The sequence below is a fragment of the Lentzea aerocolonigenes genome, from assembly GCF_000955955.1.
GTDB lineage: Bacteria > Actinomycetota > Actinomycetes > Mycobacteriales > Pseudonocardiaceae > Lentzea > Lentzea aerocolonigenes_A.
This window is the reverse complement of sequence record NZ_JYJG01000144.1, coordinates 1-49,123: the sequence shown is the minus strand read 5'-3', so window position 1 is coordinate 49,123 and position 49,123 is coordinate 1. Positions and strand designations below refer to the sequence as shown.

38 protein-coding genes, 1 tRNA gene, 1 other RNA gene and 1 pseudogene are annotated in these 49,123 nt (G+C 68.5%); 22 read left to right on the top strand and 19 right to left on the bottom strand.

What is annotated here, in order from left to right; all coding sequences use genetic code 11:
• Nucleotides 1–5 precede the first annotated feature (5 nt).
• Together UK23_RS48825 and UK23_RS21390 are read right to left on the bottom strand one after the other, a co-directional pair.
• A complete protein-coding gene (locus UK23_RS48825; RefSeq protein WP_052684895.1) occupies nucleotides 6–758 on the bottom strand; it encodes a helix-turn-helix transcriptional regulator in 753 nt (250 codons plus the stop codon).
• Nucleotides 759–812: 54 nt separating this feature from the next.
• Nucleotides 813–2,702, bottom strand: a complete 1,890-nt coding sequence (locus UK23_RS21390) for a tetratricopeptide repeat protein (protein WP_052684893.1) — start codon at nucleotides 2,700–2,702, stop codon at nucleotides 813–815.
• Nucleotides 2,703–2,808: 106 nt separating this feature from the next.
• Here UK23_RS21390 and UK23_RS21385 point away from each other — a divergent pair, with 106 nt between their 5' ends.
• A complete protein-coding gene (locus UK23_RS21385; RefSeq protein ID WP_045313353.1) occupies nucleotides 2,809–3,336 on the top strand; it encodes a hypothetical protein in 528 nt (175 codons plus the stop codon).
• A gap of 58 nt (nucleotides 3,337–3,394) precedes the next feature.
• Here UK23_RS21385 and UK23_RS21380 read toward each other — a convergent pair whose 3' ends face one another.
• The 4 genes from UK23_RS21380 to UK23_RS21365 form a co-directional block, all read right to left on the bottom strand.
• Nucleotides 3,395–3,931: a DUF3455 domain-containing protein gene (locus UK23_RS21380; protein WP_045313352.1), complete on the bottom strand. Its 537-nt coding sequence runs from the start codon at nucleotides 3,929–3,931 to the stop codon at nucleotides 3,395–3,397.
• A gap of 92 nt (nucleotides 3,932–4,023) precedes the next feature.
• The gene (locus tag UK23_RS21375; protein ID WP_231114603.1) at nucleotides 4,024–6,765 is read right to left on the bottom strand and encodes an AfsR/SARP family transcriptional regulator; all 2,742 of its coding nucleotides are present in this window, start codon (nucleotides 6,763–6,765) and stop codon (nucleotides 4,024–4,026) included.
• 318 nt (nucleotides 6,766–7,083) lie between these two features.
• Nucleotides 7,084–8,046: a hypothetical protein gene (locus UK23_RS21370; RefSeq protein WP_045313351.1), complete on the bottom strand. Its 963-nt coding sequence runs from the start codon at nucleotides 8,044–8,046 to the stop codon at nucleotides 7,084–7,086.
• A gap of 186 nt (nucleotides 8,047–8,232) precedes the next feature.
• Nucleotides 8,233–8,315, bottom strand: a tRNA-Leu gene (locus UK23_RS21365).
• A gap of 60 nt (nucleotides 8,316–8,375) precedes the next feature.
• Between UK23_RS21365 and UK23_RS21360 the strand changes: the two genes are divergently transcribed.
• Nucleotides 8,376–9,437, top strand: coding sequence for a bifunctional RNase H/acid phosphatase (locus UK23_RS21360; protein ID WP_045313350.1), 1,062 nt, complete (start codon nucleotides 8,376–8,378; stop codon nucleotides 9,435–9,437).
• On the opposite strand, the gene UK23_RS21355 is transcribed toward UK23_RS21360, so the two are convergent.
• On the bottom strand, nucleotides 9,434–9,955 hold the full coding sequence (locus UK23_RS21355; protein ID WP_045313349.1) for an NAD(P)H-dependent oxidoreductase: 522 nt from the start codon (nucleotides 9,953–9,955) through the stop codon (nucleotides 9,434–9,436). The two genes, UK23_RS21360 and UK23_RS21355, sit on opposite strands and share 4 nt — an antisense overlap.
• A gap of 105 nt (nucleotides 9,956–10,060) precedes the next feature.
• Here UK23_RS21355 and rnpB point away from each other — a divergent pair.
• Nucleotides 10,061–10,459, top strand: an RNA gene (rnpB, locus tag UK23_RS48830) — RNase P RNA component class A.
• Between the two features lie 60 nt (nucleotides 10,460–10,519).
• Here the strand turns inward: rnpB and UK23_RS21345 are convergent.
• A complete protein-coding gene (locus UK23_RS21345; protein ID WP_045313347.1) occupies nucleotides 10,520–11,719 on the bottom strand; it encodes a S8 family peptidase in 1,200 nt (399 codons plus the stop codon).
• 114 nt (nucleotides 11,720–11,833) lie between these two features.
• On the opposite strand from UK23_RS21345, the gene UK23_RS21340 reads away from it, so the two are divergent.
• A complete protein-coding gene (locus UK23_RS21340; protein WP_045313346.1) occupies nucleotides 11,834–12,958 on the top strand; it encodes a threonine synthase in 1,125 nt (374 codons plus the stop codon).
• A 155-nt stretch (nucleotides 12,959–13,113) separates the two neighbouring features.
• Entirely contained in the window at nucleotides 13,114–14,697 is a 1,584-nt protein-coding gene (locus UK23_RS48820) for a DUF6345 domain-containing protein (RefSeq protein ID WP_052684892.1), read from the top strand.
• 188 nt (nucleotides 14,698–14,885) lie between these two features.
• Here UK23_RS48820 and UK23_RS21330 read toward each other — a convergent pair whose 3' ends face one another.
• Nucleotides 14,886–15,158 carry a hypothetical protein gene (locus UK23_RS21330; RefSeq protein WP_231114602.1) on the bottom strand — a complete coding sequence of 91 codons (273 nt, stop codon included), beginning with the start codon at nucleotides 15,156–15,158 and terminating at the stop codon, nucleotides 14,886–14,888.
• A gap of 415 nt (nucleotides 15,159–15,573) precedes the next feature.
• On the opposite strand from UK23_RS21330, the gene UK23_RS21325 reads away from it, so the two are divergent.
• The 8 genes from UK23_RS21325 to UK23_RS21290 are packed head-to-tail and all read left to right on the top strand — an operon-like array spanning nucleotide 15,574 to nucleotide 23,312.
• Nucleotides 15,574–15,852: a hypothetical protein gene (locus UK23_RS21325; protein ID WP_030472642.1), complete on the top strand. Its 279-nt coding sequence runs from the start codon at nucleotides 15,574–15,576 to the stop codon at nucleotides 15,850–15,852.
• Between the two features lie 3 nt (nucleotides 15,853–15,855).
• Nucleotides 15,856–16,326, top strand: a complete 471-nt coding sequence (locus UK23_RS21320; protein WP_045313344.1) for a hypothetical protein — start codon at nucleotides 15,856–15,858, stop codon at nucleotides 16,324–16,326.
• Nucleotides 16,301–19,159, top strand: a complete 2,859-nt coding sequence (locus UK23_RS21315; RefSeq protein ID WP_156213275.1) for an ATP-binding protein — start codon at nucleotides 16,301–16,303, stop codon at nucleotides 19,157–19,159. The genes UK23_RS21320 and UK23_RS21315 overlap by 26 nt, the downstream gene beginning before the upstream one ends.
• A complete protein-coding gene (locus UK23_RS21310; RefSeq protein WP_045313343.1) occupies nucleotides 19,156–21,018 on the top strand; it encodes a hypothetical protein in 1,863 nt (620 codons plus the stop codon). The genes UK23_RS21315 and UK23_RS21310 overlap by 4 nt, the downstream gene beginning before the upstream one ends.
• 13 nt (nucleotides 21,019–21,031) lie before the next feature.
• Nucleotides 21,032–21,625, top strand: a complete 594-nt coding sequence (locus tag UK23_RS21305) for a hypothetical protein (protein ID WP_045313342.1) — start codon at nucleotides 21,032–21,034, stop codon at nucleotides 21,623–21,625.
• Nucleotides 21,626–21,627: 2 nt separating this feature from the next.
• Entirely contained in the window at nucleotides 21,628–22,629 is a 1,002-nt protein-coding gene (locus tag UK23_RS21300; protein WP_045313341.1) for a C40 family peptidase, read from the top strand.
• Nucleotides 22,630–22,647: 18 nt separating this feature from the next.
• A complete protein-coding gene (locus UK23_RS21295) occupies nucleotides 22,648–23,121 on the top strand; it encodes a hypothetical protein (RefSeq protein ID WP_045313340.1) in 474 nt (157 codons plus the stop codon).
• The gene (locus tag UK23_RS21290; protein WP_045313339.1) at nucleotides 23,118–23,312 is read left to right on the top strand and encodes a hypothetical protein; all 195 of its coding nucleotides are present in this window, start codon (nucleotides 23,118–23,120) and stop codon (nucleotides 23,310–23,312) included. Before UK23_RS21295 ends, UK23_RS21290 begins: the two co-directional genes overlap by 4 nt.
• 50 nt (nucleotides 23,313–23,362) lie before the next feature.
• On the opposite strand, the gene UK23_RS21285 is transcribed toward UK23_RS21290, so the two are convergent.
• On the bottom strand, nucleotides 23,363–23,758 hold the full coding sequence (locus UK23_RS21285; protein ID WP_045313338.1) for a hypothetical protein: 396 nt from the start codon (nucleotides 23,756–23,758) through the stop codon (nucleotides 23,363–23,365).
• A gap of 173 nt (nucleotides 23,759–23,931) precedes the next feature.
• Here UK23_RS21285 and UK23_RS21280 point away from each other — a divergent pair, with 173 nt between their 5' ends.
• From UK23_RS21280 to UK23_RS21265, 4 genes are all read left to right on the top strand, one after another.
• Nucleotides 23,932–25,338: an RNB domain-containing ribonuclease gene (locus UK23_RS21280; RefSeq protein WP_156213274.1), complete on the top strand. Its 1,407-nt coding sequence runs from the start codon at nucleotides 23,932–23,934 to the stop codon at nucleotides 25,336–25,338.
• Between the two features lie 158 nt (nucleotides 25,339–25,496).
• Entirely contained in the window at nucleotides 25,497–26,162 is a 666-nt protein-coding gene (gene npdG, locus UK23_RS21275) for an NADPH-dependent F420 reductase (RefSeq protein WP_045313337.1), read from the top strand.
• Nucleotides 26,163–26,918 carry a helical backbone metal receptor gene (locus UK23_RS21270; protein ID WP_045313336.1) on the top strand — a complete coding sequence of 252 codons (756 nt, stop codon included), beginning with the start codon at nucleotides 26,163–26,165 and terminating at the stop codon, nucleotides 26,916–26,918.
• Between the two features lie 49 nt (nucleotides 26,919–26,967).
• Nucleotides 26,968–27,399, top strand: a complete 432-nt coding sequence (locus UK23_RS21265) for an RICIN domain-containing protein (protein WP_045313335.1) — start codon at nucleotides 26,968–26,970, stop codon at nucleotides 27,397–27,399.
• Nucleotides 27,400–27,456: 57 nt separating this feature from the next.
• On the opposite strand, the gene pip is transcribed toward UK23_RS21265, so the two are convergent.
• The 3 genes from pip to UK23_RS21250 all read right to left on the bottom strand — a co-directional run bounded on the left by pip (nucleotide 27,457) and on the right by UK23_RS21250 (nucleotide 30,309).
• Nucleotides 27,457–28,398 carry a prolyl aminopeptidase gene (pip, locus tag UK23_RS21260; RefSeq protein WP_045313334.1) on the bottom strand — a complete coding sequence of 314 codons (942 nt, stop codon included), beginning with the start codon at nucleotides 28,396–28,398 and terminating at the stop codon, nucleotides 27,457–27,459.
• Between the two features lie 86 nt (nucleotides 28,399–28,484).
• Nucleotides 28,485–29,339 (bottom strand): 3-methyl-2-oxobutanoate hydroxymethyltransferase, encoded by an 855-nt coding sequence (gene panB / locus UK23_RS21255; RefSeq protein WP_045313333.1) that lies wholly within the window; start codon nucleotides 29,337–29,339, stop codon nucleotides 28,485–28,487.
• Nucleotides 29,340–29,469: 130 nt separating this feature from the next.
• Complete coding sequence (locus UK23_RS21250) at nucleotides 29,470–30,309, bottom strand: alpha/beta hydrolase (protein WP_156213273.1); 840 nt, start codon at nucleotides 30,307–30,309, stop codon at nucleotides 29,470–29,472.
• On the opposite strand from UK23_RS21250, the gene lysX reads away from it, so the two are divergent.
• A complete protein-coding gene (gene lysX, locus UK23_RS21245) occupies nucleotides 30,271–33,573 on the top strand; it encodes a bifunctional lysylphosphatidylglycerol synthetase/lysine--tRNA ligase LysX (RefSeq protein ID WP_045313331.1) in 3,303 nt (1,100 codons plus the stop codon). The two genes, UK23_RS21250 and lysX, sit on opposite strands and share 39 nt — an antisense overlap.
• A 6-nt stretch (nucleotides 33,574–33,579) precedes the next feature.
• Here the strand turns inward: lysX and UK23_RS21240 are convergent, their stop codons facing one another.
• From UK23_RS21240 to UK23_RS21230, 3 genes are read right to left on the bottom strand one after another with little or no spacing between them, the layout of a single operon-like run.
• On the bottom strand, nucleotides 33,580–34,227 hold the full coding sequence (locus UK23_RS21240) for a response regulator (RefSeq protein ID WP_045313330.1): 648 nt from the start codon (nucleotides 34,225–34,227) through the stop codon (nucleotides 33,580–33,582).
• 2 nt (nucleotides 34,228–34,229) lie between these two features.
• Entirely contained in the window at nucleotides 34,230–35,420 is a 1,191-nt protein-coding gene (locus UK23_RS21235; RefSeq protein WP_045313329.1) for a sensor histidine kinase, read from the bottom strand.
• 53 nt (nucleotides 35,421–35,473) lie between these two features.
• On the bottom strand, nucleotides 35,474–37,186 hold the full coding sequence (locus UK23_RS21230; protein ID WP_045313328.1) for an NAD+ synthase: 1,713 nt from the start codon (nucleotides 37,184–37,186) through the stop codon (nucleotides 35,474–35,476).
• 29 nt (nucleotides 37,187–37,215) lie between these two features.
• Here UK23_RS21230 and UK23_RS21225 point away from each other — a divergent pair, with 29 nt between their 5' ends.
• The gene (locus UK23_RS21225) at nucleotides 37,216–38,778 is read left to right on the top strand and encodes an alpha/beta hydrolase (protein WP_082114841.1); all 1,563 of its coding nucleotides are present in this window, start codon (nucleotides 37,216–37,218) and stop codon (nucleotides 38,776–38,778) included.
• Here the strand turns inward: UK23_RS21225 and UK23_RS21220 are convergent.
• Nucleotides 38,775–40,004 (bottom strand): annotated as a pseudogene (locus tag UK23_RS21220) (RNA-guided endonuclease InsQ/TnpB family protein). The gene UK23_RS21225 and the pseudogene UK23_RS21220 overlap by 4 nt on opposite strands.
• Nucleotides 40,005–40,156: 152 nt before the next feature.
• Between UK23_RS21220 and UK23_RS21215 the strand changes: the two are divergent.
• Nucleotides 40,157–41,680, top strand: a complete 1,524-nt coding sequence (locus UK23_RS21215; protein ID WP_052684888.1) for an alpha/beta hydrolase — start codon at nucleotides 40,157–40,159, stop codon at nucleotides 41,678–41,680.
• On the opposite strand, the gene UK23_RS21210 is transcribed toward UK23_RS21215, so the two are convergent.
• On the bottom strand, nucleotides 41,635–43,152 hold the full coding sequence (locus UK23_RS21210) for an MFS transporter (RefSeq protein ID WP_045313327.1): 1,518 nt from the start codon (nucleotides 43,150–43,152) through the stop codon (nucleotides 41,635–41,637). The two genes, UK23_RS21215 and UK23_RS21210, sit on opposite strands and share 46 nt — an antisense overlap.
• A gap of 14 nt (nucleotides 43,153–43,166) precedes the next feature.
• Nucleotides 43,167–43,802 carry an LppX_LprAFG lipoprotein gene (locus UK23_RS21205; protein WP_045313326.1) on the bottom strand — a complete coding sequence of 212 codons (636 nt, stop codon included), beginning with the start codon at nucleotides 43,800–43,802 and terminating at the stop codon, nucleotides 43,167–43,169.
• Nucleotides 43,803–43,843: 41 nt separating this feature from the next.
• Between UK23_RS21205 and glnA the strand changes: the two genes are divergently transcribed.
• Together glnA and UK23_RS21195 are read left to right on the top strand one after the other, a co-directional pair.
• Entirely contained in the window at nucleotides 43,844–45,187 is a 1,344-nt protein-coding gene (gene glnA, locus UK23_RS21200) for a type I glutamate--ammonia ligase (protein WP_045313325.1), read from the top strand.
• A gap of 19 nt (nucleotides 45,188–45,206) precedes the next feature.
• Complete coding sequence (locus UK23_RS21195; protein ID WP_052684885.1) at nucleotides 45,207–48,737, top strand: FkbM family methyltransferase; 3,531 nt, start codon at nucleotides 45,207–45,209, stop codon at nucleotides 48,735–48,737.
• Nucleotides 48,738–49,123 lie beyond the last annotated feature (386 nt).

Sequence of the window (49,123 nt, the reverse complement as noted above, 5' to 3'; positions counted from 1 at the left end):
TACTACTAGTGGCGTACGAGACCCAGCTGCTGCGCGCACAGCACGGTCGACACGCGGTCGTTCGTGCCGAGCTTGCGGTAGAGGTTCTCGCGGTGCTTGTTGGCGGTGCCGGGCGCGATCTTGAGCCTCCGCGCGATCGCCGCCGTGGTGAGGCCCTCGCAGATGAGCGTCAGCACGGTGAGCTCGCGGGGCGTGATGATGCCCTGTGACGCGGCGTCGGTCCCGCCGGACACCCTGCGGGCCTTCCGCAGCTGGCGGTGGTGCGCGTCGGCCCGCAGCAACAGCGGCTGCACGCGCCGCAGGTACGCGCGCTCTCTCCGGTCGAAGTCACGCCCGGCACGGCCGAGCAGGATCGAGTGGAGCACACCTGTCGGCGCGCCCAGCGGCAACGCGATGTTGTGCGTGGCGCCGGTGAGTGTGTGGACGCTGTCGTACACGCCCGTCTGCCGCCAGACCCGCTGGCTGACGAAGTCGGTGACGGCGAGCGGTGTCCGGTCGCCCGTGCTGACGTAGTGGCGGGCCAGCACGTGTTCGGGCGCGTACTCGCTGAGGAGGTCGTTCAACGGGAGCTCGCCGATGTGGTGCGGCGCGAAGGCGGTGATGCGCCCGTTGTCGGCGAGGATGCCCATGCAGCAGTCCAGCGCGTCGGCCAGCTCCGCCACGACCATCGACCAGGGAGGCTCGCCGCCGGGATCTTCGAGCAGAGCGACGGCGAGGTCGAGCATCCGTTCGTAGTCGCGGGCGAGCAGGTCGGACATGGGCACGAGTATGCCGATCAACGCCGGCGGCGAACATGCGGGGCGAACCCTCAATTACCGGCTAGCACGGCCGGTTGGGGTGGGCAATACGCACACTTTCCCCTCAGCACCGGCGTGGCGGAACAACGCGAGCGCCTCATGGAGGTAGCCCTGCGCACGGGCCTGGCCGGCCAGGTCGCCTGCCTGCCGGGACAACGCCAGCGCCTGCCGGAGGTGATCGGCCGCCGTGCCGCGCCTGCCGAGCCTCAGCTGGGCGACGCCGAGGTTGGTCAGCGCGGTGACGAGTCCGGGGTGGTCGTCGTCGTGCCGCGCGGCGTTGACGGCGTGGGTGTGGACGATCAGGGCGTCGGCGTCGTGTCCGCGGTCCAGGTAGCGGAACAGGACGGCCGACAAGCGGACGGTGTGCGCGGGCCAGCCGTAGGTCGCGGTGTGCGCCGCGACGGCGACGAGGGTCGGGCGCTCGGTGTCCAGCCAGGCCCTGGCGGCGTCCTGGTCCGCCAGGACGGGCGTGGTGGAGAACAGCGCGTCCACGGCGGTGGCCGCGGCGTCCAGGTAGTGGTCGAACAGGCGGGTCCGCGCGGCGCGGCGTTGTGACGGCGGGTCCTCGTCGTGGGCCCGCACGCTCGCGTAGGCGCGGACCAGGTCGTGCAACGTGTACCGGCCAGCCGTCGTCTGCTGCATCAGGTGATCGCGGCACAGGTGGTTCAGGGTGGCCCTGGCGGTGGCGAGGTCGATGCCCGCCAGCGCGGCTGCCGCGTGGGCGTCGAGGTCCTGGCCGGGATGTGTGCCCACCAGGCGCAACATCCGTTGCCGGTCAGCGGGCAGGTGGCGGTAGGACAGGTCGAACGCGAGCTCCACGCCCGTGTCCAGGCATCGGGAGTGGTGGCGTTCGTCCAGCCGGTCCGCGTGATCGGTGAGCGTCCATCCGAGTGTGCCGTGGACGTGCCCGGCGACCAGTCCCAGCGCGAGCGGCAGGTAGCCGCTGCGCCGCGCGATCCTGGCCGCGGCCCGTTGATCGTCACCGGTGGGCACTCCCGGCGTTGCCCCAGCGAGGAAGTCCACCGCGTCGTCCGGCGGGAACGTGTCCACGGTGAGGCGGACCGAGGCGCGCAGGGCGGTGAGGCGGCGCCGGCTGGTGACCAGCACAGGACAGCCCTCGGTTGCCGGCAACAACGGCGGGACCTGCTCGGCGTCGGCCGCGTTGTCCAGCACGATCATGGTGCGGGTTCCGGCCAGCCGGGCGCGATATGCGGCGGTGCGGGTGGGCAGGTCGTGCGGGACCTGGTGGCCGGGCATCCCGAGCAGGCGCAGGAAGCCGTCCAGCACCGCGGCCGGAGCAGCCGGCAGCTGGGTGAGGTCGGGGTGGAAACCGCGCAGGTTGACGAACAGCACCCGGTCGAACAGCTCCTCGCCGGCCAGCACGTGCGCGGCGTGGACGGCGAGCTGGGTCTTGCCGACCCCCGCCATGCCGGTGATCGCGCAGACCACCACCGGTCCGCCGTGGCGCAGCGCCCGGCGCAACCGGTCCAGTTCCGCGGTTCGGCCGACGAATCCGGCCAGGTCAGGCGGTAACCGGTCGTGGACACGGACCTGCGCCGCCGCCCAGATCCGCCCGCGAACCACCTGAAGAGCCTGGCGCCACTGCGTCGCGTACCCCACGTCCGGGTGCAGCACCTGCACCACCGCGACGACCAGTTCCGTGTTCAGCCGGCGCCGGCCTGGCCGGAAGCAGTCCACCACCGTGGTCCTGCCCGCGAGCTCGGCGGCCGGACGCCCGGCCGCGGTCCAGCCGGCGTTGACCCGGCCGGTGATCCACTCGTAGGACGGGTCGCCGGCCCAGACCTTCAGCAACCGCAGCTGTTCGACCAGATCGTCGAGGCTGCCCGCACTTCCGGGGTCGGGCAGCGCGTCGAACGCGCGGACTGGTCGTCGTGACGACGGCATCACTCGCACCCCTCGTTCGGATTCGGTCGGGATCCATCCCCTTTCCCCACAGGGGAAGGACATTCGACCGGCGGGTGGACAACCACCAGAACTCTTGGGAGAAGCCATGAAGTACGGAAATCAGGGGAACACCGGCACGTTCGGCCGCTTCCGGCGCAGACTGCTGCGGGCGGGGATCGCGGCCGCGCTGGTACTCGGTTCCATCGGTGCGGCCACCGTGCCCGCGTCCGCGGCGCAGACGTGCACGGGCGCGACCGATGCCAACCTGTGCCTGGCGATCGACCGGTTGCCCAACGGACTCTTCGCCGTGCACGTCGGCATCGACGTGCACATGAGCTTCGAGGATGCCCAGGAGTACATCGACGACCCCGGTGACCCGTTCATCCTGCGGATCCGCGGCGACGACAGCGGCAAGCTCGCGGAGTTCCTCTTCTCCGCCCCGATCACGTCGCTCGGGGCCAGCCCCGAGTTCGGGCTCAGCGCCAACTTCGACACCGTCGTGTCCAGTGCCCAGCTCGACGAGGACAGGAACGACCAGGACGAGATTCGCGCGGAGGTGCTCCTGTTCGACAGCGACACCAACACCGTCACCGGGAGGTTCGTCTCGAACCGCATCACCGGAAACTGGTCGTAACACCGGACCCGGCACCAGAAGCAGGCTGATCAGCGGATCAGCCTGCTTCTCCGGTGTGTCAGGCCTTCGGGGTGGCGACCCAGAACGTGTAGTCGGCCGTGTAGGGGATCGACGCGGTGACGCCGTCCTTGCAGGCGCCGGTCGGCGAGAGGCCTCCGGTGGTGTTCAGCCGCTGGACGAAGGTGACCTCGCCGAGCAGTCCTGGACCGCGGTTGGCGGTGGCCCTCAGCAGCACCTGGGGAATGGCGAGCGGCACCGGTGAGCTGGCGACGGCCGCCGCGGTGACCGAGCTGCCGTCCACGACCGAGGTCCACACGGGCCCTCTGCTGTGCAGCACCACGGCCCGCCCGTAGCTCTCCAGGATCGCGTCGGGCTGAAGGAAACCCCAGGAACCGTTGGCGCACTGGTAGGTCTGGACGCCGTGCGCCTGCAGTACGGCGATCTGTCTGTTGCCGGCCGGCACTTTGATCACGTCCGGTACCTGCATCGCGGAGGTGCTGGGCGCGCCGCCCGCCGGTGCGGTGGCGGCCACGAGTCCCACGGCTGCCATCGCGGCGACGGCCAACCCGGCGGCGATTCGTCGGATGTTCGTCATTTCCCCCTCTTTCGTCTCGATCCTCGATCTCTCGATCGGAGACGGGCACCGTGACACGGAGGGCTGACGTGGCTCAGAAACCGCGCTGAAACCTACTGCTGGAGCTTGGCGCGCAACCGGTCGGCGTCGGGGTGGGCGAGGTCTTCCAGGATCGCGAGCGCTTCACTCCACGCCTCTCGTGCAGCGGCTGGCTGACCGGCTGCATGTCTTGTGTCGCCTAGGTTTCCCAGGGTGGCGGCCACCTCGTACCGGTCGCCGAGGTCCCGGTACAGCTCGAGTGCGCGCTGGTAGCTGTCGATCGCGCCGGCGTGGTCACCGAGGTGGTGGTAGGCGTAGCCGAGGCTGTCCCAGGCGCCGGCTTCTCCGTCCTGGTTGCCGAGTTCCTGTTGCAGGGCAAGGGCTTCGCGGCAGCACTCGACTGCGCGCCGGTGGTCGCCCAGGTCGGCGGACGCCATGCCGATGTTGTTGAGCGCGAAGGCCTGCCCGCTCCGGTGGTTCACCAACCGGTACAGCTCGAGCGCCTGGCACGTGTGATCGAGCGCCTCCGCGTTCCGGTCCTGCTGGGTGAGGATCCGGCCCAGGTCCAGGTGGATGTCGGCCTGGTTGACCGGGTCGTCGTCGAGTTCCAGGGCCAGCCGCAGGTGCTCGAACGCCTCCGCGGCGTGCCCCAGCTGGAGGTGGGGCCAGGCGAGGCACCGGTGGGCCGCAGCCTGCGCGACCGGGTCCGCCAGCCGCGCCGTTGCCTCCACCGCGATCTGCCACACGGCGGCCCAGTCGTGCCAGTGCCCCTGACGGTTGAGATAGGTGTGCGACGACCACGCCAGCCACCAGACGTGGTGGTCAAGGCCCAGTGCCGCGGCTTGACGCACCGCCGTCAGCAGAGTCGCGTGCTCGGCGGTGAACCACGCGAGCGCCACGTGGTGATCGGCGAGATGTTCCACCGTCGTGCCGTGCGCGGGTTCGGTCAGCGGGAGCGCGTCCCGTTGGGGGCTCAGCAGCCTCGCGGCCCGGTGCGCGGTGTGCAGGTAGTGGTCGAGCACGCGGCGGACCGCGGCGGCGCGTTGCTCGGCGGAGTCGGTGGTGTCGGCCAGTTCGGTGGCGTAGGCGCGCAGCAGGTCGTGGAAGCTGAACCGGGCGGGCAGGTGCTCGACGATCAGGTGCGCGCGGGCCAGTTCCGACAGCAGGTGCCGCGTCTGGCGCACCGGCAGGCCGCTGAGACTGGCCGCCGCGGCGACCGGCACGTCCGGTCCGTCGTGCAGTCCGAGCAGCCGGAACATCCGCGCCGCGGCGGGTGTGAGCGTGCGGTACGACCAGGAGAACACCGCGCGCACGTCCGCGGCCGGGTCGCCACCCGCCAGCGCGTCCAGCCGTTCCCTGCTGTCACCGAGCTCTGCGGCCAGCGTCCGCAGGCTGAACCGCGGATGGGTGGCCGCGCGGGCCGCCACGACGACAAGCGCGAGCGGAAGCCGCACGCACAGGTCGCCGATCTCGTCGGCGGCGCCCGGTTCGGCGGCGATCCGGTCGGCGCCGACGCGGAACGCCAGCAGCTGCCTGGACTCGTCGCCGGTCAGCAACCCGAGCGTCAGCGCGTGCGCACCCTCGACCCCGACCAGGCCGGTCAGCTGATCGCGGCTGGTCACCACGACCACACTGCCCGGCGCCCCAGGCAACAGAGGCCGCACCTGCCGGGCGTCCCTGGCGTTGTCCAGCACGATCAGCATCCGCCGCTCGGACAACAGGCTGCGGAACAGGGCGGCGCGCGCGTCCACGTCATCGGGAACCCGTTGCGGCGACACGTCGAGCGCCAGCAGAAACCCCAGCAGCGCGTCGGCCGGGCTCGTCACCGAGCCGCCAGGGTCGTAGCCGTGCAGATCCACGTACAACTGCCCGTCGGGGAACGCCCCGGCGACCCGATGCGCCCAATGCACCGCGAGCGCGGTCTTGCCGACCCCCGCGGACCCGGCCAGCACCGCGACGACAGCCGTGGCGGACCCCTCCGGCAGCGCGTCCAGCCAGGCGATCTCCCGCCCACGCCCGGCAAAGCCGCGCACCTCCAGCGGAAGCTGCGCCGGAACCTTCGGCCGTGCCGTCAGCCGCACCGGACTCAACTCGGCGTCCTGGCGCAGGATGCCGGCCTCGAGATCACGCAACGCCGCACTCGGGTCGATGCCGAGGTTGTCGGCGAGCGTGGCGCGCAGCCTGCGGTAGACGCCCAGCGCGTCCGCCTGCCTGCCACTGCGGTACAGCGCGAGCATGAGCTGGGCGTGAATCCGCTCGTCCAGCGGCTGTTCCTCGGCAAGCCGTTCCAGGTCCTGCACGAGCACCGCGTGCTCACCCAGCTCCAACCGGACCTCCAGCAGCGCCCGCACGGCCTGCGACCGCAACCGGTCCAGCCGCTCGGCCTGCTCCTCCAGCCACGCCAGCCCGGCCACGTCCGCCAGCGGCACACCACGCCACAACTCCAGCGCGGTCCGCAACCGCTGCGCGGCGGCCGCCCCGTCCTGCACCCGCATGCCTTGGCGGATCAGGCTTTCCGCGTGCTCGACATCGGTGCCACCAGCACCCAGGTCGAGCACGTAACCAGGAGGCCGCGCGACGATGGACGTCTTGCGCCCCAGCACCTGACGCAGATACGACACGTGCCGCTGCAACGTGTTCACCGCCGCCGAATGCCCGCCATCACCCCAGACGCTCTCGACCAGCCGCTCAACGCTCACGACCTGGCCGTGGTGCAGCGCCAGGACGGCGAGCAAGGCCTTGCGCCGCAAGCCCCGAACCGGCCGCGACTCCCCGTCCACCACAACATCGATCGGCCCGAGCAACCGAACCCGCACGTGGTGCGCTCCCCTCACCACAGGGCTGTTGCGGCGCTGGGGCGGCCGGCAGCCCGAACCCTCAAGGGTAGTCCGCGGCCCCGTTGCCGCGAGCGGGTTTGGCGATGTGGTGGTCCACAGAGGTTCTGCACAAGAACGGCCGACCTGCGCACCTCGAAGGAGTGGCGATGGGCGCCTCTCGATCCCGCTAGGCGCCGTGGATTCCGCGACCCAGGCCGCCGAGCTGGACAGTGTGGTTCGCAACCTGTGAAAACGAGCGGCGAGGTTGCATGTTCACAACCCCGCCGCTTGATCGACTTCAGCGTCCGAGAGCGGACCTCAGCCGACGACCCACTTCACCGCACGAGAGCCGGCGGTTCCAACGACCACGCCGTTGTTGTTGATGTCCAACGCACCCGCGGTGGTGACGCCGGCGGGGAACCCGAGTTCGAGCCGCCCGCCGTCCCTCTCCCAGAGGACCGGTACCTGGTTGCCTCCGACCACGCTGGAGCCGACCACCGTGCCGTGGTCGTTGATGCTCCTCGGGCCGAATCCCTGCTCGTACTTGTTCAGCGAACCGTCGGCGTTCCACCGCACGCCCCACGACTGGAAGTCGCCGGCCACCGCGCTGCCGACCACCTCGCCGAACTGGTTGACCGCCGTGGCCAGGGTCGTGGCGTCGACCGCCAGTCCACTGAGGACGGTCGCGCTGCCGTCAGGGTTCCAGCGCACCGCCGTGGTCGCGATGGTGGGTCCGGTGACATAACCGGCCACGTACCCGTTCGCCGAGGCGTTGGTCAGGTTGGCCCAGGTCGCGCCCGCGGGGAGCGCAAGCGTCGTGATGACCCCGGCCGGGCTCCAGCTCACCGGGATCTGGCGGCGGGTCACGTCGGTGGCGACGCCGTAGACGGTGCCGGAGTCGCTGATCGCCTGACCGATCGCACCGGTGAAGCCGGACGGCACGGACAGCACGACGTGCGTGCCGTCCGGGTTGAACCGCAGGGCCCTGCTGCCGGACTTGCCGGTGGCGGTGCCCACGGCGCTGCCGCTGCTGTTGACAGCTTCCACGGTCGTACTGGCATCGGCCGGTCCGACCAGTTCGGTCGCGACGCCGTTGCCGTCATACCTCACCCCGCGGCTCGGCAGGCCGTTGCTGTGAGCACCCCCGACCGCGACGCCCGCGTCGTTGACCGAGGTGGCGACGTGCTGCGCGGCGGACGGCAAGCCGCCGAGATCGGTGACCGTCGTAGCCGCGTGCGCCGGTGTCGTGACGACGGCAGCGGCCAGAAGTGCTGTGGACAAGGCAAAAGAAGCTCTTCGGCTCATCTCGTTCCCCCCGGAGTTGGTAAGCCCAGCTCGTCGGAACCTAGTGAAGGGGGATCATGCTGACCAATGATGCGTCCGCAGTTGGACGGGGTGCCGCAACCCGATGGAGAAAAGCGAATGGGACCGTCTTGTCGACGGTCCCATTCGCTTGATCATCTTCAGTGTCCGAGAGGGGACTTGAACCCCTACGCCCTTTCGGGCACTAGCACCTCAAGCTAGCGCGTCTGCCATTCCGCCACCCAGACTGATGGGATCATCGTATAGCACCGCCCAGCGGCACCTGAACACGGGGTTACGATCGGCCCGTGAAGGTCATCGTCGAGGCTGACGGCGGGTCGCGGGGCAATCCCGGGCCGGCCGGATACGGGGCCGTTGTCCGCGACAAGCTCAGCGGGGAGACGCTGGCCGAGCGCAAGGGGTTCATCGGGGTCGCCACCAACAACGTGGCCGAGTACCAGGGGCTCATCGCCGGGCTGCGGGCGGCGCAGGAGCTGGACGCCGAGACCGTTGACGTGCGGATGGACTCCAAGCTGGTCGTTGAGCAGATGGCTGGGCGCTGGAAGATCAAGCACCCCTCCATGCAGCCGCTCGCACGCGAGGCGCAGCAGTTGGCGCGCGCGTTCCAGAAGATCACGTACGAGTGGATTCCGCGCGAGCGCAACCGGCAGGCCGACCGGCTGGCCAACGAGGCCATGGACGGGGAGAAGCAGGCCGCGGAGGGCGACAAGCAGCCGCACTGGAGTGGTGCGATCGGCGAGCCCACCAGGCTGATCCTGCTCAGGCACGGGCAGACCAAGCTGTCGATCGAGCGCAGGTACTCCGGGCGCGGGGATCACGAGCTGACGGAACTCGGGCTGCAGCAAGCGGAGAAGGCCGCCCGCCGTCTCTCCGAAGTGGACGGTGTCGAGGCGATCATCTCGTCGCCGCTGCAACGGGCGACGCAGACCGCTCAGGCACTCGCGAGCAAGACAGGGCTCGAAGTTGTCACTCACCAGGGGCTCATCGAGACCGATTTCGGTACGTGGGAAGGCCTGACGTTCGCGGAGGCCGCCGAGCAGGACCCGGAGATTCACCGGCGGTGGTTGAGCGACACGAGCCAGAAGCCGCCGGGCGGCGAGAGCTTCGACGAGGTCCACGCGCGAGTCAGGAAAGCGCGCACCGAGATCATCGCGAAGTTCGGCGGCAAGACGCTCGTGGTGGTCAGCCACGTCACGCCGATCAAGACTCTGCTGCGCCAGGCGCTGGACGTCGGGCCGCAGTTCCTGTTCCGGATGCACCTCGACCTGACGGGCGTGTCGATCGCCGAGTTCTACCCGGACGGGCACGCGTCGGTGAAGCTCGTGAACGACACCTCACACCTCGGCTAGGACGCCCGGCGCAACCGAGGCGTCAAGGCGGAGACGAAACGGTCGGCCGCCGCGTCCAGCAGGGCGGCCGCCTCGGCGGAACCCACCTTCCGGTCCAGCACGAACTCACCGCGCACCACCTGGTCGGCGCCCTTCGCCGCGAGCAGCGGGTGCAGCGCGTAGTCCATCGCCACCAGGAACCCCTGACTACCACCCGTCGCCAACGGCAGCACGGCGCGGCCCCGCAGTGCCTTCTTCGGCAGCAGGTCGAGCAACGCCTTGACGAGCCCGCTGTAGGCCGCGCGGTACACGGGCGAGGCGACCACGACACCGTCCGCGGACAGCACGGAACTCACGGCGTCGGTGATCGCGGGGTCGCGGAGGTCCTCGGTGAGCAGCGACAACGTCGGCAACGCGCGCACGTCGAGCAACGTCACGTGGTGGCCCGCGGCCTCCAGAACAGCGGACACGTGCGACACGACCACACCGGTCGGCGCGCTGTGGGACGGCGCGCCGGAGATGATCAGCAGATCGGACATGTCAGGTCCACCCCGTCGCGACGTCGTGTGATGGCACCGAGTCAACCAACGTCCGGACCAGTGAACAACCAGTCCCAGCCGCTGAGATATCCTGGTCAGTGCGGATGAGTCGGCAGGGCGGCCGCGGCGAGGCCTGTGTCAATTGATTCAGGCAGTCGAGGAAAGTCCGGACTCCACAGGGCAGGGTGGTTGTTAACGGCAACCAGGGGCGACCCTCGGGACAGTGCCACAGAAAGCAGACCGCCTCGGCGAAAGCCGGGGTAAGGGTGAAACGGTGGTGTAAGAGACCACCAGCGCCCCAGGTGACTGGGGCGGCTAGGTAAACCCCACCCGGAGCAAGGCCAAGAGGGCCCGAGAGGGCCTGCGCGAGCGTTCGAGGGCGGCCCGCCCGATGCTCGCGGGTAGGCCGCTAGAGCCTGTCGGCAACGGCAGGCCCAGATGGATGGCCGCCAAGTGGGACTCCGGTCCCATGAACAGGATCCGGCTTACATGCCGGCTCATCCGCCACGAACGGTGCCCGGCGATCACCAGGCACCGTTCGCCACCATCAGCCGTTCGCCACGATCAGAACGACGCGACGTTCAGCAGCCGCTCGTGCGTGCCGTCCGGGTCGGTCGCGGAGTTCCAGTTGGTCGTACCGGCGGATTGCAGGGCCGACTTCACGGCCGAAGGCGATGCGCTCGGGTGGGTCGCCTTGTACAGCGCTGCCGCACCCGCGACGTGCGGGCTGGCCATCGAGGTGCCGGAGATCGTGTTGTAGCCGCCGCCCTTCCAGGTCGACAGGATGCACACGCCCGGCGCGATGATGTCCACGTCCGCGCCGTAGTTGGAGAAGTCGGCGAAGGTGTCGTCGACGTCCGCGCGGCACGTCGACGCCGCGCCGCCGCCCGGCTGGCCGTTGAAGTCGGCCAGCGCGCTGACCGTGATGACTTCCTCGTAGGTGGCCGGGACGAAGGTCGACGAGTTCGCCGCGCTGTTGCCCGCGGCCACGACGTAGGTCACGCCGGCGGACACCGAGCGGCAGATCGCCTCGTGCATCGCGTCCTTGTTGGAACCGCAGGCGCTGTCGCTGCCGGATCCGCCGAGGCTCATGTTCGCGACCTCGATCTCGCTCGCGTGCGCGGTCACGTAGTCGATGCCGCAGATGATCGCCGAGAACGAGCCGCTGCCCTGGTTGTTGAGCACGCGGACCGGCCAGATGCGGGCACCGGGCGCGACGCCCACCACTCCGGATCCGTTGTCGAGCGCGCCGATTGTGCCCGAGACGTGCGTGCCGTGGCCGTTGCCGTCGTCAGCACTGCGGCCGGTGGAGCAGTTCTTCGCCCCGGCCGTGTACACGTTGAGGTCGGGATGGTCGAGATCCACGCCCGTGTCGATCACGGCGACGTCCACGTTCACGCGTTCGTCGGTACCGTTGATCTTGGCGGTCGGGCTCTTCTCGGCGTCGATGCGGTCGATGCCGGTCGGCAGGGTCTGCGCGGCGATCGACGCCACGCCGTCCGGCTGCACCAGCGCGATCCGGGAGTCGCGGGCGAGACGAGCTGCGGTGGCAGCGGTCATGCGCGCTGAGTAACCACGGACAGCCGATTGGTACAGGTTGTCGACCGTGACACCGGCCAGGTTGGTCACGCTCGGCACACTCACGCCGTCCTTCAGCAGCACGATGTACCCGCTGGTCTGCGCATCGGCGATGGCGGGAGCCGCAGGCATTGCGGCGGCGAGCAGGACAGCTGCGAACAGGGCTTTCACGGTGAGTCGTCGCATGTCACTCCTCAAGGGGCTTGAGCAGGGACCACGATGCTCGCATCCGAATGGCCACATGCGCTAGACCGTTCGGGTGTAATCCGGACGGGTGGATCGTCGGGTATTGATGGCTAGGTGCTCTCCCATCTGGAATGTGCCCGCTGCGGCCTGCGTCACGACGCCGACCGGCCGCAGAACCTCTGCCGGTCCTGCGTGTCCCCACTGGTGGCCCGCTACGACCTCACGAAGGTCGGCAGGCCCACCCAGGACAACAGCCTCTGGCGCTACCGGGATGTCCTCCCGGTGCGAGTTCCGGATCCGCACTTCAGCCTCGGCGAGGGCATGACCCCGCTGGTCCCGCTGCCCGCACTGAGCCGGCAGCTCGACGTGAACATCCTCATGAAGGACGAGTCGCTCATCCCGACCGGCTCGTTCAAGGCCCGCGGCGCGGCGGTCGGCGTCGCACGGGCCAAGGAACTCGGCATCGAGGGCATCAAGATGCCCACCAACGGCAACGCGGGCGCCGCCTGGGCCCTGTACGCCGCCCGCGCCGGCCTGCGCAGCGTCATCGCCATGCCCGAGGACGCCCCCTTGATCACCCGCGAGGAAGTCGAGGCGAGCGGCGCCGAGCTCCGGATCGTGCCGGGCACCATCGCCGACGCGGCCCAGGCCATCAAGGACGTCGATCTGTTCGATGCCTCAACCCTCAAAGAGCCCTATCGCATCGAGGGAAAGAAGACGATGGGCTACGAGATCGTCGAACAGCTCGGCTGGCGCGTCCCGGACGTGATCATCTACCCGACCGGCGGCGGCGTCGGCTTGATCGGGATCCACAAGGCGCTCCACGAGATGCTTGAACTCGGCTGGATCAAAGGGAAACTGCCACGACTCGTCGCGGTGCAGTCGACCGGCTGTGCGCCGATCGTGAAGGCGTTCGACGAGGGTGCGGCAGAGTCGGCCTTCTGGGACAACGCCTTCACGAACGCGTTCGGCATCAACGTGCCGAAACCGTTGGGGGACTTCATCATCCTGCAGGCCATCAGGGAAACCAATGGCACCGCGATAGCCGTGGACGATGGGCAGATCCAGGAGGACCGCACCGAAACCGCGCGCACAGAAGGTGTTTTCCTCTGCCCGGAAGGCGCCGCCACCATCAGTGCCGTCCGGGCACTCCGCAAGGACGGCTGGCTCAACCAGAACGACGAAGTCGTCGTGCTGAACACCGGAGCAGGCATCAAGTACCCAGCTGTCCGCCTCTAGGTACGCGCAATCCCCAGGAGCGTTACAGAATTTCGGCCGTTCGAGTGGTCACGACGTCAAGGCGGCCCACTCTCGGTATCACGGCACAGCACGGCAAATCCTCCTGTCAGACGGCCGGCCCCTGCAGCCGGTCGTCCCCAAGGGAGGGAAGAGACATGCAACGCAAGCTGACCGTGGTGCTGGCCCTGTCCAGCCTCGTCACGGCTGGGGCGGTCGGCGTCGCCACCGCCGACGCCGCGGAGCTCCCCGTCTACGGCGTGAAGAGCGCCGGTCTCGACCAGGAGCAGGCGCAGAAGCTGCAAAGAGCCTTCGGCCTCAAGGACGTCCAAAGATCCGAGTACGGCGCGGTGTCCTTCGCGGACGAGCAGCGCTTCCAGTACCTGCCCACTGTCGACAATGGACAGGGCAGGACCGACGAGGACGGCAACGAGACCAAGCAGACCGGGCTCGACGTCGAAGCCATCAAGCGCATCAAGACGATCCCGGCGGACGAGGCGGCCAAGCGCGCACAGGAAGGCCTCAGAGCGGCGGGTGTGTTGCCGGACAACGCCACGCCCACCGCGCAGTACACGACGTTCGAACTCGCGGATGCCAACGGGCGCAACGCACTCACGGCGAACCTGGACACCGCGGTCTCGTACTCGTTCCAGCTCGGCGGCATCCCGCTGGAGGGCGAGGGCGCGAACATCCGGGTGTCGTTCGACGCGCAGGGCGTGACGTCGGTCAGCCACGCGGCCCGCACCTACGGCCAGGCGGGCACCGCCAAGGTGTACGACCTCGCGACAGGCGCGAAGCTCTGCCAGAAGTACCTGGGCGCCGAGGTGAAACCGGACGTCAGCTACGTCTACGTGGCCCCGGCGCTGGAAGACGAGGTCGACAGGATCGAGCCGTCGTTCCGCTGCGCCGGGCGCACCCAGGATGGCGCAGCACCGCAGGCCATCACCCTGCCCGCCACCATCGGCGCCGAACTGCCGCAGCCGGGACCGGGTCAGGAACCCAGGCCGGACGCCCAGTTCAAGATCCAGGCCGGTGGCACGCAGGTCGGCAGCGAGGGCACCGGCAACTGCGCGGGCCTGCCCAACACCGCCGCCAACATCGGCACGTTCAACTCCGAGGCGAGCAGCCACGGCATCGCCCGCGACTTCAGCTGGCTCGACGGCAACGCGTGGGAGAGCGACTTCAAGGACCCGATGTTCGCGGGCGGCGACGACACCAACTGGGCCGACGACGTCGACATGACCTACTGGCAGGGCCACGGTTCCGGCACCGGCTTCTACTTCACCGGCTGCTCCAGCCACAACGACACCAAGCTCGCGAACACCGACGCGCGCTGGGGCCAGAACGACGTCGAGTGGATGAGCCTCTTCACCTGCCAGATCCTGGAGGACGTCACCGGCGGCCAGACGTGGGCGCAGCGCTGGGGCCAGGCGTTCCGCGGCCTGCACCAGATCAACAGCTTCACCACGGTCAGCTACAACTCGTCCAACCACGGCGGCAAGTTCGGGCACTACATGTGGCGCTCGCCGTTCCTGTGGTGGAACAACCCGATGAAGGTCCGCGACGCGTGGGCGCAGGCCAGCATCGACACCCAGCCCGCCTCCGTCCGGTGGGCGACCATGGGTCCCGTCACGTCGAGTGGCGCACTGGGCAACTTCGACGACTACTTCTGGGGCAAGGGTTCGGTCGGCCCGGACTACACCGCCGGCAACCTGTTCTGGCGGATCTCCGGCGCCTCCTGACCGAGGTCCCGCAGCACGACAGCTGAAGTGAGGAACAAGGCCACCGCCGCGACCCCGGCCAGGGGCGCGGCGGTGAGCTGTGCCCAGACATCGCCCACCGCTACCGTCCGCCGCGAACCGAACCGCGTACGACACGCCGAGCACGCTGAACGCGATCAGGTTGGATGTCGCCGCCCGTTCGGTGAGCGTCAGGGGCTCAGGCGCTTGGCCGGCCGCCCGGAAGGCATGCGCAGAACCGGCCGGAAGGGCTCGCCCGCGTTGTAGAGCTCCTCCAACTCGGTCACGTAAGCCAGCACCGCCGGATTCACGATGTCGGCCAGCGACCGCACTCCGGCCTGGGGCTCGTAGGACGCCAGATAGGTGGCCGCCGCACGCGCGCGCTCCAGCACGGACCTGTCGAAGTTGATCGTCCTTTGGACCCGCCGCCGGGATTGCACGCCGTCCCCGGTAGGCTGATTCACGCCTGGAGCACTAGGGGAGGCTGTGATTCCGTCCACACTTCCGTCCGGCGCGAGGTCAGGTTCGAGCATGGGCGAATCTCCTCGGAGTCGTCGCTCAGTGTCGCGCCCGCGCAGGGGTCGCAACCCGGCCGATCAGGGCTTTCACATGAGTGGACACGTGCGCATGTTTGAGACGCACGCACTGTGTGTGACCAGGGCGTTCGCAGTCGGGTGAACATTGCCAGCGACGGAGAGAATCTTGGTCCGGGTGTTCCCCACTGACGTCTCCTCAGTGATGATGTGTCGGCCAGATTAGACGTAATTCCTCCCAGGGGGAACGGCCAGATGATCTACAGCCCGCACCAACAGCTTCACACCTCGTGACGAACTCGTGTTCTACTCGTAGCGCAAGCCCGAGCGCACTCTGGAGTACCTAATGACCGCCATGGACCTGGTGACACTCGCTCAGCAGCAGCCGACGGTGCCGGGCACAGGCAATGTCCGCGGCTGGATCCTGGACAACATCGTCCCGCTGCTCCTCCTGACCGTCGCGCTCCTCCTTCTCTGGCTGGGAGGCGGCAAGGGCGACAACGCGGGCGTCATGCGCCGCCTCGGTGGTGTGATCGTCGCTTTGGCCATCATCGGCCTCGCGGTCACGACCGACGCGGGCTCGAACATCGGCAAGTGGCTCGCCGGCTTGTTCGTCGGAGGCTGACACGTGCGGGTTCGCACTGACGACGAGGTCTACCGGGTCGACGCCGTCTGGCTCGGCCCGCCCAAAGCGACTTTTCCCTGGCGCGCGCGATACGTCGCGTGGGGTGTCGGGATCGTCGTTTTCCTCGTCGTACTCACGATCGAGCGTCAGATGGGCGTCGGGTTCGGGTTCTTCTCGACCGCGTGGGCCCTCGTCGCGACGATCATCCTCACTCGCTTCATCACCCAGCGGATCAGTCATGAACGGCCGCTCACGGCCGTCATGTCGATGTGGGTCCGCGAGCTCACCGCACCTCGAGAGCGCACGGCAAGTACCGGCGGAGCGGCCAGTGCCGCCCGGATCCGGGTCAGTCCGCAGCGGCCTCGTCCCAAGTTGAGCAAGAAACAACGGGCGAGACAGCAGGCCCAGCACCGCCGGACGTCAGCCAGCCGTAAGAAGGAGGTTCGCGGTGTTCGGACGCCGGCGAGACCGTGACCGTCGCTCCGCCCAGCACATCGCCCAGCACGCCGCGGCCGACCCCCGTGAGCGTGACCGAGCCGCATATTCGAAGCGCGGACGTCGCCTGCCCGGCGAGCAGTCCGTGCCGAGCTACACCCCGTCGATCGCCGCCCGCAGCATCGACGGGCACCTGTTGCGCACCGGTCAGGAGGTCTACGCCTGGTACCGGCTCGCCCCGCAGCGCTGGTCGTTCCGCAGCGACTCGCAGCGCCAGGACCTGATCGCCGCGATCGCGGGCCAGTACGCCGAGCTGCAGGGCCGCTGGATGCACCTGCGGGTGACGACGCGGCCGTACCCGATCCGCATGTGGGCCGAGGCGCACGTGCACAACGCCGTCAAGCGCCTGCCGGACACCCCCGGCACGCTGTCGTTCGACGACTACATGGTCGGCGAGCAGCAGCAGCTCATGGGCCGCTCGATGGCGGAGAAAGAGGTCTACCTGGGCGTCCAGGTGCAGACCCGCAACATGATGGACCGCGCCGTCGAACGCGCCGCCCCCGTGCTGCGCAGGGTCTTCCCGGATGCCGTCGACGCCGAGCTGGTCGCGCTCGACTCCGAGGTCGAGCACCTCGACCAGGTGATCGGTTCCGCGGGTCTCGAAGGCCGTCCCGCGACGGCCGAGGAGATGTCCTGGCTGATGCACAGGTCGTGCTCGCTGGGCCTGCCCGCGCCGCGCAACCTGCCCGCCGTGCCGGGTGCCGCGTGGGAACCGGAGGACCTCGCGTCGTTCACCGACGCCGCCGACTTCCACCAGGAGCCGTACTCGCCGACGGTGACCGTGCGCGGCCGCACCGGCTCGAACGCGGGCATCAAGCGGCACGTCGCGGTGCTCACCGTCGGGCTGATGCACGGCCTGCAGATCCCCGAGGTCGACGACCCGTGGGTGCAGCGCGCGGACAGGCTCCCGGCGAGTGTCGAGTGGTCCGCCCGCATCTATGTGCGCAAGCCAGAGGAAGTCTCGGGTGAGCTGTCGCGGCAGATGAGCAAGGTCCGCTCGCAGGTCCGCCACTACACCGACGAGCACGAGCTCGACCCGCCGCAGTCGCTGGCCCGCCAGGCCGGGCGCGTGCTGGAGATCGACGACGAGATGACGTCGGGCTTCACCGCGCTGGGCACCCGGGTGCGGTCGTGGTGGCGGCTCGCGGTGAGCGGCCCGACCGAGCGCGAGGCACTGCGGCTCGCCCAGTCGTTGCTGGAGCTGTACAAGCCGAAGATCGCGATCGAGCACCCAGAGGCGCAGTACGCGATCGCCCGCGAGTTCATCCCCGGCGAACCGCTCTCGAACGGCGCGTACCTGCGTCGCGGCAGCGTGTTGTGGGCCGCGTCCGCTGTTCCGACGGCGACGGCCGAGGTCGGTGACCGCCGGGGAATCCTTCTGGGTGAAACCGTCACGGCCACGCGCCGGCCGGTCGCGTGGGACCCGTGGATGGCGCAGGAACTCCGGGACTCCTCGGGCCTGACGGCGATGGTCGCGGGCCTCGGTGCCGGCAAGTCGTTCCTCGGCGGCGGCATGGTCTACAAAACGCTGCGGGCCGGCGCGCACTGGACGTTGCTCGACCCGTCCGGTCCGCTGTCCGCGCTGTGCGACCTGCCGGAGCTGCGGCCGTACGCGCGGCCGATCAACCTGCTCAACGCCCAGCCCGGGATTCTGAACCCGTACCGGGTGGTCGCCGAGCCGATGCTCGACCACTTCCTCGACGAGGAAGATCCCGAACGGGCCTGGCGCCGCGAGAAGGCACTGGCGGCGGCGACCCGTCGTCGTCTCGTGCTCGACGTGCTCACGGGTCTGCTGCCGTACGAGGTCGCGCGTCTGCCCCAGACGCGCATCGTGCTGCTGCGTGCCGTCCGCACGGTCGGTGGCCGCTTCGACGCGCACCCCGGTCTCGTCTTCGAGGCGCTGCGCCGCGACGCGTCCGAGCACCACGAGCACGCCGTCGTCGTCGCGGACTTCCTCGACGAGATGCGCGAGCGCATGTCGTTGCTGATCCCCGAGGAGAACGACGACCCGTACAACGAGCAGCGCGACGACCGGCTCACCGTCCTCACCATGGCGGGCCTCAACCTGCCCAAGGACGGCGTCGGCCGCGAGCACTGGACGGACGCCGAGTCGCTCGGCGTCGAGATGCTCAACCTCGCCGCCTGGCTCACCCAGCGGTCGATCTACGACCGGCCGAAGGACCTCCGCAAGGGCGTCTGGATCGACGAGGCGTTCTTCCTCTCGGAGGTCCCGACCGGTCGCGTGCTGATGAACCGCTTCGCGCGCGACTCGCGAAAGTGGAACGTCCGCGTACTGCTGTCGTCGCAGATTCCCGCCGACTTCCTGAGGATCCAGGGCTTCGTCGCACTGCTCGACTCGGTCTTCGTCGGGCGCCTGGACGACGACCAGGCGCAGGCGGATGCGTTGCGGCTGCTCAAGGTTCCGGTCGGAGCCGGCTACGAGCAGGTCATCGCGTCGCTCGGCCGCCGCCCCGGTGGCGAGCGCACGGCGACCGAACGCGACCGCGCGCCGCGGCAGTTCATCTTCGGCGACGGTGCCGGTGGTGTGGAGCGCATCCGCATCGACTTCAGCGGCCCGCACCTGGAACACCTGCGCAACTCCCTCGACACGACCCCCGATGCCAAGCGCGACAACGGCAAGGGCGAGCTCGTGCCGACGGACGACAACGCGGCTCCGCAGCCGCCCGCCTACGTGCCCGACGAGATCGACGACGAACTGGCGGCGGACATGGAGCTCGGACTGACGGAGGAAGAGGCCCATTTGGTGGGCCACGGTGACGGCCCCAACCGCCACCGGGACGGCGCCGCATGACGGCGCTGACGATCGTGCTCGCGATCGCCGCCTTGCTCTGGGCAAGGCGGCGGTTCGCGCTGCGCACGTCAGCGCGTCAGCGTTCGGTCATCGCGGTCGCGGTGATCCTGGCCCTGCAGGTCGTGATCGGCGCTCCGGCGCACGCTCAGTCCTGTGGTGAGGCACCGAATCCGGAGCGGCCGGGCGCGGGCATGGTCGGCGCGCTCGACCCGCCCGTCGGCAACGGCCTGCCCGGCTCGCCGTACCTCGAGTACGGCTACGCGGGCATGGTCTGGCACAACTACCAGCCCAAGTGCAACATCGTCCCGGACGCCAACGCCACGATCGACACGTGGGCCGGCAACGAGCTGTTCAGCATCGGCAAGAACATCGTCGGCGCCACGAACGCGTTGCACTACACGGTGATGGGCCGCGGTCTGCTGGTCCCGCTGGACGACGCCGTGAAGAACGGCGTGCAGAAGGTCTACGACAACGTCTACCTGCGCTGGTTCGGCCTCGTCGCGCTGATCCTCGCGATCATGATGTTCCGGCAGATCTGGACCGGCGACTTCGCCACGATCTCCAAACGCGGGCTCTGGGCGTTGGCGGCCATGTGGCTGGCAACGTCCACTTTGGCCCTACCGCAGTTCTACAACCTCCTCGACAACACGCTGGTCTCGAAGACGTCCGAGATCCAGGCGGGGTTCATCGAGGCACCGGAAGAGCAAGGCACACTTCACGTTCTGCCGACGAAGCTGCACGACGCGGTCGTCTACCAGAGCTGGCTGCGCGGCGCGTTCGGCACGCCGGAAGCACCGCAGGCCGCCGAGTTCGGCCCGCGCATCCTCAAGGCTCAGGCGTGGACCACCACCGAGATCGCCGAGCACAAGGACGCGGACCAGGCGGCGCTGGAAGCCAAGAAGGCCGAGTGGAAGGCCCTCGAAGCCCAGCTCGGCACCTCGAAGGGCTACTTCGACGGCACCGACGGCAGCCGTACCGGCGCGGGATTCCTGGCGCTGCTGCAGTCCATCGCGTTCTCGCTGTTCCAGCTGTTCGCGAAGGCCGCGGTGCTGCTGGCTCAGCTGTTGCTGCGCATTCTGACCTTGGCCGGGCCGCTCATCGGTCTCGTCGCGCTGATCCACCACGACCTGCTGCGCAAGGTCGCTCGCGCGGCCGCCGTGACGGTGTTCAACGTGCTGGTGCTCGCGGTTCTCGCCGGCGTCCACGCGTTGCTGCTGCAGGCGATCTTCAACGCGACCGGGCTTTCGTTGCTCACCAGGACTTTGCTCGGCCTGATGCTGACACTCGTCTGCTTCGTGATCGGCAAACCGTTGCGCCGCATGTGGCAGATGGTCGAGATGTCGGTCGGCTCGGCGAGCAACGTCCTGCCGATGAGCGGCGGTGTCTGGTCGAAGATGCTGGGCCGCAAGAAGCAGGCCGGTCCGACGCCGCAGGACGAGTTCTGGGAGTCCGTGCGGGAGAACGAGACCGACGACGCGGCACCGCAACGTGGACGTACCCGCGTCCGGCCGGAAGCCTCGAACCCGGTCATGGCCACGGCCCAGCGCCTCGACCGCGACTCGCAACCCGGCCAGATCATCAGCGGTGGCGACGGTTACGGCGTGCGCGCGGGTGCGCTGCCCGCCGGATCGGGCCCGGCCGCGTTGCCGGCCGCCCGGTCGCGCGTGGTGGACAGCCCGCCGGTCACCGACAGGCAGTGGGACCGGGTCGACGACGCGGTGCTCGTGCCGTCGCGGTCCTCGAGCTACTCGGGTCCGGTGCAGGAACCTCGCAGGGCTGAGACAGAAGTGGTGGCAGGACGTCCGGTGCACGTGATCTACCGACCGTCGCGCGGTTTCGAAGTCCGAGACAACAGCTGAGAAGGGAGCGTAGATGCCGATCCGAACGAACCGCGGCCGTGCCGCGGTCTACCGCAGGCTGTGGGGCTGGCCGCTGCGTTCCCCGCGCCACCTGGCCGCGTCGATCATCATCTTCGTGGTGGTGGTCGTCGCTCTCGGCGTGATCATCCCGAAGGTGCTGGACCGCAAGCCTTCCGCGCCCACGACGGCCGCCGGTCAGTCGTCGTCGCAGGGCACCCAGGTCGGTCAGCTGCCGTCCAGCGGCGCCTCGTTGCCGACCAAGCAGCCACCGCCGTCGAACACCGCCTCCGCCGCGCCGCCCGCCGCTGACGCGCAGCTGATCGCGGAGCTGTGGGCGGAGAACTGGATCAAGCCTCCGCCGGACAACGACGTCAACAAGTGGCTCGCGCAGCTCCGTCCGTACACGACGGAGGAGTTCCTCGCGCAGATGGCGACGATCGACCCGAAGAACGTGCCTGACAAGATCATCCAGAAGGTGACGCCGAAGAAGTCCTACGTGTCCTCCGCGGACTTCGAGGTGGGCACCGACCTCGGCAAGGTCGTCATCACGCTGGTGAAGACGCCGACCAACGAGTGGCGGGTAAACAGCTACACGAAGGCGAGCTGACCATGCGCCTGATGCTGCTGATCGGAGCTCTCGTCGCGGTCGTCGTGATCGCGGTGGCCACGTCCGGCGTCACGCAGGTGGTCAGCAACTCCACGAACCCGGCTGCACAGGGCGGTTTCCGGCTGACGAGCTGCAACGCGGCGATCGGGCCGTGGGACGCGGGTGGCGGCGACAAGGGCCAGCACGACGCGTCGAGGCTCAACGACGAGCAGCGCAACATCGTCGCCCGGATCATCTCCATCGGCCAGGAGCGCAAGCTGCCGCCGCTCGCGTGGCAGGTCGCGATCCAGGCCGGCATGACCGAGTCGGGTCTGCGTCCGCTGAACTACGGCGACCGCGACTCGCTGGGCATCTTCCAGATGCGTCCGTCGATGGGCTGGGGCTCACCGGAGCAGGTGACCGACCCGACGTACGCGATCAACAAGTTCTACGACGTGCTGCTGGCCGTGCCGGACTGGGAGAGCAAGCGCCCCGGTGACTCGGCGCAGGCGGTGGAGCGGTCTGCGTTCCCCGACCGGTACCACAACTGGGAGTCCATGGCGGCGTTCCTGCTGGGCGAGCTGGGCCAGATCACCGACCCGGCCGGCTGCGGTTCCGGCGCTGGTCAGTTCCTGCTGGCCTCGAACGCGGCGGGCATCGCGATCCAGTTCACCAAGGAGCAGTTGGGCGAGCCGTACCTGTGGGGCGGCAACGGCCCGGACGCGTGGGACTGCTCGGGAATTCTGGTGAAGGCGTTCGCGGCGGCCGGCGTGAAGATCCCGCGCGTGGCGAACGACCAGTACGAACAGGGCGGCGCCCACCTCCCGGTGCGCGACGCCCAGGCAGGCGACCTGATCTTCTGGGCGACTGACCCGGCGGACCCGCGTTCGGTGCACCACGTGGCCATGTACCTCGGCAACGACGAGTACATCCACGCGCCCGAAACGGGTGACGTCGTGAAGATCAGCAAGATCAACTGGAATTATCACGAGTTGATGCCGCTGGCCGTCAGGCCGGGCGTGTAGATCGCGGGGAGGCGCTGCATGTTCAACCACGACCCCATCCCGAGGCCTTCCGGACCGCCCGCGTCGAGCACACCAGTGCGTGACTACATGGCTGCCGGTGGTCCGGGTGTGTCGTCCGACTACGTGGTGGTGCCGCGGGCGCTGGCGGAGGCGATGCCGTTGCCCTGGCAGCAGCACTTCACGCACCTGCTCGCGGAGTTCCACCGCACCTACGGCCACCTGAACTGGCCGATCTACCGGGTGGTGCCGTCGCGGTACGAGAAACTCGCCGATCTCGACGAGGAACAGCTCGCCGAGGTCGGCGCCATCATGGAGATCGACTCCGACGGTTCTCTGGTCTACCGGGACCGTTCCGGGCGTAAGATCGAGAACGCGGAGGACCGCACGGTGCTGGTCTCGTGTTTGGACCCGATCCCGGCGGAGTACGCCAACGCCAACCAGTCCACGCCGCCGAGGGGATTCCCGGCGCCATTGGGAGGCGAACGCCGATGAGCGACACAAGCGGTTGGTACTACTGCCTGACCCACCAGACGGTGGAGCACGGCAAGGGCTGCAAGGGGCCGGACCGGATGGGGCCCTATCCGGACGAGGCCACGGCGGCTCGTGCCCTGGAGATCGCGCGCGAACGCACCCGTGCCGCTGATGAGGCGGACCGGAAGTTCCGCGGCGACGACGAGGACTGACGTTTTTTCGAACGAGGCCCGGAGCGCGTGCACCGGGCCTCGTTCTCGTTTCAGCAGCTGGTGATGTTGAATCCGAAACCGGCGATCGTGGTGCCGTCGAACCGGAAGCACACGGTCGAGGCCGAACCCTGGCCGAACGTGAAATAGGTGCTCTTGCCCGCGTCCGCCGCGCCGCGAATCGTCCAGCCGTCCCAGTCGTCGAGGTAGACCCGGAAGTAGGCGCTCTGGCCGGAGTAGGCGCCGCGGGAGTTGATGTACCTGGTCTCGGGGGCGCCGCCGTTCGGGTACTGGCCCTGCCAGACCTTCGCGGTGGCGTGGTAGGCGCCGTAGTTGTGGATGTAGATGTCGATGGCGCGGCTGGCGGCGTGGCTGGTGCCAGCGGCCATTGCGATGGCTGCGGCCGTGGCCATCGCAATGGCGGTGGCGCGTTTGATCAGGGTGTTCATCAGTGTTCGTTCACCTTTCGGAAACCTTTCAGTTAATCGCTTCCGAGTTGGAACGTAGGTCCATTCACTAACTAAGTGATAATTGCTTTCCTGTTGAGACGAAAAATGGGCCGGGCCTGAGGGGGAATTGATTCCGACTTGAGGTTCCCGGCTGATCGCCTAGTCTGTGCGCCGTGGCTTCCCTGGTGATCCGCACTGGTCGTGCGGACCTGGCGTTCGACGGCATCCGGACCGAGTTCGGGCTGCGCTCGTCGTTTCCCGCTGCCGTGCTCGCTGAGGCTGAGGCGGCGGTGTCCCGCTCCGCGGGCGATCGCCCCGACCTCACGTCGATCCCGCTGGTGACGATCGACCCGCCCGGCGCGAAGGACCTGGACCAGGCGCTGTGCCTGGAGAAGACGGCTTCCGGCTTCGTCGTGCACTACGCGATCGCGGACCTCGGGCTGTTCGTGACGCCCGGTGGTGCGTTGGATCTCGAGGTCCGGCAGCGCGGGCAGACGATCTACCTGCCGGACGGCAACGTGCCGCTGCACCCGACCGTGCTGTCCGAGGGTGCGGCCTCGTTGCTGCCCGGTGTGGTGCGGCCTGCCGTGCTGTGGACGTTCACCTGCTCGGCTGACGGCGTGCCCACTTCGGTTGAGGTGCGGCGGGCGTTGGTGCGGTCGCAGGCGCAGTTCGACTACGAGTCGGTGCAGAAGACGTTCGACGCCGGGAACCCGCACCCGTCTGTGGCCGCTTTGGCCGAGTTCGGGCCGTTGCGGCGTGCCTTGGCCCGGAAGCGCGGAGCCGTCGAACTGCAGCTGCCCGAGCAGGAGATCGAGTCCAACGGCGAGGGGTGGAAGCTCGTCACCCGGCCGCGGGCTGACGTGGACGCCTGGAACGCCGAGATCTCGTTGATGACCGGCATGGCGGCGGCTTCTCTGATGCTGGAGGCCCGTGTCGGGATCCTGCGGACCCTGCCGGATCCGGACGCTTCTGCGGTTTCGGCCTTGCGGAAGTCTGCGGCGGCGTTGAAGGTGCCGTGGCCCGCTGATGTGTCGCCGGGGGCGTTCCTGGCCGGGCTGGATGCTTCGACGCCGGAGGCTATGGCGCTCTTCACGGACGCGACGAGGCTGCTGCGCGGTGCTGGGTACTCGGCGTTCAACGGGTCCGTGCCCGAAGTGACCACGCATGCGGGCGTTGCGGCGCCGTACACACACGTGACCGCGCCACTCCGTCGGCTGGTGGACCGCTTCGCGACCGAGGTGTGTCTGGCGGTTTCGGGTGGTCAGGAGCTGCCTGCGTGGCTTGCGGAGGCGTTGCCGCAGCTGCCGTCGCTGATGGGGGCGTCGGACTCGCTCGCCTCGAAGGTCGAACGGGCGTCGTTGGACCTGGTCGAGGCGTGGGTGCTGGCGGGTCGCGTCGGGCAGGAGTTCGACGCCGTGGTGCTGCGGTCGGGTGACCACGAGGCCGAGATCTTCATCGCGAACCCGCCGATCCTGGCCAAGTGCGCCGGGAAGCGCCTGCCGGAAGCAGAACGTCTCCGGGTCCGCCTCACCGAAGCCGACCCCGCCACCCGCCAGGTTCGTTTCGAGCGCGCCTGAGTTGTCCACAGATCGCCGAGTGGTGGGTTGACAGGGTGATTTCGCGAGTAGCGTCCTACCAAGTGGCGGTGTGCCCCCAGGGCGGGCGGGGCCTGCGCTGACGAGCCCAAGGTCACGTTGCACAGCCTGCCTCTGGCCGATCGTGTGAAGATGCACGGGTGACAGAGATTCGTGACCTCACCGTCGGCGTCCTCGGTGGCACCGGAGCCCAGGGCAAGGGCCTCGCGATCCGCTGGGCGAAGGCGGGCCTCAAGGTGATCATCGGCTCCCGCAGCGCCGAGCGGGCCGAGCTGGCGGCCAAGGAGATCGTCGAGGTCGCCGGTGGCGACGTGCGGGGCGCGGACAACTCCGACTGCGCTGCCGACTCGGACATCGTGCTGGTCGCGGTCCCGTGGGACGGCCACGGCGACCTGCTCGCCTCGTTGCGCGACCAGCTGGCCGGGAAGATCGTCATCGACTGCGTGAACCCGCTCGGCTTCGACAAGCAGGGTCCGTTCGCGCTGCCGGTCACCGAGGGCAGTGCCGCCCAGCAGGCCGAGCTGTTGCTGCCGGAGTCGCGCGTCACGGCCGCGTTCCACCACGTGTCGGCCGTGCTGCTGGCCGACCTGTCCGTGTCCGAAGTGGACATGGACGTCCTGGTGCTGGGCGACGACCGGGAAGCCACCGACACCGTGCGGGATCTGGCCGAGCTCGTGCCGGGCTTCCGCGGCGTCTACGGCGGCCGGCTGCGCAACGCCCACCAGGTCGAGGCGTTCACCGCGAACCTCATCGCGATCAACCGCCGCTACAAGACCCACGCCGGCCTGAAGATCACGGGAGTCTGATTGCTGCCCGTCGACGACCTCGGTGAGCCGGTACCGGTCGACCAGCCCCAGCGGGTGGTCAGCCTGGTCCCGTCGATCACCGAGGCCGTCGCGCCGCTGGGCGTCCTGGTGGGTGCCACGGACTACTGCACGCATCCGTCCTCTTTGGACGTTGCGCGCGTCGGCGGTTCGAAGTACCCGGACGTCGATGCCGTGATGGCGCTGCGACCGGACCTCGTCATCGCGAACTCCGAGGAGAACCGGGCCGAGGACGTGGACCGGTTGCGCGCCAACGGCATCCGCGTCTGGGTGACCGCGGCGCCTCCGACGGTACCGAAGGCGCTGGCGTCGCTGCGGCGGTTGTTCGCCATGGCGTGGGACCTCGAACCCGACTGGCTGGTCCGCGCGGAGGACCTGTGGCGCGACGTCGCTCCAGCCCGCCTGACCGCGTTGATCCCGGTCTGGCGCCGCCCGTGGGTCGTCGTCGGCCGAGACACCTTCGCCACCGATGTGTTGCGGCGCCTGGGAATCTCGAACGTCTACGCCTCTTCCTCCGAGCGCTACCCCCGCCCGTCACTGGAAGAGCTGAACGCCCAGCGCCCTGACCTGGTGATCCTCCCGGACGAGCCGTACGAGTTCACGCACTCCGACGGCCCGGAAAGCTTCCCCGGCCTGCCGTACGCGCTGGTCAACGGCCGTCACCTGACGTGGTACGGCCCGTCGCTGGTCGAAGCCCGCTCCAGCCTCGAACGCGCCCTCAACTACGACCAGGGTTGACAACCGTGGGTTGACGCGCGCGATGCGTTGCGCTGCCAGGATCTCCGCCATGGGGAAACTAGCCGCGATCATCGCGACCGCCGCCGCCGTCACCGCCATGACGACGCTGACCGCCCTCCCGGCCTCGGCCGAGCCGGTGGTCATGTACCAACTGTCCGGCACCACCCGCTGTCTCGCCGACACCGGGACCAACATCGTGCTGCAGCCGTGCAACCGGACGGTCGAAGCGCAGCGCTGGATCGTCCCGATCACCGACTCCGTGGACTGGCCGCACAACATCGCCACCAACAAGTGCCTGGGCACCGCCGCCGGTGACGTGCTGGGTGTGGCGTGCTCGAGCGGCACCACCCGCTGGCACCGCATCCCGCCGTCGGGCAGTTCCTTCCAGTTCCGCAACGACGCGTCCGGCAAGTGCCTCACCGCCCAGGTGACGGTGGCGGCGTGCACCACGACGAGCGCCCGCTGGGTGGGCCTGCGCTAGTGCCGTGATGCACCCGTCTGGCCACCGAATACGGGGCGAAGGCCGTCGGCCACGGCCCTAGTCCCGGAACCGGTCAGTCGCCTCCAGCAAAGCCGCCAGGATGCCGGGCTCGTCATAGGCGTGCCCGGCATCCGGCACCAGCACCAGTTCCGAGCCGGGCCAAGCCTTGTGCAGATCCCAGGCGGACACCGCGGGCGTCGCGATGTCGTACCGCCCCTGCACGATCACGCCGGGGATGTCCGAGAGCCGGGCAGCGTCCCGGATCAGCTGACCCTCCTCGAACCACCCGCCGTGCACGAAGTAGTGGTTCTCGATCCGCGCGAACGCCAGCGCGTACTCCGGCACCGCGAACTCCGCCACCAGTTCCGGCCTCGGCAGCAGCGTCACGGTCGCGCCTTCCCAGGTGCTCCACGCGACGGCAGCCGGTCCGTGCACCGCAGGATCCGGATCCGCGAGCAATTTCGCGTACAGCTCAACGGGATCGCCATCAAGCCCGGCGATAGGCGCCGTGAACTTCTCCCACAGGTCCGGGAAGAGGTTCGCCGCCCCGCCGCGGTAGTACCAGTCCACTTCGGACGCCCGCAGCGTGAAGATCCCGCGCAACACCAGCTCGGAAACCCGATCCGGATGCTTCTCGGCATAGGCCAGAGCCAACGTCGACCCCCACGACCCGCCGAACACCTGCCACCGCGAGATGCCGAGCGACTCCCGCAGCCGTTCGATGTCCGCGACGAGATGCCAGGTCGTGTTCAGCGACAGATCGCCGGACGAAGAAGCATGCGGCAGCGACCGGCCACACCCGCGCTGATCGAACAGCACGATCCGATAGGCGGCAGGGTCGAACAGCCGCCGGTGCGACGGCGAGCAACCACCACCGGGTCCGCCGTGCAGGAACACGACGGGCTTGCCCGCCGGGTTTCCGCACTCCTCCCAGTACACGAGGTTGCCGTCACCGGTGTCCAGATGACCTGACGCGTGGGGCTCGATCTCCGGGTACATGCCCCCATCGAAGCAAACCTCGGCCGCTGACGATGAAGGGTGCATTCATCCACGTGAGGTGGATGAATGCACCCTTCATCGTTCAATCAGTGGAACGTGTGCTCGGGGCCGGGGAACTGGTGCCCGCGCACCTCGTCGGCGAAAGCAGCAGCCGCGCCGAGCATGACCTCGCCGATGTTGGCGTAGCGCTTGACGAACCGCGGCGCCTTGCCCCGGTTCAGGCCCATCATGTCCTGCCAGACGAGCACCTGGGCGTCGGTGTCGGGACCGGCGCCGATGCCGACGGTCGGGATCACCAGGTCGTGCGTGATCTGCTTCGCGACCTCGGCGGTCACCATCTCCAGGACCACGGCGAACGCGCCCGCCTCCTGCACCGCGATGGCGTCGCGAACCACCTGGTCGTGGTTCTCGTGCCGGCCCTGTACCCGGTAGCCGCCGAGCTGGTGCTCCGACTGCGGGGTGAAGCCGATGTGCGCCATGACCGGGATGCCGGCCGCCGTGATCGCGCGGATGTGCGGCGCGAAGTAGGCGCCACCCTCCAGCTTGACCGCGTGCGCCTTGCCTTCCTTCATGAACCGCACCGCGGTCGTGACGGCCTGCTCGACGGACACCTGGTAGGAGCCGAACGGCAGGTCAGCGACCACGAGAGAGCGCTTGACCGAGCGCGTCACAGCGCTCACGAGCGGTACGAGCTCGTCCACCGTGACCGGCAGCGACGTGTCGTAGCCGTAGACGGTGTTGGAGGCGGAGTCACCGACGAGGAGAACGGGGATGCCCGCTTCGTCGAAGATCGCGGCGGTGTACGTGTCGTACGCGGTGAGCATGGGCCACGGCTCGCCGCGTTCCTTCATCTCACGCAGGTGGTGAACGCGAACGCGCTTGGCAGGAGCCTTCTGACCCGCTCCGCTGCCGTACGGCGCGGAAACTTCGGCATTGGTCATCGTCGACCGTTCCTTTCCTCGAGGCCCACGTGGGGTCCCCGGGCGCTTTGTGCACGGTTGCCGAACACCAGAGTGTCACCGTTGGCCGGAAACGGAACACGGATGCGGCTACCGTCACACGGCTGTGCGCTCAGCGGTCGGGCAGACCCTTGAGCACCTCTCGGACGGCCATCACGACCGCGTCCGGCCGGTCCATCTGAATCATGTGACGACTGCCGGGCACCGGCACGTTGCGCCCCCACGGCACGAGAGCAGCCAACGACTGGTGCTCCGGCCACACCTTCCGTCCCGCCGTGAGCACCAACCAGGGCACTTTCGGGAGCGCCCGGCGTCGGCGCAGGCGTTCCAAAGTCGCCACCTGACCGGGGTACGACGCGAGCTCCCACAGCACCGCCCGCGCCACACCAGGCCGCCGGTAGACGAGTTCGACCAGGTCAGAGGGTGCGGGATCGGTCACGCCGAGCGTCGAGGCGGCGGTCAGCAGGTTCCGGAACGAGTGCCCGTACCGCCGCGTGATCCGGGCACCGAGCCACCGGCTGCCGAACGCCCGCAGCGCCTGAGCGATCGCCGCCGGCAAGTCGAACGGCCGCCCCGCACCCGGCGCCTCGGTGTCCGGATCGAGCAGCACCACCCCGTCGACCCGGTGCGGCCGCAGCCTCGCGTAGGCCTCGACGTGCAAAGACGCCATCGAGTGCCCGATCAGGATCGCCCGCGGCACCCCGCGCAGCACGGCGTCCAGGACAGCGACCTCGCGCGCCAGCGACGGCCCGCGCCGTGCCGGACCGCTCATCCCGAGCCCGGGCCGGTCGAACACGATCACCCGAACGTGTGGCTGGAGCAGCTGCACCGTTCGGTCCCAGTCGAACCACGCTCCGCCGAGTCCTGAGCTGAGCACGACGACGGGTTGGTCGACACGCCCGGAGGTGGCGACATGCACCCGTCCTGCCGAAGACGGAATCATGGCGGTCATCGGTCGACCTCGGGAGTTGAAGTGGTACCGGCGTGGAAGTGGAAGGCCGCGGGCGCGATCGCGACCGTAGTGCAGTTGGCCGCGGTGTTGTCGCTGCTCAGGGTGATCTTGCCGGAGGACAGCTGGTTCACCGACGTCGCCGACGGCATCGGGTACTTCTTCGGCCTGCCGATCGACGGCAACCTCTTCATCGCCATGGTGTTCTTCGTCCTCGGCGCCGCCCTGCGCAGGCACAAGCGAGCAGCGCTGTGGGCGTTGCTGCTGTTCCAGGTCATGGGCCTGCTGCTGGTCGGCTTCATCATGGTCATCTTGGCGCTGGCACCTGAAGAAATCCTGGATGAGGGCGAACGTCCGCATTGGGTGTTTCTCAGCATCGGCGTCGTGACCTCGCTGGTGTTCGTGGGGCTCCTGTGGGTGGTGCGGGAGGCCTTCCCGGCCCGGCTGGCCCGCGGTGCGTGGCGACGGGCGCTGGTGTCGTTCGTGCTGGGCATGGTCGTGCTGGTGCTGGCCGGCTGGGGCCTCACCGAGGTGTTCCCCGGCAAGCTCGTCGAGCAGCTGGACAAGCTGGCGTGGGCGGCGAACCAGGCGACGGGTGAGATCGTCCGGCTGGGACGGCTGGACATCCCCGAGGGCCCGCAGTGGCTGAGCGTGATCCTGGGGCTGGGCGGCACACTCGTGGCGATCCGCGCGATGTACGTCTTCTTCCGCGGTGTCCGCACGCAGAACATGATCACGCCGGAGCAGGAGCTGGACGTGCGCCGGCTGCTCGCGGCCGACGGCGAGCCCGACTCGCTCGGCTACTTCGCGACCCGGCGCGACAAGAGCGTGGTGTTCGCGGCTTCCGGACGTGCGGCGCTGACCTACCGGGTGATCGGCGGTGTCTCGCTGGCCTCGGCCGACCCGATCGGTGACGAGGAAGCGTGGCCCGAAGCCGTCCTGGCGTGGCTGTCCGAGGCGCGCACCTACGGCTGGATGCCTGGCGTGCTGGGTGCTTCCGAACGTGGTGCGCAGGTCTACTCCGACGCCGGCCTGAAGGTGCTGGAGATCGGTGACGAGGCGATTCTGGACGTCCGCGAGTTCGTGCTCGCCGGTCCGGAACGTCGTGGCCTGCGCCAGGCGGTGTCTCGCGTCGAACGTGCCGGATACACCGCGCGAGTGCGCCGGCACAGCGACATCGCGCCGGACGAGATGGCGTCCATTCTGGACTTGGCGCAGGCGTGGCGCGGTGCCGAGACCGAGCGCGGGTTCTCGATGGCCTTGGGACGTCTGGGAGATCCGAGCGACGGCCGGTGTGTGATGGTCGAGGCCTACGACGCGTCAGGTGCGTTGCGCGGGCTGTTGTCGTTCGTGCCGTGGGGACGTCGTGGTGTGTCGCTGGACCTGATGCGACGCGACCGGTCGGCGGAGAACGGCCTGAACGAGTACATGGTGGCGCAGTTCGCGGCCGCCGCCGGACACCTCGGCGTGCAACGGATCTCGCTCAACTTCGCGATGTTCCGCGCGGTGTTCGCGGAGGGCGAGAAGATCGGCGCCGGCCCGGTGCTGCGGGCGTGGCGGCGGGTGCTGTCGCTGGCATCGCGGTTCTTCCAGCTGGAGTCGCTCTACCGGTCGAACGCGAAGTACCTGCCGGACTGGGAACCGCGGTTCCTCTGCTACCAGCGCTCGCGGTCGTTGCCGCAGGTCAGCATCGCCGCCGGGGTTGCAGAAGGCTTCGTGCCGTCGCTGCGGTCGTTGCGCAAGCGGGCGCTGCAGAAGACGGACGTCAGCTCCGAGTTCGCCTTGAAGGTCGCCGAGATCGACGCGATCCGCATCGAACCGAAGGCGGTGCGGCGGCCAGAACAGGTCCGGGTGCGGATCGCGAAGGTCGAACGCCTTGTCGCTGCGGGTGTCGAGCCGTATCCGGTGGGGTTCGACCGGTCGCATCTCCTTGCCGCGGCCCGGGAACGCTTCGGCGAGGACGTCTCGGTCACCGGCCGCGTGGTGGCGCTGAGGGAGATGGGCAAGCTCTGCTTCGCGCGGCTGCGGGACTTCAGCGGCGAGATCCAGCTGATGCTCACCGTCGACTCGCTCGGTTCGTCGCTGGCGTCGTGGAAGTCCGATGTGGACCTGGGCGACCACGTCGGCGTGACCGGTCGTGTGATCAAGTCCGACCACGGCGAGATCTCCGTGCTGGCCACGTCGTGGGTGATGACCGCGAAGTGCTTGCACCCATTGCCGGACAAGCGAAAGGGCTTCACCGACCCGGAAGCCCGCGTCCGCCAGCGCTACCTCGACCTCGTGGTGAACCAGGACTCCGCGCATCTGCTGAAGCTGCGCAGCGACGTGATCCGCAGCGTCCGCGAGTTCCTGCACTCGCGCGAGTACCTCGAAGTCGAGACGCCGATGCTGCAGGCGGTGCACGGCGGCGCGAACGCCAGGCCGTTCGTCACCCACATCAACGCCTACGACATGCGCATGTACCTGCGGATCGCGCCGGAGCTGTACCTGAAACGGCTGTGCGTCGCGGGCGTGGACCGGGTGTTCGAGCTGAACCGCAACTTCCGCAACGAAGGCGCGGACGCCACGCACAACCCCGAGTTCACGATGCTGGAGGCCTATCAGTCCTATGCGGACTACCGGGTCATGCTCGACCTGGCGCGCACGCTGATCCAGCACGCGGCACGGACGGCGTTCGGCTCCGAGGTGGCCGCGCGCCCGGACGGCATGTTCGACATCTCGGGGGAGTGGCCGGTCGTGCCGGTCTACAGCGCGGTTTCCGCTGCTCTGGATGCTCAGATCACTCCCGGCACCTCTGTCTCGGAGCTGCGTTCACTGCTCGCCGCGCGCAACGTCGAGATCAACGACGACTGGGACCACGGACAGCTCGTGCAGGAGGCGTACGACTCGTTCGTGGAGGCTTCCACGGTCGGCCCGACCTTCTACATCGACTTCCCGACGTCGGTGTCGCCGCTGACCCGGCAGCACCGCGTCGACCCGCGGCTGGCCGAGCGGTGGGACCTCGTGGCGTTCGGGGCGGAGATCGGCACCGCCTACTCGGAGCTCACCGACCCGTTGGAGCAGCGGCGGCGGTTGGAGGCGCAGTCGTTGAAGGCCGCTTCCGGTGACGTCGAGGCGATGGAGCTGGACGAGGACTTCCTGCGGGCTCTGGAACACGGCATGCCGCCGACGGGTGGACTCGGGATGGGTGTGGACCGGTTGCTGATGATGCTGACCGGCACGTCGATCCGGCAGAGCGTGCTGTTCCCGTTCGTCCGGCCCCAATGATTCGGCTCAGTGATCGAGGTACGCGAGCACGGCCTGGACCCGGCGATCTCCCGCCCCGTCCTCGGTGTTCAGGCCGAGCTTGAGGAACACGTTGCCCACGTGCTTGTGCACCGCACCCGCGCTGACGACCAACCGTTCGCCGATGGCAGCGTTCGACAACCCTTGCGCCATCAGCCCGAGCACCTCGCGCTCCCGTGGTGACAGCACACTGAGCGCGTCATCCGCCCTGCGCCGCACCAACAACTGCGACACGACCTCGGGATCGAGCGCCGTACCTCCGGACGCCACCCGGTGCAGCGAGTCGAGGAAGTCCGCGACCTTGCCGACGCGTTCCTTGAGCAGATAGCCGACGCCGCCGTTGGTGCCCGCCAACAGTTCGTGCGCATAGCTCTGCTCCACCCAGGCAGAGAGCACCAGCACGGCGAGCTTCGGGTGCCGCCGGCGAGCTTCGACGGCGGCTTTGAGCCCCTCGTCCGTGAACGTAGGGGGCATCCGCACGTCGACCACGGCGATGTCCGGCTCGTGCTCGGCCACGGCAACCAGGAAGTCGTCCGGGTTGTCCGTCGCGGCGAGAACATCGAGGCCTTCGTTGCGCAACAACAACGTCAGCCCCTCGCGGAGCAGAGCGTCGTCCTCGGCGATCACGATGCGCATGGTCACTTCTCCACAGGTAGTACGACGGTGAGCACGGTAGGGCCACCGGAAGGACTGCTCACGTCCACGGTGCCGTCCAACGCCGCCACCCTGCCCCGAATGCCGTCCAACCCCGTCCCCTGCTTCTCGTCGGCGCCGCCCTTGCCGTCGTCGTGCACCAAAACGGTGAGCTGCCGGCCGTCCACCCCGAGGCTGACCCACGCATTACGAGCGCCACTGTGCTTGGCCACGTTCGTCAAAGCCTCCGCCACCGCGAAGTACGCCGCGGCCTCCACCGCCGCCGGCAGTCGTCCAAGATGCTCGGCCTGCAGCACACAAGGCACCGGGCACCGTGCCGCCAGAGCCTGGATCGCCCCGTCCAGCCCCAGATCGTCCAGCACCGGCGGATGAATGCTCCGTACGACGTTGCGCAACTCCTCCAACGCATCCCCAGCCGCGTCTTGCGCGCGGAGCAACGCCTGCAAAGCACCAGCCGGGTTCTGCTGCAGCGTCCGTTCCGCGATCCCGAGCATCATCACCACGCCGACCAGCTTGTTCTGCGTGCCGTCGTGCAGGTTCCGCTCGATCCGCCGCAACTCGGCCCCGTGCGCCTGCAGCGCGGCAGCTCGCGTCGCGACCACTTCGGCCAGTCGCTTCTCCAACGACGCCCGCGGCGGCGCCAGCAACTTCCGCGCGAGCCTCGCGTCCGCGTCCGCCAGCCGGGGCAGCTGCGTCAGGATCAGCGTGAGCACGATCGCGATCGGCACGCTCAGGAACGCCTTCGCCCACGAGTCGACGTGGACGCCGAACGAGTTCTCGAACCCTCCCGGCACCGCCCACCAGATCAGCGGAACGAACGGCTGCTGCAGCAGCGCGCCGGGAACCCCGATCGCGATCGCCCCGGACAGCGTGCCGAGCAGGGCGTGCACGATCAGCCACAGCCCGTCCCGCCGGCTGCCCGGATCCGCCAGCACCCGCTGGGCCCGGTGCAACCAAGGCCCGTCGAGCGGCTCAGACGATGCGAGGACCACACCGGCGTAGCGGGCGAGCCGCTGCCGGTCGAAATCCACGATCCGGCGGATGTACGGGGCAGTGACCGGCAACAACGGCAGGACGACGACGGACAGCAGCAGCACGCCGATGGCCAGCCACGACGCGATGGCGGTCAGCAGCCCGCTCGCCAGGTAGACGAGTGCCGCCCAGATCCGTTTCATACCGAGGAACCTAGCCAGCCGACCTGCGAACGCGCGGTGGAGCAGGCTCTACTTCAGCCCTCGCGCCACCCGTTGGTGATCGGCAGCCGCCGGTCGCGCCCGAACGCCTTGACGGAGATCTTGGTGCCCGGCGGGTACTGCCGGCGCTTGTACTCGGCCTTGTCGACCATCCGCAGCACGCGATCCACCAGCTCGGACGCGAACCCGGCCGCGATCAGGTCGTCGTACCCGCGGTCGCCGTCGACGTACTGGGTGAGCAGCGAGTCCAGCAGGTCGTAGTCCGGCAGCGAGTCGGTGTCGACCTGGCCGGGCCGCAGCTCGGCCGACGGCGGCTTGGTGATCGAGTTCTCCGGGATGGGCGGCACCTCGCCGCGCTTCTCCGCCTCGTCGTTGCGCCACCGCGCCAGCCCGAAGACCAGGGTCTTGAAGACGTCCTTGATCGGCGCGTAGCCGCCGACCGCGTCGCCGTAGATCGTCGAGTAGCCGACGGCGAGCTCGGACTTGTTGCCGGTCGCCAGCACCAGGTGCCCGTGCTGGTTCGACAACCCCATCAGCAGCATGCCGCGGCAGCGGGCCTGGATGTTCTCCTCGGCCAGACCGGTCAGCTTCAGCTGGTCGACGTACACGGACACCATCTCGCCGATCGGCTCGGTGGTGAAGTGCAGGCCGGTGCGCTGAGCCAGGTCGGACGCGTCCGACTTGGAGTGCTCGGACGAGTACGACGACGGCATCGACACGCAGTAGACCGAGTCGGCACCGAGAGCGTCCACGGCCAGTGCGGCCACCACGGCCGAGTCGATGCCACCGGACAGACCGAGCACAACGGACCGGAAGCCGTTCTTGTGCACGTAGTCGCGCAGACCCGTGACGAGCGCGTGCCACACCTCTGCCTCATCGGACAACGGCTCGAACACGCGCGGCGCGGGCAACGGCTCGTACGCGGGAACCGCGTCCGACACGAACACACGGCGCACGTAGAACTCGCCGACCTGCCCCTGCTCGTAGTCGGAGCCGGAAGGCAGATCGAAGTCGACGAGCATGAGGTGCTCGACGAACTGAGGCGCGCGCCCGATCAGCTGACCGTCCGCGCCGACCACGAGAGAGTCGCCGTCGAACACCAGCTCGTCCTGCCCACCGACCAGGTTGCAGTAGGCGAGCGGCGCCCCGGCCTCGGCCGCGCGGCGCACGACCAGAGGCAACCGCTGGTCGTCCTTGTTGCGCTCGTACGGCGAGGCGTTCGGCGACACCACCAGGTCGACACCGGCGTCACCCAGCGCGGTGATCGGGCCGCCGTCCTGCCACAGGTCCTCGCAGATCACCAGGCCGACCTCGACACCGTTGATCCGCAGGATGTCCAGGGACGACCCGGGCTTGAAGTACCGCCGCTCGTCGAACACGCCGTAGTTGGGCAGGTGGTGCTTGCTCTGCCGCGCCACGACACGCCCGCCGTGCAGCACCGCGGCGGCGTTGCGCGGTCCCACGGAGTCGTGCTCCAGGTATCCGACGAACGCGGCGATGTCGCCCAGCCCGGCATCGTTCAACGTCGCCGCCAGAGCCTCCAGCGCCTCCGCGGAAGCACGGGCGAACGACGTGCGGATCGCCAGGTCCTCGACCGGGTAGCCGGTCAGCACCATCTCGGGGAACACCACGAGGTGCGCGCCGCCCTCACGAGCCTTGCGCGTCCACTCCACGACCAACGACGCGTTCCCGGAAAGATCGCCGACAGTGGCGTTGACCTGGGCGAGCGCGATGCGAAGCTGCGGCATGCCCTCATCATCTCCCATACCATCGGGCTGTGGTCCGTCTCTTGAGCGTGTTGCTCGTCATTCCCCTTCTCGCCTCTTGCACGTCGGTCCTGGAAGGAGCGCCCAAGCCCGGCGTGACCCTCGAGAAACCGGGTCCGGCCGGGACAGTCCCCGCGGGTCTGGAGAAGTTCTACGGCCAGCAGCTCGCGTGGCAGGACTGCTCGTCGTTCGCCACGACCGGGTCGAGCCGGCAGGCGTACGGCAGCAAGCGCGACGTCGAGTGCACCCGGCTGACGGTCCCGCTCGACTACTCCAAACCGGACGGCGACACGATCACGATCGGCGTGCTCAGGTACAAGGCCACCGGGCAGAAGATCGGGTCGCTGTTGATCAACCCGGGCGGGCCCGGCGCGTCCGGCATGGCGTCGGCCGCGGGCATGGTCTCGGACTACCGCAAGACCGATCTCGCCAAACGGTTCGACCTGATCGGGTTCGACCCGCGGGGCATCGGCGCGAGCGAGCCGGAGGTGAAGTGCCTCACCGGCCAGGAGCGCGATGCCGAGCGTTTGGACCTCGACGTTGATACGAGCGCGCAGGGAATCGCCCAAACGGAGCAAGAGAACAAGGCATATGCCGAGAAGTGTGCCGCCGGTACAAAATTCGGGGCGTCAATGCTCGCCAACTTGGGCACGCGGGACGTAGTTAAGGACATGGATGTCCTCCGCTCTGCGCTCGGCGACGCGAAGCTGAGCTATGTCGGGTACTCGTACGGCACCCGCATAGGCACCGAGTACGCCGAGACCTTCCCCCAGAACGTGCGCGCGCTCATCCTCGACGGCGCGGTCGATCCGACCCAGGACCAGCTCGCGTCGCTGGTCGCCCAGGCCGCCGGTTTCCAGAAGGCGTTCGACGAGTTCGTGAAGTGGTGCCGCAACGAGGGCGACTGTCCTCTCGGCGACGACGCCAACGCGAGCTTCCGCCAGCTCACGACCCCGTTGATCCAGAAGCCGGTCAGCGTGGGCGACCGCAAGCTCTCCTACAACGACGCGATCACCGCCGCGATCCAGGCGATGTACTCGGAGCAGCTGTGGCCGATCCTGCTGAAGGGCCTCAACGAGCTGAAGAAGGGCCGCGGCACCACGCTGCTGCAACTCGCCGACGCGTACTTCGACCGCGATGACCAGGGCAACTACTCGACGATCACGGATGCGTTCAACGCCGTGCACTGCGTCGACGACCCACGGCTGACGGACAAGAACGCGCTGTTGGAGACCGCGAAGAAGTACAAGGAGGCAGCGCCGTTCCTCGACGACGGCAACCCGCCCGGCGCGGCGCTCGACTCGTGCGCCTTCTGGCCGGTCCCGGTCACGGGCCGCACCGACCCGCCCAAGGCAGACGGCATCCCGCCGCTGCTGGTCATCTCCACGACCGGTGACCCCGCCACGCCGTACCAGGCGGGCGTCAACCTGGCCAAGGCGCTCAACTCGAAGCTGCTCACGTACGAGGGCGTCCAGCACACGGTCTTCCTGCAGGGCGTGCAGTGCGTCGACGACGTCGGCGTGAAGTACCTGATCGACCAGACATTGCCCGCCGACGGAACCCGGTGCGCCTAGTGGCTTCCTCTCCCCGTGAACGAGGAGGAGTCCCGCAGCTCGCGCCGCGGCGTTTTCTGCTTCGTCACCGACTGCCCGCCCGGAGTATTCCGTTGAGGTCTTACATCGGCTCCACAGACTGTCACCGCCAGCCCGGCGGCCAGGATGTTGCGAGCCGCGTTCACGTCCCGGTCATGGGTCGTGCCACAGCCACAGGTCCAGCTGCGAACCTGCAAAGGCAGTACTGCCGTGAGCGTGCCGCAGGCCGAGCACAGCTTGGACGAGGGGAACCAACGATCGACTGCGACCACTTCCCGTCCGTACCACCGTGCCTTGTACTCCAGCAGTTGCCGGAACTGGCGCCGGCCCGCGTCAGAGATGGCGCGGGCGAGGCGGTGGTTGCTGACCATGTTGGTCACGGCCAGATCCTCGATCACGAGCGTTTGGTTCTCACGCACGAGCCGAGTGGTCACCTAGTGCAGGTAGTCGGTCCGCCGGTCCGCGATCCCGGCGTGAACACGAGCCAGTCTGACGCGAGCCTTGGCCCGGTTGTTGCTGCCCTTCTGCTTGCGGGACAACGCCCGCTGGGCTTTGACCAGGGCGAGGCGGTCCAGGCGTTCGTGCCGCGGGTTGGGGATCTTCTCACCGGTCGAGAACACCAGCAGGTGGTCGAGACCGACATCGATGCCCACGACCGAATCGGTGGTGGGCAACGGCTGCACATTCGGGTCTTCGCACAGCAGGGACACGAACCACCGTCCGGCTGCGTCCCGCGGCACCGTCACCGTCGAGGGCGCCGCCCCCTCGGGCAGCGGCCTCGACCAGCGGATTTCCAGCGGCTCAGCCATCTTCGCCAGTGTCCGGACGCCGTCGCGCCAGCGGAACGCCGACCGCGTGTACTCCGCCGAAGCGCGCGACCTCTTGCGCGACTTGAACCGCGGATACCGGGCACGCCTGGCCCAGAAATTCGAGAACGCCGTCTGCAGATGACGCAATGTCTGCTGCAGCGGCACGCACGACACGTCGTTGAGGAACGCCAGTTCCTCGGTGCGTTTCCAGAGGGTCAGCAGCTCCGACGTGGCGCCATAGCCAACCCGTTCCCGACGCTGTGTCCACGCCTCGGTGCGGGCCTGCAACGCCAGGTTGTAGACCTTGCGGACACACCCGAACGTGCGCGACAACTCCACTGTCTGCGCCTCGGTCGGATAGAAGCGGAACTTGAACGCCCGCTTCACCTGCCCACCCATGACCACAACCTGGCAATCCACTGTGGACGCACGTGGCCGGGTCCTGACCGCTGTCCCGCCCGGCCCGCGAAACAGCTGATCGTGCTCTCCCGCGAAGAAGCCCGATTCTCCTCCCCGGTCCTGAAGGACGGGGTCTTCTCGGAGGAACTCAGATGACGAAGAGGCGATCCCGAGTAACCGCGGCCCTGTTCGCCTTGATCGTCCTGCTCGGCACCTCCACGTCCTACGCGCGCATCGACGGCTCACCCGTCGCCGCGCGCAAGGGCCTGGCCCGCTTCTACGAGCAGGCGTTGTCGTGGGGCGCGTGCCAGCCGTTCGCGATCGACGCGAAGAGCAAGAGCCTGTACGAGCGCGAGGGCATCCAATGTGCGCGGTTGCAGGTCCCGATGGACTACGAGAGGCCGGACGGGGGGACGATCACCGTCGGCCTGTTGCGCAGGCCCGCCGCCGAACCGGGGCGACGGGTCGGTTCCCTCGTGGTGAACCCCGGCGGTCCGGGTGGCTCGGGCATGGCGCACGTCGCGAACATGCAGCCGAACAACCCGGTCGGCAAGCGGTTCGACGTCGTGGGCTTCGACCCGCGCGGAGTCGGCGCGAGCCTGCCCCGCGTGCAGTGCCTGACCGATCCGGAACGGGACGCGCAACGTCTGCGGCCCAAGGGTGAGAGCGCGAGCCAGACCGAACAGGAGAACAAGTACTTCGTCGACAGGTGCGCCGAGCGCAGCGGCCTCGACCTGCTGAAGAACGTCGGCACCAGGGACGTCGCGCGTGACGTCGACGTGCTGCGTGCGGCGTTGGGCGAGAAGAAGCTGACGTACCTCGGTTACTCCTACGGCACGCGCATCGGCACGATGTACGCCGAGATGTACCCGAAGAACGTGCGCGCGATGGTGCTCGACGGCGCGGTGGACGTCGACGGCGACAAGGTGGACGCGGCGGCACGGCAGGCGCAGGGCTTCGACCAGGCGTTCCAGCGGTTCGCGGGCTGGTGCGCACAACGCGACTGTCCGATCGGCAAGGACTCGAACGCCGCCGAGTCGAAGTTCCGGCAGATGATCGAGCCGCTGAAGAAGACCCCGTTGCAGGTCGGCGAACGCAAGTTGTCCCACTCGGACGCGAACACCGCCATCATCCAGGCGATGTACTCGGACCGCCTGTGGGAAACGGCGTTGAAGGGACTGCAGGAGCTCAAGCAGAACAAGGGTTCCACGCTGTTGCAACTCGCCGACCAGTACCTCGGTCGCGCGCAGGACGGCAGCTACTCCCGCATCCAGGACGCGTTCGTGGCCATCCGCTGCGTCGACGAACCGCCGGTGAAGGACCGCGCCGAGCTGGAGTCCAACCGTCGGAGGCTGTTGGAGATCCTGGGCAACGACACGGTTCCCACCGACGAGACCGCGCTCGGTCCGTGCGCGTTCTGGCCGGCCCCGCACACCTCGGAACCGCATCCGCCGAAGGTGCAGGGACTGCCGCAGGTGCTGGTGATCTCGACGACCGGTGACCCGGCGACGCCCTACCAGTCCGGTGTGGACCTGGCGCAGGCACTGGGCGCGCGTCTGCTGACGTTCAACGGAAACCAGCACACAGCGTTCCTCGCGGGCGTCGGCTGCGTGGACAACGTGGGTACGAACTACTTGGCGGACTTGAGACTGCCGGAGACCGACTCGGCCTGTTGACGACGCTTCCCCGGCAGGAGGACCGAACCCAGCGCTCCGAGCGCGCAAATCACCGCCGTGATCAGGAAGATCTCGTGGTACTCGGTGAGCAGCGCCTCGGTGAGCCTGCGCTGGTACTCGGCCATCTGCTGCTGGAACACGTCCTTCTCGACCCCGAACGGCAGCGGGGTGTTCAGGCCTGCCGTGAGCTCGCGGAACCGGTGGAGTCCCCACGCGGACAACGCCGCCACACCGACGAGCATGCCCGTCATGCGCGCGACGACGACGAACGCCGACGCCACGCCGTGACGCACTGACGGCACAACACGCAGCACAGCACCGGACAACGGCGCGATGACCAGTCCCAGCCCGAAACCGGCGATGGCCAGGTCACGAGTCAACGCGAACCCGCTGACGTCGGCGGGCCACTGAGCGATGAACACGTACGACACCGCGGCGATCGTCAGGCCACCGAAGGACACCCAGCGGTCGCCGAGCTTCGACGCCAGCCATCCACCCAGGACCGCGCCGACGGGCAGCGCGACCAGGAACCGCGTCAGCAGCGTTGCCGCAGCAGCGGAATCCCGGCGCAACACGGTCTGCGCGAACAGTTCCACGTCGACCAGCGTCACCATCAACGCCGCACCGGCCGCGAGCGAAACCCCGAGCACGGCCCAGAAAGGCCGCCACTGCACGCCTTCCGGGTCGAGCAGCCTCGTCGCGGAACGGCGTTCCCACAGGAAGAAACCGACCAGCACGAGCGCGGCGGCCGCCAGCACCGGCCAGCCCCACGACGGCAGCACAGACTCGGCGGACTTCGGGTTGTAGAGCCCGACCACGAGCAACGACAACGCGAGAGCGAGCAACGCGCCACCTACGACGTCGATGCGCACCTCACGCCGTGTGTTCGGCACGGTTCGTTGCACGATCACCATCGCGATGACCGCCAACGGCACGTTGACCCAGAACACCCACCGCCAGCTCTGCGGCTCCCACGCCTCGAACAACGGCAACGCGTTGAACAGCGACGCAACGCCGATGCCGTAAAGCGTGCCGAGGACAGACCCCAGCTCCTGTGCGGCACCAACGGTCCCGAGAGCGGTCGAACGCCGGTGCTCCTCCCACAGGTCAGCGACGAGAGCCATCGTGACCGGCAGCAACGCACCACCGGCCAGGCCCTGCACGACGCGTCCGGTGACGAGCAACGGCGACTCGGCGGCCAGTGCCGTGATCACCGAGCCCACCAGGAACCCGAGCAGCGACACCTGCAGCACGAACCGCCGCCCCAGCCGGTCCGACAGCTGCCCGAGCAACGGCATGCCGGCCACGTACCCGAGCAGGTACCCGGTGACGATCGGGGTGGCCTCTTCGAGCTCGTTCACCGCGATGCCCAGATCACGCACCATGTCCGTGAGCACACCGACGACGACGTACGCGTCCAACGCACCGAGGAGCACAGCCGCACCGGATGCGGCGAGGGCGACCCTTCTCATCTACAGCGCCTGATCTATTGGGGAGCCGTGACCGTCACGGGCTTGTCGAAGTCCGTCAGCCCGACGTCGACCTTCTGGCCACCAGGCAGCTCGAACAGCGCGTTCTTCAGCTTGTTGTCCTTGTCGATCGAGAACGTGGCCTTCACATCAGCGGAGATGCCCGGCACCAGGCCCGCGGCGACGTCCTTCGGCACGGTCGCCTCGACCACCGACAAGTCACCGGACGACTTCGTCTTGGCGTCCTTCGCGCTGGCCAGCACCTTCGCCACACCCTTGTCCGGGTTCAGGATCGCGGACGGGTCGTACACCTGGCCCGCGAACGCCGCCGGCAGCTTCGTGTACCCACCGGTCGGGCCTTTGAAGTGCAGGTTTCCGCCGGTCAGCACGTATTCGACGGCCAACAGCTGCCCGGCGAAGTTGACCTTGGCGTTGCCCTTCGAGTCACCGGCTGCGGTGAGGTCGCCATCGGCGTTCTTCACCGGGACGTCCGGCAGCTCCCCGTCCACCTTGATGCTGAAGTGAACGGTCTTGACCGAGCGCATCGACTCGGCCGACTTCGAGAGCAACGTCGCACCTTCGGGGAGATCTCCACCGGACGTGCAGCTCGTGAGCAGGGCGAGTGCGCAAACCAACAACCAACGGGCGGACATGCGTTGATCGTAGAGTCACCCGAGCCCTTAAGCTGCGCCCTATGGACCGCCAGCAGGAGTTCGTGCTCCGCACGCTCGAGGAACGCGACATCCGGTTCGTCCGGCTCTGGTTCACCGACGTCCTGGGCTTCTTGAAGTCCGTGGCGGTCGCGCCGGCCGAGCTCGAGGGCGCCTTCAGCGAGGGCATCGGGTTCGACGGCTCGGCGATCGAGGGCTTCGCCCGCGTCTACGAGTCGGACATGGTCGCGAAGCCGGACCCCGCCACGTTCCAGGTGCTGCCGTGGCAGACACCGGAGGGCACGAACTACTCCGCGCGCATGTTCTGCGACATCACCATGCCGGACGGCTCCCCGTCGTGGGCCGACCCGCGGCACGTGCTGCGCAGGACGCTGTCGAAGGCGAGCGAGGCCGGGTTCACCTGCTACGTGCACCCCGAGATCGAGTTCTTCCTGCTCAAGGACCTGCCGGGCGACGGCAACGAGCCGATCCCCGCGGACAACGGCGGCTTCTTCGACCAGACCTCGCACGAGACGGCCACGCACTTCCGCCGCCACGCCATCGAGGCGCTCGAGGCCATGGGCATCTCGGTCGAGTTCAGCCACCACGAGGGCGCGCCCGGTCAGCAGGAGATCGACCTGCGCTACGCCGACGCGCTGACCATGGCGGACAACGTCATGACGTTCCGCTATGTGGTGAAGGAGGTCGCGATCACGCAGGGCGTGCGCGCCTCGTTCATGCCGAAGCCGTTCTCCGAGCAGCCGGGCTCGGGCATGCACACGCACTTCTCGTTGTTCGAGGGCGACCGCAACGCGTTCCACGACGAGGAAGACCCGTTCCAGCTCAGCGAGATCGGCAAGCAGTTCGTCGCCGGTGTGCTGAAGCACGCGCGCGAGATCTCCGGCGTCACGAACCAGTGGGTCAACTCCTACAAGAGGCTGATCGTCGGCGGTGAGGCACCCACGGCCGTGTGCTGGGGTCACGCCAACCGCTCGGCATTGGTCCGTGTGCCGATGTACTCGCCCGGCAAGTCGTCGTCCCGTCGCGTGGAGATCCGTTCTCTCGACTCCGCGTGCAACCCGTACCTGGCCTACTCGGTGATCCTGGCCGCCGGGCTGAAGGGCATCGAGAAGGGTTACGAGCTGCCGCCGCCCGCCGAGGACGACGTGTGGTCGCTGACCGACCGTGAGCGTCGTGCCGCCGGGTACGCGAACCTGCCGCAGAACCTCGGCGAGGCCCTCGCCGAGATGGAGAACTCCGAGCTGCTCCCCGAAGCGCTGGGTGAGCACGTCTACGACTTCTTCCTGCGCAACAAGAGGACGGAGTGGGACGCGTACCGGCGTAGCGTCACGCCGTACGAGTTGCGCACTCTTCTTCCCGTGCTGTGAGGCCGATACGTTGCTCTCCGTGACAGAGGTACCCGAGTTCCAGCCGACGATCTGCGCGTGCACGGTCGCCACGGCGGCGGAACTGCCCGCGGTCAAGGTCCTGTCCAGCTCGTTCCTCGCGGAGCACCCCGAGGGCCGGTTCGTCGCGCTGATCGTCGACGCGCGACCGGAGCACGCCGGTCCCGGGCTGATCACGCCCGCCGAGATCGGGGTGTCCGAGCTCGAGCTGCACGTGCTCGCGACCTCGCTCGACGCCGACGCGCTGAAGGCCGCACTGCGGCCGCGGCTGCTGGAGGCGTTGCTGACGCAGGGCATGCCCGTGCTGTACCTCGACCCGTGGGTGCAGGTGTTCGGATCGCTCACGAAGCTCGTGCTGGAGGCGTTGCGCAACGCTCCGGTGGTGTTGCTGCCGCGCACGCTGCGGCCGCTGCCGTCGGACGGGCTGCAGCCGGGGCCTGCCGAGCTGCACGAACTCGGAGCGTTCGACCCCGGTTTCATCGCGGTCGACGAAGGCGCCGAGCCTTATCTCTCGTCGCTGGACATGCCGGCGATCGTGCCGCATCACGTCGTGCGCGACGCACGGCTCGGGTTGTCGGTGTGGAACGTCGCCGACCGGCCGTTGCACCGCACCGAGTCCGGTTCGCTGGCCGTGGTCGGCCAGGACCTGCTGACCGTGCACTTCCGCGGGTTCGACCCGAAGCGCCCGTGGCTGCTGTCCGCCGATTTCTCGGAACGGCCGCGCGTGCTGCTGTCGGAGCACGCCGAGGTCGCTGAGCTGTGCACCGCCTATCGCGCCGAGCTGGTGCGGTGCGGCTGGAGCGTCGTGCCCGTGCCGTACCGGTTCGACGCGCTGATCGACGGCACTCTCATCCCCTCCGAGCTGCGTGCCGACTACCGGACCGCTTCGCCGACGCCGTCGCCGGCGTTCGGTGAGGACGGTGGTGGTGGGTTCCTCACCTGGGCGTGCGAGCAGACGGAGACCGGTGGCACGCGGTGGGCTGACGCGGTGTGGCGCGCGGATGCGTTGCTGCAGCAGCAGTTCCCGGCGCCTTACGGTGCGGACGCTGATGCGTGGCGCGAGTGGTGTGCCGGCGTCGGTGTGGCTTCCGGTCGGTTGCCCGTGCCCGCCGTGCCGCAGCCACGGTCAGAGGGTCCGGCGTTGCTGGACCAGCTCGGTGTGTCCGTTGTGGGCAACGGACCGTTGTCCGAACTGATGCTCGCGGCGGCGCGTGCGTCCGGTCTACCGGTGTCGACTTCTGCCGGCTATCCAGTCGTGGTGCGGACTTCCGCGGATGACGAGGTGCCTGCCGGGCGGTTCGTCGTCGAGGTCGCGCTGGACGCCACTGCCGCGGACGACCGCACGGGCGTGAACGAGCTGTGGCTGTCGTCGGACGTGTCGCGTGCTGCTGCCGAACGCATCGGCGGGCCGATCGTTCGCGTGGTGCCCGTGCCGGTGGTCGACGTCGGCGCGCGTGAGCACACACCTGGCGATGTGGTGGTGTTCGCGGCGATCGCGGACCACTCTCTCGACCGGTCCGGCAACGTGCTGGGTGCGGTGTCGGCGTTCTTGAGCGCGTTCCCGGATCGTTCGGACGTGGAGCTGCGAATCGCGGTGTCCGGGGCGTTCGAGCATCCGGAAGCCGCCGAGCGGTTGCGTCTGGCCACTGCCTCTGACCAGCGAATTTCGCTGGCTGAGGATGCTGACGTGTGCTTGACCGCCGATGCGGTGGTGTCGTTGCACCGCGGTGGGGCGGACGACCGGATCGCGCTGCGGTTGGCGTCGTTGGCCGTGCGGGGCGTGCCGGTGGTGGCGTCCGACCATGGTGCTGTGGCCGAGCTGTTCGGCAAGACGGCGGTTCTCGTGCCGTGTCACCAGGGGTCCGAGCCCGACGTGCAGGCCGCTGCTCGCTTGCTGCGCTCGTTGGCCGACGACCTGCCGACCGCCGAGGCGTTGGGTGCGGCCGGACGTGAGCACGTGTTGTCCGTGCGGTCCGTTGCGCGCGTCGCGCAGGTACTGCGCGAACGCGTCGAGCACTCATATCGGGGATGGCGCGCGCGCCGGCCGAAGCCGAAGTCCGAGGTCGACCCGATGCTCGCGCTGCAGTCGGCCAAGCACGCGTTACTACGGCAGCCCAACATAGACACCGCTCATCGGACGCCGATGGCACCGGCGTTGCGCAAGATCGTGTTGCGCGCGTTGGACCACTACGACAACCACATGCGCCAGGTGCTGCACACCCTGATCGACGGGGTCGAGCGCACCGTGTCCGAGCTGGTCGACCGGCAGGACGCGCTCCGGTCCGGCGTCGGCGCGGGTGAGCTGGAGTTGCTGCGAGCCGAGGTCGAGCAGGTCGCGGAACGGCAGTCGCACTTCGGTGACCAGTTGGTCGGCGTGGACGACGGTGTCGTGCGCGTGCGTGCGGACATGGCCGGTCAGGGTCGTCGGCTGCGGGACATCGAGGACGCGGTCGTCGCGGAGGCGGCCAAGCGCGCCACGGCGGACGACGTCCTGGCGGAGCGGATCGACAAGCTGACCGTGGCGCTCGATCGGACGTTGGACCGCATCGACACGCTGGAGTCGAAGGTCGTCGAGGTGTTCCGCGAGCGCGACACGCGGTTGGACGCCGCGGTGCGTGCGGCTCATCAGGCACAACAGACCGCGGACGCTCTTCGTCGCGTGGTGGTTCGTCAGCACGAGAACGCTGGTGACGCACCTCAGGTGCGTTCGTCGTTGGTGTTGTGCGACGCGGGCATGATGCGGCTGCCCTCCGACGACGCGTTCATGCTTCCGCTGTTGTCGTCCAACGGCGTGTGGGAGCCGGATCTCGCCGAGCTCCTGGATTCCGTGCTGGAGCCGGACGGGATCTTCCTCGATGTCGGTGCGTACGTCGGGTATCACTCGATCAGGGTGTTGTCGCGGCTCGGCCTGATGGGGGCCGTGGTGGCGGTCGAGCCGGATCCTTCGGCAGCCGCGCTGTTGAGGCACAACGTGTCGGCGAACCTGCCTGCCGCGGTGGCCGCGCGCATGACCGTGATCGAGGGTGCTGCCTGGGAGAGCGCCGGCGAGCTGGCGGTTTCGCCGACGTTGACCGGTGGGGTGTCGGTGTCGCCGCTGGCTCCCGATGCGTCGGACGACGTGGCCCGGGTTCGGTCGGTGCGCCTGGACAAGGAGCTCGAGGGCATCGAACTGGCGAACGGCATGAAGCTCTCCGTGGTGCGGGTGGACACGCCTGGACGCGGGCATCGCGCTCTCGCGGGACTTGTCCGGCTGTTGCGTCGCGATCGGCCGCACGTGTTCCTGGAGTTCTCGGCTTCGGCGACGGCGGACTTCGGTGACGATCCGGTGACGGTCCTCAAGGAGTTCGGCATCTGGGGCTACGACCTGGTGCCGCTGGCGACTCGTCAGGCTGCTTCGCCGGACCAGATCGTGCGGGCGATGGAGGGTCTTCGTTCCATCACCCTGTGGCTGCGTCCGCGTCCGGTTGGGGCCAAGCCGGCTGCTCCTTCGCCGTCCGTGCCGATCAAGCAGCCCGCTGACCAGGCGATTTGACTTTGATCCTCCTCGTGAGTAACTTTCTCCAAGTCGCAAGCGAGACCCCGGAACGAGCGGTTGACACCGCGGATCGGGCCGGGTAAAGTCTCACGGCGTCAAACCCCCAGAAGTAAATGAACGGCCTACCGTGCTGTCCGGGATCTGAAAATGACCCCGATTTGACACCGGAAAAGCCACTCGGATAACTTCTGAACCAAGCTTAAAACTGAATGCGAAGCGAGTTTGCGCCGAGCCTGAATCGCCCGAGAGGCCGATTTGACAAAGCGAAAACGAACTGGCTAAGCTTTCAACACAAGCCCCGAGAGAAAGCCTCCGGAAACGGAGACTGGAACCGGTGAGCGCGTGTTCTTTGAGAACTCAACAGCGTGCCGAAACACAGCCAG

What these genes read in the sequence shown, in the direction of transcription:
- UK23_RS48825 (WP_052684895.1), bottom strand. Translation starts at nt 758, where the DNA reads ATGTCCGACCTGCTCGCCCGCGACTACGAACGGATGCTCGACCTCGCC.
- UK23_RS21390 (WP_052684893.1), bottom strand. Translation starts at nt 2,702, where the DNA reads ATGCCGTCGTCACGACGACCAGTCCGCGCGTTCGACGCGCTGCCCGAC.
- UK23_RS21385 (WP_045313353.1), top strand. Translation starts at nt 2,809, where the DNA reads ATGAAGTACGGAAATCAGGGGAACACCGGCACGTTCGGCCGCTTCCGG.
- UK23_RS21380 (WP_045313352.1), bottom strand. Translation starts at nt 3,931, where the DNA reads ATGACGAACATCCGACGAATCGCCGCCGGGTTGGCCGTCGCCGCGATG.
- UK23_RS21355 (WP_045313349.1), bottom strand. Translation starts at nt 9,955, where the DNA reads ATGTCCGATCTGCTGATCATCTCCGGCGCGCCGTCCCACAGCGCGCCG.
- UK23_RS21345 (WP_045313347.1), bottom strand. Translation starts at nt 11,719, where the DNA reads ATGCGACGACTCACCGTGAAAGCCCTGTTCGCAGCTGTCCTGCTCGCC.
- UK23_RS48820 (WP_052684892.1), top strand. Translation starts at nt 13,114, where the DNA reads ATGCAACGCAAGCTGACCGTGGTGCTGGCCCTGTCCAGCCTCGTCACG.
- UK23_RS21325 (WP_030472642.1), top strand. Translation starts at nt 15,574, where the DNA reads ATGACCGCCATGGACCTGGTGACACTCGCTCAGCAGCAGCCGACGGTG.
- UK23_RS21310 (WP_045313343.1), top strand. Translation starts at nt 19,156, where the DNA reads ATGACGGCGCTGACGATCGTGCTCGCGATCGCCGCCTTGCTCTGGGCA.
- UK23_RS21305 (WP_045313342.1), top strand. Translation starts at nt 21,032, where the DNA reads ATGCCGATCCGAACGAACCGCGGCCGTGCCGCGGTCTACCGCAGGCTG.
- UK23_RS21300 (WP_045313341.1), top strand. Translation starts at nt 21,628, where the DNA reads ATGCGCCTGATGCTGCTGATCGGAGCTCTCGTCGCGGTCGTCGTGATC.
- UK23_RS21295 (WP_045313340.1), top strand. Translation starts at nt 22,648, where the DNA reads ATGTTCAACCACGACCCCATCCCGAGGCCTTCCGGACCGCCCGCGTCG.
- UK23_RS21290 (WP_045313339.1), top strand. Translation starts at nt 23,118, where the DNA reads ATGAGCGACACAAGCGGTTGGTACTACTGCCTGACCCACCAGACGGTG.
- UK23_RS21285 (WP_045313338.1), bottom strand. Translation starts at nt 23,758, where the DNA reads ATGAACACCCTGATCAAACGCGCCACCGCCATTGCGATGGCCACGGCC.
- UK23_RS21265 (WP_045313335.1), top strand. Translation starts at nt 26,968, where the DNA reads ATGGGGAAACTAGCCGCGATCATCGCGACCGCCGCCGCCGTCACCGCC.
- pip (WP_045313334.1), bottom strand. Translation starts at nt 28,398, where the DNA reads ATGTACCCGGAGATCGAGCCCCACGCGTCAGGTCATCTGGACACCGGT.
- panB (WP_045313333.1), bottom strand. Translation starts at nt 29,339, where the DNA reads ATGACCAATGCCGAAGTTTCCGCGCCGTACGGCAGCGGAGCGGGTCAG.
- lysX (WP_045313331.1), top strand. Translation starts at nt 30,271, where the DNA reads ATGCACCCGTCCTGCCGAAGACGGAATCATGGCGGTCATCGGTCGACC.
- UK23_RS21250 (WP_156213273.1), bottom strand. Translation starts at nt 30,309, where the DNA reads ATGACCGCCATGATTCCGTCTTCGGCAGGACGGGTGCATGTCGCCACC.
- UK23_RS21240 (WP_045313330.1), bottom strand. Translation starts at nt 34,227, where the DNA reads ATGCGCATCGTGATCGCCGAGGACGACGCTCTGCTCCGCGAGGGGCTG.
- UK23_RS21235 (WP_045313329.1), bottom strand. Translation starts at nt 35,420, where the DNA reads ATGAAACGGATCTGGGCGGCACTCGTCTACCTGGCGAGCGGGCTGCTG.
- UK23_RS21230 (WP_045313328.1), bottom strand. Translation starts at nt 37,186, where the DNA reads ATGCCGCAGCTTCGCATCGCGCTCGCCCAGGTCAACGCCACTGTCGGC.
- UK23_RS21215 (WP_052684888.1), top strand. Translation starts at nt 40,157, where the DNA reads ATGACGAAGAGGCGATCCCGAGTAACCGCGGCCCTGTTCGCCTTGATC.
- UK23_RS21210 (WP_045313327.1), bottom strand. Translation starts at nt 43,152, where the DNA reads ATGAGAAGGGTCGCCCTCGCCGCATCCGGTGCGGCTGTGCTCCTCGGT.
- UK23_RS21205 (WP_045313326.1), bottom strand. Translation starts at nt 43,802, where the DNA reads ATGTCCGCCCGTTGGTTGTTGGTTTGCGCACTCGCCCTGCTCACGAGC.
- glnA (WP_045313325.1), top strand. Translation starts at nt 43,844, where the DNA reads ATGGACCGCCAGCAGGAGTTCGTGCTCCGCACGCTCGAGGAACGCGAC.